Origin of the sequence: Epilithonimonas sp., from assembly GCF_032054305.1 — a bacterium.
In the GTDB taxonomy this organism is placed as follows: domain Bacteria; phylum Bacteroidota; class Bacteroidia; order Flavobacteriales; family Weeksellaceae; genus Epilithonimonas.
This window is the reverse complement of record NZ_DAMBSX010000007.1, coordinates 128,741-186,411: the sequence shown is the minus strand read 5'-3', so window position 1 is coordinate 186,411 and position 57,671 is coordinate 128,741. Positions and strand designations below refer to the sequence as shown.

The 57,671-nt window shown below is 37.6% G+C and carries 37 protein-coding genes (2 of these 37 running past the window's edge); 29 read left to right on the top strand and 8 right to left on the bottom strand.

What is annotated here, in order from left to right:
- Nucleotides 1-664, top strand: the 3' portion of a protein-coding gene (locus RTX21_RS16105; protein ID WP_312769244.1) for a type II toxin-antitoxin system HipA family toxin. 566 nt of this gene lie to the left of the window's left edge; 664 of the gene's 1,230 nt are visible here — the last part of the coding sequence; the start codon falls outside the window, past its left edge; the stop codon is at nt 662-664.
- Nucleotides 665-1,183: 519 nt separating this feature from the next.
- Here the strand turns inward: RTX21_RS16105 and RTX21_RS16100 are convergent.
- The 8 genes from RTX21_RS16100 to RTX21_RS16065 all read right to left on the bottom strand — a co-directional run bounded on the left by RTX21_RS16100 (nt 1,184) and on the right by RTX21_RS16065 (nt 11,399).
- On the bottom strand, nt 1,184-4,354 hold the full coding sequence (locus tag RTX21_RS16100; protein ID WP_312769242.1) for a M1 family aminopeptidase: 3,171 nt from the start codon (nt 4,352-4,354) through the stop codon (nt 1,184-1,186).
- A 2-nt stretch (nt 4,355-4,356) separates the two neighbouring features.
- Nucleotides 4,357-5,229, bottom strand: coding sequence for an ABC transporter ATP-binding protein (locus RTX21_RS16095; protein ID WP_312769239.1), 873 nt, complete (start codon nt 5,227-5,229; stop codon nt 4,357-4,359).
- A gap of 123 nt (nt 5,230-5,352) precedes the next feature.
- The gene (locus RTX21_RS16090; protein ID WP_074234565.1) at nt 5,353-5,559 is read right to left on the bottom strand and encodes a helix-turn-helix transcriptional regulator; all 207 of its coding nucleotides are present in this window, start codon (nt 5,557-5,559) and stop codon (nt 5,353-5,355) included.
- Between the two features lies 1 nt (nt 5,560).
- Entirely contained in the window at nt 5,561-6,076 is a 516-nt protein-coding gene (locus RTX21_RS16085; RefSeq protein ID WP_312769236.1) for a DUF2975 domain-containing protein, read from the bottom strand.
- Nucleotides 6,077-6,337: 261 nt separating this feature from the next.
- Complete coding sequence (locus tag RTX21_RS16080) at nt 6,338-7,510, bottom strand: cation:proton antiporter (RefSeq protein ID WP_312769233.1); 1,173 nt, start codon at nt 7,508-7,510, stop codon at nt 6,338-6,340.
- A 100-nt stretch (nt 7,511-7,610) separates the two neighbouring features.
- Nucleotides 7,611-8,066, bottom strand: coding sequence for an Hsp20/alpha crystallin family protein (locus RTX21_RS16075; protein ID WP_312769230.1), 456 nt, complete (start codon nt 8,064-8,066; stop codon nt 7,611-7,613).
- Nucleotides 8,067-8,967: 901 nt separating this feature from the next.
- The gene (locus RTX21_RS16070) at nt 8,968-10,104 is read right to left on the bottom strand and encodes a hypothetical protein (protein ID WP_312769227.1); all 1,137 of its coding nucleotides are present in this window, start codon (nt 10,102-10,104) and stop codon (nt 8,968-8,970) included.
- Nucleotides 10,101-11,399, bottom strand: a complete 1,299-nt coding sequence (locus tag RTX21_RS16065) for an AraC family transcriptional regulator (RefSeq protein ID WP_312769225.1) — start codon at nt 11,397-11,399, stop codon at nt 10,101-10,103. Before RTX21_RS16065 ends, RTX21_RS16070 begins: the two co-directional genes overlap by 4 nt.
- Nucleotides 11,400-11,959: 560 nt before the next feature.
- Between RTX21_RS16065 and RTX21_RS16060 the strand changes: the two genes are divergently transcribed.
- The 28 genes from RTX21_RS16060 to RTX21_RS15925 all read left to right on the top strand — a co-directional run.
- The gene (locus RTX21_RS16060) at nt 11,960-13,414 is read left to right on the top strand and encodes a T9SS type A sorting domain-containing protein (protein ID WP_312769223.1); all 1,455 of its coding nucleotides are present in this window, start codon (nt 11,960-11,962) and stop codon (nt 13,412-13,414) included.
- A 644-nt stretch (nt 13,415-14,058) separates the two neighbouring features.
- Complete coding sequence (locus tag RTX21_RS16055; RefSeq protein WP_312769221.1) at nt 14,059-14,784, top strand: NrtR DNA-binding winged helix domain-containing protein; 726 nt, start codon at nt 14,059-14,061, stop codon at nt 14,782-14,784.
- An 18-nt stretch (nt 14,785-14,802) separates the two neighbouring features.
- Nucleotides 14,803-16,287, top strand: a complete 1,485-nt coding sequence (locus RTX21_RS16050; protein ID WP_312769219.1) for an FGGY family carbohydrate kinase — start codon at nt 14,803-14,805, stop codon at nt 16,285-16,287.
- 110 nt (nt 16,288-16,397) lie between these two features.
- A complete protein-coding gene (gene xylA / locus RTX21_RS16045; protein ID WP_312769217.1) occupies nt 16,398-17,726 on the top strand; it encodes a xylose isomerase in 1,329 nt (442 codons plus the stop codon).
- A 68-nt stretch (nt 17,727-17,794) separates the two neighbouring features.
- Nucleotides 17,795-20,662: a SusC/RagA family TonB-linked outer membrane protein gene (locus RTX21_RS16040; RefSeq protein WP_312769215.1), complete on the top strand. Its 2,868-nt coding sequence runs from the start codon at nt 17,795-17,797 to the stop codon at nt 20,660-20,662.
- 11 nt (nt 20,663-20,673) lie between these two features.
- A complete protein-coding gene (locus RTX21_RS16035) occupies nt 20,674-22,635 on the top strand; it encodes a RagB/SusD family nutrient uptake outer membrane protein (protein ID WP_312769213.1) in 1,962 nt (653 codons plus the stop codon).
- Nucleotides 22,636-22,719: 84 nt separating this feature from the next.
- On the top strand, nt 22,720-23,892 hold the full coding sequence (gene uxuA / locus RTX21_RS16030; protein ID WP_312769211.1) for a mannonate dehydratase: 1,173 nt from the start codon (nt 22,720-22,722) through the stop codon (nt 23,890-23,892).
- A 33-nt stretch (nt 23,893-23,925) separates the two neighbouring features.
- Nucleotides 23,926-24,741 (top strand): SDR family oxidoreductase, encoded by an 816-nt coding sequence (locus tag RTX21_RS16025; protein ID WP_312769209.1) that lies wholly within the window; start codon nt 23,926-23,928, stop codon nt 24,739-24,741.
- A 112-nt stretch (nt 24,742-24,853) separates the two neighbouring features.
- On the top strand, nt 24,854-26,272 hold the full coding sequence (gene uxaC / locus RTX21_RS16020; protein ID WP_312769206.1) for a glucuronate isomerase: 1,419 nt from the start codon (nt 24,854-24,856) through the stop codon (nt 26,270-26,272).
- A 5-nt stretch (nt 26,273-26,277) separates the two neighbouring features.
- Nucleotides 26,278-27,279, top strand: a complete 1,002-nt coding sequence (locus RTX21_RS16015; protein WP_312769203.1) for a sugar kinase — start codon at nt 26,278-26,280, stop codon at nt 27,277-27,279.
- Nucleotides 27,276-27,911 carry a bifunctional 4-hydroxy-2-oxoglutarate aldolase/2-dehydro-3-deoxy-phosphogluconate aldolase gene (locus RTX21_RS16010; RefSeq protein WP_312769201.1) on the top strand — a complete coding sequence of 212 codons (636 nt, stop codon included), beginning with the start codon at nt 27,276-27,278 and terminating at the stop codon, nt 27,909-27,911. Before RTX21_RS16015 ends, RTX21_RS16010 begins: the two co-directional genes overlap by 4 nt.
- The gene (locus RTX21_RS16005) at nt 27,911-29,209 is read left to right on the top strand and encodes an MFS transporter (protein ID WP_312769199.1); all 1,299 of its coding nucleotides are present in this window, start codon (nt 27,911-27,913) and stop codon (nt 29,207-29,209) included. The genes RTX21_RS16010 and RTX21_RS16005 overlap by 1 nt, the downstream gene beginning before the upstream one ends.
- Nucleotides 29,210-29,213: 4 nt before the next feature.
- Nucleotides 29,214-31,676, top strand: a complete 2,463-nt coding sequence (locus RTX21_RS16000; RefSeq protein WP_312769197.1) for a glycoside hydrolase family 95 protein — start codon at nt 29,214-29,216, stop codon at nt 31,674-31,676.
- 277 nt (nt 31,677-31,953) lie between these two features.
- Nucleotides 31,954-33,672 (top strand): glycoside hydrolase family 43 protein, encoded by a 1,719-nt coding sequence (locus RTX21_RS15995; RefSeq protein WP_312769195.1) that lies wholly within the window; start codon nt 31,954-31,956, stop codon nt 33,670-33,672.
- A 47-nt stretch (nt 33,673-33,719) separates the two neighbouring features.
- Entirely contained in the window at nt 33,720-35,333 is a 1,614-nt protein-coding gene (locus RTX21_RS15990) for a glycoside hydrolase 43 family protein (protein ID WP_312769193.1), read from the top strand.
- Between the two features lie 301 nt (nt 35,334-35,634).
- Nucleotides 35,635-37,560, top strand: a complete 1,926-nt coding sequence (locus tag RTX21_RS15985; RefSeq protein WP_312769192.1) for an alpha/beta hydrolase-fold protein — start codon at nt 35,635-35,637, stop codon at nt 37,558-37,560.
- 52 nt (nt 37,561-37,612) lie between these two features.
- Nucleotides 37,613-40,057, top strand: coding sequence for a TIM-barrel domain-containing protein (locus RTX21_RS15980; protein ID WP_312769190.1), 2,445 nt, complete (start codon nt 37,613-37,615; stop codon nt 40,055-40,057).
- Between the two features lie 12 nt (nt 40,058-40,069).
- The gene (locus RTX21_RS15975; RefSeq protein ID WP_312769188.1) at nt 40,070-42,625 is read left to right on the top strand and encodes a glycosyl hydrolase 115 family protein; all 2,556 of its coding nucleotides are present in this window, start codon (nt 40,070-40,072) and stop codon (nt 42,623-42,625) included.
- Nucleotides 42,626-42,637: 12 nt separating this feature from the next.
- Nucleotides 42,638-43,756 carry a family 43 glycosylhydrolase gene (locus RTX21_RS15970; RefSeq protein ID WP_312769186.1) on the top strand — a complete coding sequence of 373 codons (1,119 nt, stop codon included), beginning with the start codon at nt 42,638-42,640 and terminating at the stop codon, nt 43,754-43,756.
- Between the two features lie 17 nt (nt 43,757-43,773).
- A complete protein-coding gene (locus tag RTX21_RS15965; RefSeq protein ID WP_312769184.1) occupies nt 43,774-45,147 on the top strand; it encodes a glycoside hydrolase family 43 protein in 1,374 nt (457 codons plus the stop codon).
- A 15-nt stretch (nt 45,148-45,162) separates the two neighbouring features.
- Nucleotides 45,163-47,187 (top strand): NPCBM/NEW2 domain-containing protein, encoded by a 2,025-nt coding sequence (locus RTX21_RS15960; RefSeq protein ID WP_312769181.1) that lies wholly within the window; start codon nt 45,163-45,165, stop codon nt 47,185-47,187.
- A 34-nt stretch (nt 47,188-47,221) separates the two neighbouring features.
- On the top strand, nt 47,222-49,180 hold the full coding sequence (locus RTX21_RS15955; protein WP_312769179.1) for a glycoside hydrolase family 97 protein: 1,959 nt from the start codon (nt 47,222-47,224) through the stop codon (nt 49,178-49,180).
- A 41-nt stretch (nt 49,181-49,221) separates the two neighbouring features.
- The gene (locus RTX21_RS15950) at nt 49,222-50,625 is read left to right on the top strand and encodes a glycoside hydrolase family 43 protein (RefSeq protein WP_312769177.1); all 1,404 of its coding nucleotides are present in this window, start codon (nt 49,222-49,224) and stop codon (nt 50,623-50,625) included.
- A gap of 6 nt (nt 50,626-50,631) precedes the next feature.
- Nucleotides 50,632-52,008 carry a glycoside hydrolase family 43 protein gene (locus RTX21_RS15945; protein ID WP_312769175.1) on the top strand — a complete coding sequence of 459 codons (1,377 nt, stop codon included), beginning with the start codon at nt 50,632-50,634 and terminating at the stop codon, nt 52,006-52,008.
- 2 nt (nt 52,009-52,010) lie between these two features.
- Nucleotides 52,011-53,954 carry a glycoside hydrolase family 97 catalytic domain-containing protein gene (locus tag RTX21_RS15940; RefSeq protein WP_312769174.1) on the top strand — a complete coding sequence of 648 codons (1,944 nt, stop codon included), beginning with the start codon at nt 52,011-52,013 and terminating at the stop codon, nt 53,952-53,954.
- A gap of 153 nt (nt 53,955-54,107) precedes the next feature.
- A complete protein-coding gene (locus RTX21_RS15935; protein ID WP_312769172.1) occupies nt 54,108-56,630 on the top strand; it encodes a glycosyl hydrolase 115 family protein in 2,523 nt (840 codons plus the stop codon).
- Nucleotides 56,631-56,738: 108 nt separating this feature from the next.
- Nucleotides 56,739-57,308: a Crp/Fnr family transcriptional regulator gene (locus RTX21_RS15930; RefSeq protein WP_312769170.1), complete on the top strand. Its 570-nt coding sequence runs from the start codon at nt 56,739-56,741 to the stop codon at nt 57,306-57,308.
- Between the two features lie 80 nt (nt 57,309-57,388).
- Nucleotides 57,389-57,671: the 5' portion of an aldo/keto reductase gene (locus tag RTX21_RS15925; protein ID WP_312769169.1), read on the top strand. It continues 692 nt past the right edge of the window; only the first 283 of its 975 coding nucleotides appear in the window; the start codon lies at nt 57,389-57,391; its stop codon lies beyond the right edge, outside the window.

The following is a 57,671-nucleotide window of genomic DNA, read 5'->3' as shown; positions in this document are numbered from 1 at the left end:
AACTTTTGAACATTGGTTGGTTAAGTTTTCCAATTCGCAGGACGGTCCCGATTCGGGAGCCGTTGAATATGTCTACGCGCTGATGGCCACAGAATCTGGTATCTCAATGCCGGATGTGCAATTATTTCCTTCTCAAAATGGGAACGGTTATTTCGCTGTAAAAAGATTCGACAGGGATGGTAATAAGAGGTTACATATGCACACTGTAAGTGGTTTACTTCATAGCAATTTCAGATTACCTTCGCTTGATTATGAAGATTTACTGAACTTGACTGCAACCCTGACAAAAGATATTCGTGAAGTCGAAAAAATGTATCGACTGGCAGTCTTCAATGTAATGGCTCACAATAGGGATGACCATGCAAAGAATTTTAGCTTTTTAATGGACGAAACCGGCAACTGGAAACTTTCTCCTGCTTACGATTTAACATTTTCGACAGGTCCTGGCGGAGAGCAGAGTACCATGGTTTTGGGAGAGGGCAGAAATGTAAGTATAAAACATTTGGTTAAATTAGGAAATGAGGCTAAGCTATCAAAAGAATTCATAGAGAATGTTATTGAGCAAACAACCTCAGCACTTAGTAAATGGTCAAGACTATCAAAAGATTTTGGAGTTAGTAAATCCAATAGAGAATTAATAGGTAGATTAATTAAGATACTTTAATATAAAATTTGAGCTATACTTGTTAGCATTTTAAATTATTTTGCCCTAAAAATAGATGAAAATTGAGGTGTATCCTATATCTACAAATTGGTTCATACCATTCTATCCCATTTTCAAAACCTTCTGGAAAAATTTTATTCTTTGAACGAAAAAAGATTGAGGAATGGCTGTTAAAAAATAGCCATAGATCAAATGATGAGATCCAACAAGAAGCGACAGAATTTTCTTTACATAAAAATAAAACCTAATGATTAGAGTACAGAACTTAACAGGACTTTACCAAAACCATTTATTAGCAGATAATGTCAATATTTTGAAGGTGTTAAATGGCAATTTATACTAATCTGAAAATTGAAATATAAATAACCGTTTTATCTAATAAGATCTATTGAATTCTATTAAAATTTAATCAGTAGATTAAAGTATTTTGTTGAATAGTCTAAATTAATTGTAAAAATGGTCGCTAATATTTTATAATGTAAATGAAGGATATAGCTGAAATTAAAAAAAGTTTTAAAGCTATTCAGAACTGAATAAATTATAGATTTTCTTCCTGACCTCATCATTAGGACTTACTTTATAAAACTCTTTAAGCAGATCCAAAGTGGTGGGTTTTTTAGGATATTGATTATGTAAAAGAAAACTTTTAAGCGCTGCGTTTACCTTGTCTTCGCCAATCAGTTCGCTCAATTTCACCATAACGACAGCACCTTTCGAATAAGAAATATGAGTGTTTTCACCGCTCACTTTGTACAGTGGCTGATTTTCAGATAAACCTTTTTCATTATCAAAAATCTGTTGATGCACTTTTATTCTTTCCAGCATTTTTTCTTTACCGTGCATCTTTTTGTAAATCATCATTTCGGTGTACATCGCTAAGGTTTCAGTCAACATCACTGCGCCCTCTCTGTCATCAGGATCGATCTGGCTGTTTCCCCACCAGAGATGCGAAAGTTCGTGTCCTGCCAATTCATTGATAACATCCTGATTTTGATCAGCTTTAATATTGGCGTGGAAAAGCATATCTTCCGTCATAAAAATAGATGAAGGATAAGCGGTAGCTGCAAAACCTTTTGTGAAAGAAGAAACTTCAGCAAAACTTATGGTTTTGGACGGATATTTTCCAAAATTCTGTGTACAATAATCCAACGTGATTTTTGCATTTTCAAGTAAATGATCTACGTTATCCGAATGTTTTTTGTTATAAAAAATATTGATCGTTATCCCTTTATAAACGATGCTTTTTACCTGATATCTTGCAGAAGAAACCGCAAAACGAAACGGAATTCCATTCGATCTGTAACGAAAATAGTTTCGGTTATCTTTACTGTAATGTTGAATCAGATGTCCGGTTCCTACAGCGGTCTGGTCCTTTTCTGTCGAAACGGTCATATCCAGATTAATGAAATCTTTTTTGAATACTTCAGGAGCTTCTAATTTTTTTAATTCCGATTGCTTTTTGAGTTTAAATTCTGCCCGTTTTTCTTCATCTTCAATTTCATTATCAGCTTGATATCCGAAAGTGGGAAAATATCGACTGATTCTCATAAAAGAGCCATTTTCTATGATTGAATTGAAAGAATCGTGACCATTGACGGCTGACCATCGATAGGAAATTTTAAAATCTAAAGTGGCTTTTTCTCCAGGTCTTAAAGGTTGTTTTAAATCAATTTCAGTTACTTTCTGATCAATTTTTTTTGATTCAGAATCTGTTTTGAAATGGGCTGATTCTATTTGGAGATCAGGATCGAAATTAATCAAAATCTTGTCAATAGGTTGGTCTGTTTGATTTAACAACCTATATGTTCCATTGATCTTATAAGAGTTTTCGTATGGATAAAGCTGTATTTCGGTGGTCACATCAGTAATCGTCGGTTGTGCAAGATCTTTATAGTATTTGAATTTCTTTTCGTATTGAGCCGATTGTACCATCTTTTCATCTTCATTCTGAGGAATATAGCCTTTCATAAAAACATTTCCGGCAAAAACTCCGACAGATAATATAAAAACTGTGAGAATGAGTTGTTTTAAATTCCGTTTTTTTGTTTTGAAGCTTTCATTGATCAGCCAAAAACAAGCAATTAAACTTAGTCCGAACAGCAATCGTTCCGCAAAAGCTGAAGCATAAAGTCCGTATCCATTAAAATCACTGTAAACGCCTTTGTAATCTGAAAATATTCTCAATAATGGATTGGATATGATTTTTTTCGAGACAGGTCCGGCAAATGTAAAACCTGCAAGCACGGAAACTCCCAACGCAACAAATCTGTTTCCGATATTGTCGTTGATCAACAAAATAAAAGCTGAGAAAAGGATCAGTGGAAAAGTGTTAAAAAGAACGGTTCCCAGATACGCATTCCAATCGATTTGAAAATAACTGTAAGTAAGCTGAAATATCAATCCTTCGGAAATTAAAATGGCCGTAAGAAAGAAAAATAAGATACTGATGGAAAGAAAATGTCCGCTCAGTTTATTTTTAGAAAAATAAGTGCTTTTCTCAATCAGTGAAAACCCCGATGAATGGCTTCTCCAGTACAAATCATTAATAAAATAAATGGCGATCAGCATTCCAAATAAATGAAAATTTTCCGAAATGGTGGTCGACATCAATCCTGAACTCGCATATTTTTGAGGAAGGCGGATTCCCTTTTCGATTTCAGCGTAAATTTCCATTCCTACAAAAAATAAGAGCAATATTGAAATGGCTACAATGGTGATACTTTTAAAAAGGTAAATGAGGTCGATTTTTGCAAATGAGAAGACAGATTTTGTATCAGAAATAAATCCAAAAGAAGATCTTGCAGTTGTAAAAGGTTTTAAATTTTTAGTAAAAGAAATACTTGCGACCTGGTTTTTGCTTTTATTTTTGTTTTGGGAAGGTGGAGAGAATGAAAATAGCCTGTAAGTCAATATCAAAAGTAACATTGAAATAATCAGAAAAACGATTCTGTTGATCAATAAATATCCGGTAAATGGTACGATCAATTCATTCTTTTGCAGAGCGGATAATGTTCTTGCTTCAAAAAAGTAAGATGAAATTCCAAATGGGTCGATCAATGCTGATAATTGCTGAGTTTCCAGTGATTGTGGTAAGCTTCCTGCCATAAACGGCGAATTGGAAAACACCAAAATGATCATATAAAGAACATAAAGAAACAGTCCGCCAACAACAACCAGAAGTTTTTTCTTGGTGGTAAATGAAATGAAAAATAAAAAGCTGCAGACTACAATACAATTGATTCCGCCAAAAATTAAAAGAGGGTAGAAGTAATGCCAGAAATGAAAATGTTGCTGAATTTCACTTCCTGTTCTTAGATTTTGTCCAATCACAAATCCAATCATCAAAAATATAAAACTGAGGAAAGTATGAAGAAAAAAAGTAAGAAATTTCCCCTGCAGATACGTTCGTTTCGAAAAAGGATACGAGAAAATGAGAATATCAAATTTTGAATCCCAATCTTTAAAAATTACCTGAATTGCAAAAATTATCGCAAAAAATATAATGACCAAACTCAATAAACCTGTCATAAAACCAATCGTATACGGAGAATTTAAGAAAATTCCCTCTCCAACAGTAAGATTGAATTGGTTTCCACAAAAAATACCTATCAACAAGAGAACTAAGGCAACGAGATATGCTGGCCAACGCTTGATTGTACGTTTGGCCTCAAATAAAAATAAAACATTCATAACTATGGTTTTTGGGTAAGCGTATGGAAATAAACTTGTTCCAACGATGGATGGACTGGTGTAAAATCTGAAAGCGGGTGTTCCGAGAAGGCCGTGATGTATAATTCTCTTTCAATCAATTGTTGACTGATAATATTATAATTGGATTGATAATTTTCCAGCCGATCTTTTTCAATAGGTTTTGACCATATCTTATTTTTCAGCTCGGAAATTAGTTCATTTGGATTTCCTTTTGTAAGAAGCTTTCCCTTATTGATAATGGCTACTTCCGAACACAGATTCCTGACATCTTCAACCAAATGCGTGGAAAGAATCACAATCACATCATTGCTGATCTCGTTAAGTAAAGAATTGAAACGGTTTCTTTCCTCGGGATCCAGACCTGCAGTCGGTTCATCAACAATAATGATTTTCGGATTTCCTAGCAAAGCTTGTGCAACCCCGAAGCGCTGCCGCATTCCGCCGGAGAATGTATGAACTTCCTTGTTTTTAAAATCAGAAAGATTGACTTTTTCCAAAAGACTTAAAATTTGATTATTCCGCTCTATATTGTTGCTGATTCCTTTCAATAGAGCGATATGCTGCAAAAGGTCATACGCAGATACTTTGGGATAAACTCCAAAATCCTGAGGCAGAAATCCAAGATTTTGTTTGATATGATCTGGATTTTCGGAAACGTCGATTCCGTTGAAAATGATCGTTCCTGAAGTTGATTTCTGCAGTCCGACGATGGTTTTCATCAGTGATGATTTTCCGGCTCCGTTGGGTCCCAATAAGCCGAACATCCCGTTTTCTATATTCAAAGAAATATCTTTAATAGCTTGAAAACCATTTTTGTAGGTAAGACTTAAATTATTGATTGTTAAAGTATTCATAAGATTGACTTTAGGTCATAGAATTCCTGGCAATGTCTCCATTGCTTTTCAAATTGTGCGTAAAAATGTTGGTGGTAAAGCTTCAATTGACCAAAAGGTCACAAAGCTTTTCGATATATTTAATTACTCTTCTTTATACTCCAGGATATCTCCTGGCTGACATTCCAAAGCTTTACAGATTGCTTCCAGCGTGTCGAAACGCACACCTTTAGCTTTTCCCGTTTTTAGAACAGAGAGATTGACATTACTAATTCCTATTTTTTCTGCCAATTCTTTACTCTGCATTTTTCTCTTGGCAAGCATAACGTCTAAGTTGATGATAATCGGCATTTTATATAAATAGATCTTGTTCGTTTTGTAAATGTAAACCCTGTTTAAAAATATTAGCAAGGAAATAACAGAAAATTCCCAGCATAAAGTGGATAAAAACCAATCCCCAAATAATACTTTCCACCTCTACAAAAAAACTTGCTGTAATAACGATGGGCAAAGGAAAGAATATATTATACATATAAAATCTTTTAAGATGTACGATATTTCCTTCTGTAAATAATTTTGACTGAAAAAACACTTTAAACACTTTTGCTGACAACCAGAAGAATATTCCGTACGTTAATAGCACCAGTAAAAAAGACAGGATGATATAAAGGTAATTGTTTTCGATATTTAGAAAAGGCTGTTCTGTAAATGGATAATTAATATGCAGATACAGATCTTCTTTGTAAGGAGTTACGGCAAAACCGGTCAATAGGCAAAACACCGAATATACGAATGTGATAAGATAGCCTGCGGATAATACAAGGCACAGATAATACAGGATCTTTGAAATGTTTTTATTCTGATTCATAAGAGAATTATCAATTTGTTAATGCAAATATATAATTAATTATCGTAAAACATTAATTAATTAAAAAAATGATTACTAAAATATAAATCAGAACGTATGCAAATCATTAGGAATATAAAAAAATTGGCACCAACTATAATTAGTCGACGCCATTATTTGTGTTAATCCAAATATAGAAGTTTTAATATTTTATTTGAACTAATGGTGAAAATTATCTTTCTCCAAGATGGTGACTATCTATATAGGCATGCTAGATAGAGCTTATTTTTTACTGATAGGAAATGATTTTTTACTTATCATTCCTTTCAGCATCGAAATCCAGATTGTAGATAATAACAGAGACAGGCAAGTAATTCCAAGTCCGGTCTTGTATAAGGTATATTCAATGATACCGGTTTTGTAAGCAATTGATAATGCCAGTATACCGAATTCTCCCGTTTGTGATAACAAGGCACCGCCGTACCAGCTGTCTTTCCAATTATATTTTAGTAATCGGAAAATAAGAGCTGACATAACACTATTGCTCGAAAGCACAAAAAAAGTGCCTAGCAAAACCATTTTGAAATTAGAAAGCAGGTAGGAAAGATCAAGGCGAAGTCCTATAGAAACAAAAAAAAGGGTAGTGAAAAATATTTTAAAAGGCATTAACGAATGTTCGAGCCAGTTAAAAGATTTTACCTTTCCCACGACAACGCCGGCCATAAAACTTCCAAGTGCTCCGCTTAAGCCTACTGTTTCGGCAAATAATCCAAATCCAAGGCAGATAATCAAACCTAAAAAAACCTGAAGGTCGTGATCTATTTCAATCGTATTAAAAAAACCGGGGAACTTAATCTCCTGTATATTTCTTATCCTTTTCAAAAGTAGGAAAATAGCAATACATACCAATACAGGTATTATGATGTTAAGGAAATCAAAACTTTCCTGACCTTGGACTTTCAATAAAGTTAGAACCGGAGCAAGAAGCAGATCCTGAAATATCAACATATTAAGAATCATTATTCCGAATGTTGTTTTTAAAGTATTGTGTTTCTTCAAAAACTCACTTACCACAGCAGTACTGTTAAAGATGAAAAGTATGGTGATAAGAATTATATCATTCAGGGAAAAATCTGTTATGTAACCTATGGTTAGAGCGCAGATAAAACTTAAAAGTATTTTCATACTCTGGGCAATAATAGGTTTTATAAGCAAACTCCTGTTGTTAGGAACATTGATTTCCATACCCAAAAAGAACATCAGAAGTAGAATTCCAAGCTCACCGATAACTTCTATCTCATCCGGTTTTTTAAAGACCCCCAGAACGTATGGTCCCAACACAATACCTGCAATGATGTAAGCGATAAGGTAAGGCTGGTTCAGTTTTTTCAAAAGAAGCATAATACCCAAAGTGATAAAGCACAATAAGCATATAGCCCAAAGTAATCCATCCATAACTTTTAGTCATAAAATTGATAATGAATTAATTTTATCCGTTGGTATATAAAATTGGTTTTCCAATAAGGAAAACCAATTATAAAATTTGTCTGTTGTATTATTGAATCTCGATCATCTTAGGAGGACGTTTTTTAGCTTCCTCCTTTTTAGGGATTGTGAGCTTCAACACTCCGTTTTCGTATTTAGCTTCAATATGCTCTTCATCCACAACGTCTCTTGCGAGCTCAAAACTACGCTGAAAAGCCTGATAGCTAAATTCTCTGCGGGTATAATTGTCATTTTTGTCTTCCGTTTCATTTTTCTTCGAAGACGAGATGGTAAGGAGATTACCTTCCAGGCTAATCTGGAAATCTTGTTTTTCCATACCTGGCGCGGCGACTTCCACTACAAAATTTTCAGGATTCTCCCTGATATTTACCGATGGGAGAGTGGTAAGAGTGGAAGAATAATTATTGTTGCCCCAATTAAAAAGTTCGCGACTGAAAAAGTCATCGAACAGTGTACGTGGATTTGCAGGGAGCAAACTGCCATTGTTTCTTTTTTCGATTGACATAACAAACGTTTTTTAATGTTAAACAATAAATTAAATGATCACATTTGAAAATTTACAAACAATATACCAAAACAAATGTTGGAAAAAATGTCATATTATAAAAGAAAAAATGTCAGAATGTATATGGTTAGAGTGGTAAGTCGTTTTCTGGAATGACCTTACATCCTCATCTTTTGGAAAAAGGATCAGTTCATTTTTATTTCCTTCAGTAGTAATAGAAATATCATCAGTATTTAAAGGCTCACTCACTCTTACTAGATATGGAAAGTAAAATAACAAGGAGAGATGCTATTGGAAAGATAGCTCCAACAGTGCCATAGTAGCAGGCTTTAGTCACAAAACAGCAATACAAGTAAAGCGAATACAAAGAAGCTTACTGACCCGCAAACAAAGATGAAAATTAAGGTGTACAGGCGAAATGTATCAATTATCACTGGCACATTCGGGAAGTGTTAATTATCTAATTTACAGGAATTTATAAGGTTTGAGGTGTACGGAAGTAGTACAAATGTATCTTTAAATTTATCTACGAAAAATATAATACATTGGTTTATAGGTGTTTATGATGGCGAGATTCGTGCGGAAAAGTAGAAAAAAAGAGGTTGCAGCATCTTAATACTGTACCACTTATGTAGACCTTATGTTACTTAAACCACTATTAATAAATTTCATTAGATACTGTATCGGGAAATAATAAAACATTTCTTCTTTGTCGTTTTTTTCCGGTTAAATCTAGAAATACTGTTAAGTAAAAAATTGGGGAATGGTTTAAAAAAAACATGTTTTGAAATTTCTTACCAATATGAAATTTTTCAAACATTTTCCTAAATTATGTGGGGACAACTTTTGGACAAATGTTTACTATGTCGATATAATTGAATTAATAGTTTGATTATTAGTGTTATAAGTTTTTGGTAACCTCGTGCTTTAGTATACGCTTCATTTTTTCTTTTTTGATTGTTTTTATAAATGATATGGCAATAATTATTAAAAAAAAGGCACTTGTAACAAAAATTAATGACCAGTATTTTTTATCAATCAACTGCATCTCGATCTTGTTGTTTTCTTCTTCTTGTAGAATGAGTTGATTTGTTAAAACTGCAGCCGCACGATTGCTTTCAGATACTCGTTTTTTATATAAAGATTCGTAGTGATCGTGTTTTGAAATATCTTGTTGTTGCAGATAATTTTTTGAAAGCAACTCATAGATGTCGTTTTCTAGATCGTCCCGAGCAGGTTGCCCTTTTCTTTTATTCATTATTTCAAAAAGAATATTATTGGATAATTCGGGTTTGTTTTCTAGCGAAAGAATTTTTGCCTTACCAAGCTCTATAAAAACATCATGCAACTCTACAAATTGTGGAGGATAAGTTCCTGGTGTTTCCCTTTTATTAATACTTGCTAATTTGAAACTTTCCTCAGCCTGTTTTATTTGCTTCTGCTGTAGTTGTGCAAATCCTTTGTTAAGATATGCGAGTTTTAGATTGATTTCTGCCAGCGGATTTTTAGATTGAAGATATTGATTGACAGCCTTGTTGAAGTATGACATTGCAATGCCACTGTCTAGGCTATAAAAATAATTCATTCCCTTCAAATAGAAGATGTTGCCTTTCAAAAGATTGAGGGAATCTGGTATTTTTGGTGACGACAAAAAAAGTTCTGCCTGATTCAAAAAAGCCCTTGCTTTTTCATTTAGTTGCAAAGATTGATAGGTATTTCCTATGATGCTTAAAATTTTTATTTTAGTAACCAGGTCTTCTTCCTCTGTTGCCATTTTCAAAGCTTGATTCCCGTATTTTAGAACATCCAGAGGTTTTTGTAGTATATTGGACGCATTGGTCATTAGGAACAAAGATTGTAACTTCTGTTTATGGTCCAAATCTTTTTTCTGATACGTTTCTTGAGCCATTTTGAAAGCTTCCTGTGGTTTCTGCAACATCAATTGTTGCACTTTATTCAAGATATCGTCCACAGAAGGTTCATTGGCAATACCGAAAAAACCAAATAGAATCATAGTAATTAAAATGATCTTCTTCATACTTCTTTCTCCTTTAATAATTGAATATAGCTAGCAGGTGAGATTCCTGTAACAGATTTAAAAACAGCCGTAAAAGCACTGTGTGTAGAAAAACCACTTTCCTCCGCCAAATATTTTATTTTATAACTTCTGTAGATTGGCTTTGACTTTAATTTATCTATAATATAGTTGATTCTTAGTTCATTAATATAAGCATTGAAGTTTTTCTGTTTATGATTATTGATGGCTTCGGAAAGATACTTGGTGTTTGTTTCCAGTTTTTTAGCAAGATTCTGAAGAGATATATTCGGACTGATACAATCATCGGATTTCTCAAAGATCTCTAATTTTTCCAACAATAGGTTTTCCGTTTTTTCAGGAATAGATTGAGGTTGCACAATCTTCCGTTCTTTCAGAATATTGATTTTACCTATGAAATTTCTATACTCGTTGATTTGAGAAGTTAATTGGTGTAACCTTGTCAAAATCAATGTAATAATGACAAATCCCGCAAGTGTAATATATAATAAAATCCTTTTTCTTGCAATTAATAGAGATTCTTGTCTATCTTTAAAACTACTTTCAATAATATTGAACCACTTGTTTTTTGCGGAAAATTTTGATTGATCCAGCAATTTTAAAATAGATTCTTTTTTATCTATGTATTCCTTATAATCATTGAAAGCATTTGATTTCGAATAATAATTAACCATCAGATCATAATATTCGTATTTCAAATTCAAATTAGAAGTTTGCTCTAGAGAATCTTTCGGAAATGTATTGATAAACGTTGAAGCTTTATCCAATTCATTATTTTTTACCAAATAATTGGCGTATAGAATGTTGAATTCTACATCATATTTGTACAGGTCCTTAATTTGATTTAGAAATAATTCGGATGATTTTATATCACTTCCGGCAATCAAAACAAATAAATTCAGCAGATTTTCCCTAGCCAGCATCAGATTGCCAGATTGTCCTTTCTTTACAATTTCAGATAATTCATGGTTAATGTTTCCCAGTTTATTTTTCTTGATCTGGTCTGAAATTTTGACTATTTTATCAGAAAAAATAATGTCATTATTTGCCTCATCATAGTTTGTAGCCGAAGGGTTTTCTAGACTTAAATGATTTAAGATGCTTCTTTTCAGGATAAGGATATTTGGAGGTAGGTCTTTGTCATTACTTGATATTCTTTTCAAAGCTTCGTTAAGATTATTTTGAAAAAAAAACGACTTAATTCTCAGATAATCAATTTTGCTTTTTTCATCACTGTCCAATGTAAAATTCTTTTCCAGATAATCTAATGTTTCCATCGTATTATCGGGCATCAATACTAGATCATATGCAGCTTTGTGTAGGAGCTGTCTTTTTTCCGGATCAATGGTCTTCCCACAGATATTAGCGAAAAAGAATATAAAAAAAATAAAAACCGGCTTAGGCACTCGAATTTGAATTAATGGATAAAATTATGCTTTTATTTTTATTTACTATTCGTTTTTTCTGATTTAGGTGAGTTAAAGTGTAATAAAATTAATATTTTGTTGATAACACAATAAATTTGTAGCTCTTAAATACCGATATAATAATAAATAATTGCGGTTATAGGTCATTGGATATAGGATATTTGATCTCAAAAATCTTCTTTCATTAGAATCAGGCAAAAAAATATTTATTAGTTTTTAAATAGTAGTTTATCAGTGTTTTAAATATTATTTTTTAATATCGAAATAATAGAAAGTTTTATAATTACGACAGTCTAGTTCTTTTGTTTCAATTATGGTAGCCATAATTTAGACTCGCCGAATAAAGTATCGATGGTTATAACGTTTCGGGCTTTATGATTTAATAATTCTAACTTTTTATTTATAGTACTATGAGAAAAATTAACTTTTTTGCTTTTCTATTATGCGGATTGGTGTCCGCGCAAACCACTTTCACATTGGTAAAGGATATTCTTCCTGGTGTACAGAATTCTACACCCTCCAATTTCGCTATCTATAATGGTAAACTTTATTTTTCTGCCAGCTCAACAGTCGATGGAGTATCTATAGGAGCGGAACTTTGGGAAAGCGATGGAACAGAAGCCGGAACAAAATTGGTTTCCGACATTGTTCCAGGTAGCTCTTCCTCCTCGCCAAATGGATTATATAATTTTAATGATAAATTGTATTTCAGCGGTACGATGAGTATCAACGGGACCAATACAAGTGGAGTGTTGATGTCATACGATGTGGCCAATGGGGTACAACTGGTTTCATCTGTGGCGAAATTTAGCTCAAATCATACAAAATTGGGTAACACATTGTACTTCAAAGCTTCAAATACAAACGTTACGCCTAATACCTCAAGACTTTTTTATCTCAACAGTGCGGGAGAAGCAGTTATCGCAGATGACAACCTTAATGTTATAAATATCGGTCTTGGCGCAAATAAAATTTTGGCGAATGCCCAAGTTACTACTGCAGCAAATCCTCTTTTGACTCAACTTTTTGGCTTTGACGGAACATCTACAGCTCTGATAAAAAATGTAAATCCTAATACATCATCTTATCCGCAATATTTTATGTACAGTCCTGCATTGGGGAAGACGCTTTTCAACGCAAATGGAGGAAATGGGGGCGAACCATGGATCACAGATGGTACAGAGACGGGAACCGTGCTTTTGAAAGATATCAATGTTTCTAATGGTACTGCAGGGTCTAATCCGAATAACTTTACGGAGTATAACGGTAAAGTTTATTTTTCAGCTTCAGATGGTTTAACAAGTGGAATAGAGCCGTGGGTAACAGACGGGACGGAACAAGGAACAAAAATGCTTAAGGATATTATCCCTGGTACATCCGGTTCTTTTCCGGAGAAATTTGTGGTGGTAAAAGATAAGCTTTACTTTTTTGCAACAAGCGCAAGTAATGTGAAGCAAATATGGGAGACTGATGGGACGGATGCTGGAACAAAAATGTTGGCGCCCATAGCATCAGGTTCGAGCTTATTAGCTTACAATGACAAACTTTACGTTGTTGCAAGAATCAGCAGTACAGATACGATTGGTACTGAACTTTACAAAGTTAATTTGCCTGAGGAATCTCTTTCTGTTTCGGAAAAAAATGAGAAATTGGGCGTATATCCAAACCCATCTGATGGTGATTTTTTTGTCAGTACTATCAAGTCTGGATTCTACGAGTTATCCGATGTCTCAGGCAGGGTTGTAAGCAAAAGCAATTTTTTTGACGGAAAAATATCGACAAAAGTACCTGCGGGAATTTATTTTCTAAAGGTACAATCGGACGATTCTAAGACCAAAGTAGTTAGTAAAATAATCATTCGTTAAATCGGAGTTTTAAAAATAAATGAGGTACAGCTTTAATAGAGTTGTACCTTTTTTATTTCATTCTCATTCAATTAGTTTAATAGGTGTCTGTATTATGTTGATTATTATGGTTTTATGCGTGGTTGAATATGTATGACTAAATAATAAAAATCTAGTAAAACTCTATGGAGCGAGTTATAGAATCATTTTAACCCAATTTTTTTAATTACAAGGGCATTATCAAATTGATATTGACTACGCGATAAAATTTTGAATTTTTTATATGTTTTTAACAAAATTGGAATCTTGATGTAAAATTTTGGCACAAAATTAAGTGTTGAAAATACATTTTTTTATTCAAATAATGTATTTTTTGATTTGTTTCTAAATTTTTTTTTCAAATAAATTTTTGTTTTTCTTATCATAATAATGAAATTTTGTCCAAATTCTCCAGTCGCCTGTTATCGTTTGATCTTCTTGTGTTTAGATAAGGATTTAATATTGATATCGTGTATTATATGATAAGCTTATCATATAAATTGCTTTTTGCTTATCATAAAATATAGATATATAATGTGTTGGTTTTGTGGTGATAATGAAAATTTTATTTTTTTATCTCGATTCTATTTTTATATTTGTGATGTTACGCAAATGTTAACAATCAAATGAATCCAGATTTTATTCATACTTACGTTTCTGTAGACTGTGTTGTTTTCGGTTTTGATGCCGAGAACAGACTCAATATTTTATTGGCACAAAAACATGCTGATAATGTTTCTGCAGACAGTCAGAAAAAATTACCCGGAAGTTTGATTTTCAGCAATGAGGATGTTGATGATGCGGCAAATAGAGTTCTTTACGAATTGACGGGAATCAAAAAGATGATTCAGAAACAATTTAAATGTTTTGCAGATCCAAATAGAGCTAGCAACCAGAACGATATCAATTGGATGGGAAATGAGTATAATCAAAATATTGATAGGATCATTACCGTGGCGTATCTCTCGTTGTGCAAAATAGATCACAAGATCAATAGTTCAAAATATGATACTGTAGATTGGCATCCGATAGACAATATCCCGGAGTTACCTTTTGACCATAATAAAATTATCAGAGAGTCTTTGATAGAGATCCGTAAATGGATGGAAACAGATTTCTCTATCATCTTTGTTCTTTTGCCAAAGAAATTCACGATCAGACAATTGTATCAGCTATACAGTGCAGTGAGCGAGAAAACAATTGATATTAAGAATTTTCACAAGAAAATCTCATCTTTCAACTACATTATTCAACTGGATGAGATTGAACAAAATGTTTCGCACCGAGCGGCAAGATTTTACAGGTTCGATCCGAAGATTTATAAGAAAACCCACAATAAATTAATTAAATAAAATAAGCCTCAAAACAAAATGTATTTATTAGGATTCGATATCGGCAGTTCATCTGTAAAAGTTTGTCTTATAGAGGCGTCCAGTGGCAAGGTCGTGGCTTCTGATTTTTCTCCGAAAAAGGAAATGAAGATCATTGCAGAAGAACCAGGATGGGCAGAGCAGAATCCTTCCGATTGGTGGACCAATCTGAAATTGGCACATCAATCTGTGATGTCTCACGCCAATGTAGATGCGGAAGATATCAAAGGAATCGGGATCACTTGGCAGATGCATGGATTGATCTTGGTCGATAAAGATCAGAACGTTCTTCGTCCATCGATAATCTGGTGCGATAGCCGCGCTGTTCCTTATGGGGAGAAAGCTTTTAAAGAAATAGGAGAAGAGAAATGTTTATCTCATCTTCTGAATTCACCAGGGAATTTTACAGCTTCCAAACTGGCTTGGGTTAAGGAAAACGAACCAGAGATCTTTGATAAGATCGATAAAATAATGTTGCCTGGAGATTACATCGCAATGAAGCTTTCCGGCGAAATTGGAATTACCGTAGAAGGACTTTCCGAAGGTATTTTCTGGGATTTTAAAAATCACTGTATCTCGGAAGATGTGATTAATTATTACGGAATTCCGAAGAGCTTCTTTCCGGAAATAGTTCCAACATTCGGAATTCAGTCAACGGTTTCCGCTTCTGCGGCAGAGGAATTGGGATTAAAGGAAGGAACACCAATTTCGTACAGGGCCGGTGACCAACCGAACAATGCATTGTCACTCAATGTCTTCAATCCGGGCGAAATTGCTTCTACAGCAGGAACTTCGGGTGTAGTTTACGGTGTTTTGGATCAGTTGGATTATGATAAATTATCAAGAGTTAATACGTTTGCGCACGTGAATCATACTGAGGAGCAAATGAGATTGGGTGTTTTGCTTTGCATCAACGGAACGGGAATTCTTAATTCCTGGTTGAAACACAATTTCGCAACCTCATTATCATCTTATGGTGACATGAATGAGCTGGCTTCACTTTCTCCGATTGGTTCCAAAGGTTTGAGCATTATTCCATTCGGAAACGGTGCGGAAAGAGTTTTAGAAAATAGAGATACCAGATGTTCCATCCACGGGATCAACTTCAATATTCATTCAAAAGGAGATGTTCTTCGCGCTGCACAGGAAGCCATCGTTTTTTCTTATGAATATGGGATGAATATTATGAGAGATATGGGAATGAACATCAATGTTATCCGTGCCGGGAATGCCAATATGTTTTTAAGTTCCATCTTCCGCCAGTCATTGGCAAGTGTAAGCAATGCAACAATTGAACTGTTTGATACAGACGGAGCAGTTGGTGCCGCAAGAGCCGCAGGAATGGGAATCGGTTTTTATGTAGATTCCAAAGAAGCATTTTCTTCGTTAGAAAAAATCACTGTTATAGAACCTGAACACGAAAAGAGAGAACAATATCTGGAAGCCTATGAGAGGTGGAAAGATCATCTTCAAGAAATAATTTAATCCAAAAAAACATACCGAATTTACATTCACTTGCTGACTCAAAAAAATCAGCGGGGAAGGGATTCTACAATCAAAATTAAAGAAAATATTAAAAAATAAATTAAATAAATATGAACATTTCAAAAGAAGCAAAAGCGTTTTTTCCAGGGGTAGATCAAATCAGATTTGAAGGTAAAGAGAGTAGAAATCCTTTGGCGTTTCGCTATTATGATGCAGACCAGGTTGTGATGGGAAAACCAATGAAAGAATGGATGCGTTTTGCAATGGCTTGGTGGCACACACTATGTGCGGATGGCAGCGATCCTTTCGGAGGACCTACAATTCACCATCCTTGGAGCCAGGGAACTGATGCGGTTTCCAGAGCCAAATACAAAATGGATGCAGGCTTTGAGTTTATGCAAAAGATGGGATTCGGATATTACTGTTTCCACGACATCGATTTAGTAGATCCTGCGGACAACTGGAGAGATTATGAAAAAAATCTTCAAGCAGTTGTAGATTATGCTAAAGAAAAACAATCAGAAACTGGTATCAAGTTACTTTGGGGAACGGCTAACGTTTTCACGCATGAAAGATATATGAACGGTGCTTCTACCAATCCAAACTTTGATGTGGTGGCTTGCGCAGGAACTCAGGTGAAAAATTCTATTGATGCAACAATTGCATTAGGTGGCGAAAATTATGTATTCTGGGGTGGAAGAGAAGGTTATATGAGCCTTTTGAACACCGATATGAAACGTGAGAAAGAACACCTTGCCCGTTTCCTTACAATGTCTCGTGACTACGCGAGAAGCCAAGGTTTCCAAGGAACTTTCCTTATCGAACCAAAGCCAATGGAGCCTACAAAACACCAATACGATTACGATGCAGAAACCGTAATTGGATTTTTGAAAAGCCACGGTTTGGAAAAAGATTTCAAATTAAACCTTGAAGTGAACCACGCAACTTTGGCTGGCCATACTTTCGAACACGAATTACAAGCTGCTGTAGATGCAGGAATGTTAGGAAGTATTGATGCCAACAGAGGCGATTACCAAAATGGCTGGGATACGGATCAGTTCCCGATCGATTATTTTGAACTAGCTCAGGCTTGGTTGGTGATTCTTCCAAGTGGCGGTTTAGGTTCGGGAGGTGTTAACTTCGATGCGAAGATCCGTCGTAATTCTGTAGATGCAGATGATCTTTTCATCGCTCACGTAGCGGGTATGGATGCTTTTGCAAAAGGACTTTTGGTAGCGACAGATATTCTTGAGAATTCTGATTATATAAAACTGAGAACAGAAAGATATTCATCATTTGACAATGGTAACGGTAAAGCATTTGAAGATGGCAGATTGACTTTGCAAGACCTTCAGAAAATTGCCCACGAATCTGGAGAACCATTGCCGAAAAGTGGTAAACAGGAACTTTTTGAGGCTCTTGTTAACATGTATATCTAAAAATAATAAGGGCGCTGATCTACTATTATCAGGGCACTTAGAAAAACTAACTTAAAAACAAAATTATTATGAATCTATTTCATTTAAGTAAAACTAATAGAGCAGCATTGTTTTTTGCAATGACTCTATTACCATCAGGTCTGGTTTACTCGCAGAGTAAAAGAGATACTGTTACAAAAGAAAAGCAGATTGAGGAGGTTGTTGTTATTGGATATGGAACTCAAAAGAAAGAAGCAGTGACTGGTTCAGTCTCTTCTTTAAGCGGTAATGCCCTTAAAGAAGTGCCATCTGCAAACATTACTGATGCAATGCAAGGTCGTGTTGCGGGTGTTGATATTGGTAGAACCTCTACGAAACCTGGTGCTGTACAACAAATTCGTATTAGAGGAGAAAGATCTTTAACAGGGAGTAATGATCCCCTTATAGTATTGGATGGTATCCCATTTATAGGTTCCTTAGCTGATATTAGTCCCTCGGATATCAAAACTTTAGATATTTTGAAAGATGCCTCAGCTACTGCAATTTATGGGTCTAGAGGAGCCAACGGAGTTATATTGATTTCAACAAATAGAGGAGCTAAAGGGCAAAAAGCTAGGTTTACCTATAACAGTTACAATGGTTTTCAGACCCTTTTTTCAAAATATCCTTTGATGGACGGTCCTCAGTTAGCAAAGCTCCGAAAGGATGCAAATAATTTATATACAAATTCCTTATATGAATCTGATAATGCCAATACAGACTGGCAAGATCAATATTATGGCGTGGGATTGATGATGAATCATGATATTGGAGTAACGGGAGGTAGTGATAGGGGAAATTATAACTTTGGCGTTGCATACTTTCAACAAAATGGAGTGGTTCCTCTACAAAGCTATAAAAGGCTCTCAATAAGAGGGTCGCTTGATCAGGAGGTTGGTAAATATTTAAAAGTTGGATTTTCTACCAATTCTAATTTCTCAATCAACGACTTTAATGGCGTAAGTGGTGCACCAATATTAGGCATCTCACCTTTGCTGAGTCTTTATGATCAAAATGGGATGCCCACTATGAGAACACAGCAAGCTATCGATCAAACTTTTGTTCAAACGAGAAGAACTCTCGAAAGTTATGGTGATGCTTACGCAGATAGAACCAATGCTTTCAGTTCTTATAATAACTTGTATGGTGAATTCAAAATTCCCGGAGTTGAAGGCCTTAAATACAGGTTAAATGTTGGTTTAAATTACAGAAACTCCAATAGCGGAAATTATACAGGAAAAGGGGTGCTAAATTATAATGCTGAAACGTTGTCATCAGCAGGTATTGGAAACTCATTACAAACACAATGGGTTTTAGAAAACTTATTAACCTACGACAAAACATTTGGTAAACACAAAGTTAATTTTGTTGGTTTGTATTCGGCAGAACAGACAAGATTTAATAGTTCTTACATTTCGGCAAGAGATGTGCCAATCGATGCTTTCCAATATTTTAACTTAGGACATGCCCAAGGAGAAGTTATCATTAATCCAGCTAATCAAGGATACTATAAGAGAGGACTAATGTCTTTAATGGGAAGGGTAATGTATCAATATGATAATCGTTATATGTTAACTGCTACAGTCAGGTCAGATGGATCGTCTGTTTTGGCAAAAGGCCATCAATGGCACACTTATCCGGCAGTTTCGGTAGGGTGGAATGTTGCGAATGAAAGTTTTCTTAAAGATTCTAAATTTATTAACCTGTTAAAATTAAGAGCCGGTTATGGACAGACATCAAACCAAGCAGTAGCACCGTACACAACCTTTGGTAGTTTAAGTACCGTTCCTTACAACTTCGGAGATGATAACGTAATAGGTAACTATGTAAATACGGCTCCAAATGCTTCGTTAGGTTGGGAATTTTCCAAAACCTATAATTATGGATTAGATTTTACTTTATTTAATAGAAGAATCAGCGGTACGGTAGAATATTATATTACCAATACAGAAAAATTGTTGCTAGGTAAAACATTGCCACAATCAAGTGGCTTGGGCTCGGTAACTGAAAATGTAGGCGCATCACAGAATAAAGGTTTAGAAATATCTCTTAACGGAATTATTATTAACAATCCTGACGGATTTTCTTGGGAAGTTGGTGGGAACTTGTATGCAAACAGAAATAAAATCACAGCGTTGGCTTCCGGGGCAGATAGAAACGAAGGTAATTTATGGTTTGTAGGTTACAATATCAATGCATTGTTTGATTATCAATATACCGGATTATGGCAACAAGGAGACCCATATCTTAACATCCTAGAACCGCAGGCAGGTGCAGCACCTGGAATGATAAAAGTACTTTATACTGGAGGCTATAATGCAGATGGAACACCAGTAAGAGCAATTGGGCCTGATGATAGACAGATAATTAATACTACTCCAGATTGGATGGGTGGTTTCAATACCAGATTAGCATATAAAAATGTTGATTTAAGCATCGTAGGTGCCTTTCAGAAAGGAGGAGTTCTTATTAGTTCGCTTTATGGTTCGGCAGGTTATCTTAACAGGTTAAATGGTAGAGGTAATAATGTGGATGTAGATTATTGGTCAGAGGAAAATCCAAACGTAAGATACCCTAAACCAGGCGGCCTAATGAGTGGAGATAATCCTAAATATGCTTCAACTCTTGCATTATTTGACGGCTCATTTGTAAAAATAAGAACAATCACATTAGGTTATAATTTTAACAAGGATGTTTTAGATAACTTAGGTATAAGTAATCTTAGATTATATGTTACGGTACAGAATCCGTTTGTCTTTGGTTCTCCATATTATAGACATTCCGGTATGGATCCCGAACCAAATTCTAGAGGAGATGAAAATCAAGCTGTAAATTCTTACAAAAGAAATCAATTGATTATTGGAACCAATAATCCTTCTACAAGAAATTATATGATGGGACTTAATTTAACATTTTAAAAATTTAAATCATGATTAATCTAAATAAAAAATTCATTGCGGCTATCTTTTTAGCATCGTTAACATTCAGTATAGGATGTAATGAGATATTAGATGAACAGCCAAGAGGTATATATACACCAGAAGATTTTACTACAGAAAGAGGTATATCCCAAGGTGTTACCTCGCTATATAGACAAATGAGAACACTATACGGTAATGGATATTGGTTGAATGCTAATATGACAGGTACGGATGAAGCTACATGGGCGCAAAGTGCTGATGGTAATTTTAGGGATCTCGATATGACTGGTGCCGCTGGTAGTATCAATTCTAGCACTTTTCCTACGAGTATGGTTTGGGGTTCAGTTTTTCCTTCGATTAATACAGCTAACGGAATCATCCAGAATGGATCGGGAGCAGGTATTCCAGAATCATTGATTTCTGAAGCAAGATTTTTCCGTTCTTTTTATTATTTTTTATTAGTTCAAACTTATGGTGGTGTGCCGCTTGATTTAGGCTCGGGTGAGTTAGCATTCAATATTGACCCTAAAACTACGTCTGAAAGAAATACTGTAACTGAAGTTTATACTAAAGCTATCTTTCCGGATTTGATTAAAGCAATAGATAATTTGCCTGCCAATGCAAGAGTAAAAGGCGGAGTTACCAAAAATGTAGCACGACTATATCTTTCAAAAGCATATTTAACTTATGCGTGGTGGTTGCAAAATCCGAATAGTATTCCCACATATCCGGAAACCCCAAGAACAGATCCAGATGGTCATAATGCTCAATGGTATTTCCAAAAAGCTTATGATATCGCATTAGAAGGTATTAGTAATCCAGGTAATTATGCTTTACAACCTACTTACTATGATTTGCATAGAGGTTCAAATGATCGTAATAGCGAATGTATGTTATATGCCGATCATACAGAAGCAAGTGAGTATTTTAATGAAGGTGTGATCCAAGCAAGCTACGGTGATGGATGGTCTCCTAACAATTTTGCGGCTTGGATGCTTACTTGGAATTATACAAATATCAGAAGCAGTTCTTCCAGCACCTCTTGGACTTCAGTGAGTCCAGTACAAAGAGCTGCTACCCAAGATTTAGGTCGTCCTTGGACGCGTATGGCTCCAACCATTCAGGTTATTAAGAATACTTTTGCAGATAAAACAAACGATTCCCGTTATGATGTGACTTTTGTAACTACGTACCGTGGAAATTGGAATAAGGAAGGAACGGGACTTACAAATGTAGCAACACTTTATAATGCTAATAGTCTTCCAGTTCATCCAGGAGATGCAATATTGACATTTCTTAATGACGATTCTCAGTTACCTTCTTATGGTTCAGGAGGTGGACAAAGTAATATTGGTGCTGGAACCTTACCTGGAAGAGCAGATTGGGTAGTTGCACCTAACGGAATTAATAGGATTGTTTATCCTGGAATATGGAAAATCGGAACCTACCGTACTGATAATGGTAATGGATTAGGATATCCTAATCCAAGTTTAACACGTCCTTTTGTAGCCGCGAAATTTTCAGAATTTTACTTCTTAGCGGCTGAGGCTGCCGTAAAAGGAGCTTCAGGTTCTTTATCAGCACGAGATTTGATTAATGTAATTCGTGCCAGAGCAGGGAAATGGGTTTGGAGTGTGAACGGAAATATTGCAAAAGTACAAGACAATAGTGCTGCGATGACTGCGGCAACACCCTCTACAATTACATTGGATTATATCTTAGATGAAAGATCCCGAGAATATTTCGGAGAAGGCTATAGATGGTATGATCTTGTAAGAACTCAAACTTGGGGACAAAAAGCTGCATCATATTCAATAGGTGGAGTAAATTATGGGGATCATACTCCGCAAACTGTAAATAGATCTATTCAAAACTACCATTATCTCAGACCTATTCCTAGAGATCAGTTAGATAGAATGGAGGTATCAGCAGAAATTAAAGCAAAATACCAGAATCCTGGTTATAATTAATAATTTTTAAGTTCATATCAATCAAGAACAAAGTAGGTGTAAACTTTACACCTGCTTTGTTTTAAATAAAATTTCTAGAATATTATGGAAAAAACATGGCGCTGGTTTGGGAAGAATGATAAAATAAAATTACAAACACTTCGGCAGATTGGTGTTGAAGGTATTGTTTCTGCATTGCACGATGTTCCTAACGGAGAAATCTGGAGTCTTGAGGCTGTAAATGATTATAAAAACTATATAGAAAGTCACGGACTTCGTTGGTCTGTAGTTGAAAGCCTTGCTGTGAGCGAGTCTATCAAATACGGAGGCGAAAACAGGGACCAACTGATAGAAAATTATATTAAAAGTCTCGAAAATCTCGGTAGAGCAGGCGTTACAACAGTTTGTTACAACTTTATGCCGGTTCTCGATTGGGCTAGAACAGACCTTTTCCACGAATGGGAAGACGGTTCATCATCTTTATATTTTGATAAAGCCAAATTTGCCTATTTTGAGATTCATATTTTGAAAAGAGATGGAGCAGAAAAAGATTATACGCCTGAGATTCTCAAAAAAGTTGAGGAATTAAAAAATACGCTGACGGAAGCTGATAACAATGATTTGATTGATTCTGTTATTGTAAAAACACAGGGCTTCGTCAATGGAAATATCAAAGAAGGCGATTTAAATCCGGTAGAAAAGTTCAATAGTTTATTGGCTTTGTATGACGGAATTGATAAAAATCAACTTCGTGAAAATTTAAAATATTTCCTTGAAAAAATAATGCCGGTTTGCGAAGAATGGAATATCCAGATGTGTGTTCATCCGGACGACCCGCCGTTTGCATTGCTTGGTTTGCCAAGAATCGTAACCAATGAAGATGATATCGACTGGTTCCTGAACGCCGTCGATAATCCGCACAACGGATTAACATTCTGCGCAGGTTCTTTAAGCGCCAATCTTCAGAATGACGTTCCAAAATTAGCTCAGAAATATGCGCACAGAACAAAGTTTGTCCATCTAAGAAGCACCAATGTTTTTAAAAACGGTGATTTTATCGAAGCGCATCACTTAGGCGGAAGAGGAAAATTAATTGACGTTATCAGTGTATTCGAAAAAGAAAATCCCGATTTACCGATGAGAATCGACCACGGAAGATTGTTGACAGAAGACGTTGACAAAGGCTACAATCCTGGTTATTCTTTTTTGGGAAGAATGCTGGCTTTAGGTCAAATCGATGGTGTGATGGCAACGGTACAGTCAGAATTGCAGAAATAATTTTGAAGATTTGAAAGAAATTTAAAAGTAGAAATGAAAGATATGTTTAGCATAAAAGATAAAGTAGCGGTCATCACAGGCGCTTCCGGCGTTTTGGGCGGAAGTCTGGCGAAAAGTTTCATCGAAGCTGGAGCAAAAATTGTTGCGGTCGGCAGAAATCAGGAAACTTTGGATTCCCGTGTGAAAGAACTGACCGATTTAGGAGGCGACGCTTTCGCAGTAGAAGCTAACGTAATGGACATCGAAAGTCTTGAAAATGCATCCAAAAAAATCATTGAGAAATACGGTAAAATAGATATTTTGCTGAACATTGCCGGAGGAAATATTCCCACCGCAACGCTGTCTCCGGAGCAATCTTTTTTCGATATGAATATGAGCGGATGGGATGAGGTAACAAACCTCAATATCAACGGAACCGTTTATCCAAGCTATGTTTTCGGAAAAGTAATGGCAGAGCAGGGTAGTGGAAGCATTGTCAATATTTCATCGATGGCAGCTTATTCTGCGATTACGAGAGTAGCTGGATATTCTGCAGCAAAATCGGCGATTACGAATTTTACCCAATGGTTGGCTTCGGATTTAGCGTTGAAATTCGGAGACAAAATCCGTGTGAATGCAGTGGCTCCAGGATTTTTCATCGGTGACCAGAACCGTGCTATTTTGTTGAATCCAGATGGTTCTTTAACGGACAGAAGCAAGAAAGTCATCGCCAAAACACCGATGCAGAGATTTGGTGAAGTAGAAGAACTGAACGGCGCTGTACAATTTCTTTGCTCCGACGCTGCAAGTTTTATCACGGGTGCGTTATTGCCTATTGATGGTGGTTTCAGCGCATTCAGTGGCGTTTAAATATAAATATTATTTTCTTTATATAGTAAACAGGGCCTTAATGATTTTCTCATAAGTTAAGGTCTTGTTTTTAAAGATTTTTTACAAAATCAAAATCAATTTAAATTTAAAAATGAATCATTCCACAAGCAAAATAGAAGTTTTCGGAAAATCATTTTTGCTGGAATCGGCAAAGGCGGAAAATCTCTATTTTGGTTTTGCGAAAGAGATGCCGATTATCGATTATCACAATCACCTGGAACCTGATGTCATTTCCAATAATCAGAATTTCCTTTCTCCAACGGCAATCTGGCTGGATGGTGACCACTACAAATGGCGTGCAATGCGGAATTTCGGAATTGATGAGCAATTCATTGCCGGAAATGCCTCAGACTTAGAAAAATTTAAAAAATGGGCAGAAGTTGTGCCCAATACGCTTCGGAATCCATTATTTCACTGGACGCATCTCGAGCTCAAAAATCCTTTCGGAATCAAAGAATATCTTTCGCCAAAAAATGCAAAATTCGTTTACAGTCAGATGAATGCTAGTCTGCAGACGACAGAATTTTTGCCACAATCAATCATTAAAAATTTTAAAGTCGAAGCACTTTGCACGACAGACGACCCGGCAGACGATTTGGCTTATCATAAAGCTTTGAAAGACAGTAGTTTTGAAACTTCTGTTTTACCGACTTTCCGTCCTGATGCTTACATCAGCATCATCAATCCAGAACAATATTTATCTGGAATCAAAAAACTTGAAAAAGTTTGTGGAACTGAAATTAATTCAGCTTCCGATTTGTTGAATGCGCTACAATCAAGAATTAATTATTTCGCAGAAAACGGGGCAAAAGTGGCAGACCACGGCTTCGAATATTTTCCAGATACAACCCTTTGGAATCAAAATCTTGAAACCGAACTTTCAGAATTTTTAAAGGGAAACAAACCGACTTTTTCAGACCCTGAAGCATTGTGCGGTTATTTATTAAAAGAACTTTGTAGAATGTACAATAAGAAAGGCTGGGTTCAGCAGTTTCACGTTGGCGCAACCAGAAATAACAATTCTCAAATGCTCGGTAAAATCGGGATTAATGCAGGTTATGATGCCATCAGTGAACAATATTTTGCACAAAGATTAAGTGTTCTTTTGGATGAATTAAATTCTTCCGGACAGCTTACCAAAACAATTATTTACAATCTTAATCCCACTTTTAATGAAGTTTTGGCGACACTTGCCGGCAATTTCAATGAGGGCGGAATTAAGTCCAAAGTACAGTTTGGTGCAGCGTGGTGGTTCTTGGACCAGCTCGACGGAATGAAAAAACAGATGAATACGCTTTCAAACATCGGTGTCATCAGCACTTTTGTAGGAATGCTCACAGATTCCAGAAGTTTGTTATCGTTCTCAAGACACGATTATTTCAGGAGATTGTTGTGCAATATGTTCGGTAGTGAGATGGAAAGAGGATTGCTTCCCAACGACGAAGAATGGGTCGGAAAAATCATTCAGGATATCTGCTATCACAACACCAAAAACTATTTTGAATTTTAAGTAAAATGAATTCCAGTTATAATAAAATATTGTGTTTCGGAGAATTGCTTCTTCATTTTGCACCGGATTCTGACGGAAACTGGCTGAATGAACAGGCTATGAAAATCTTCGTTGGCGGCGCAGAATATAACGTAGCTTCCGCACTTGCGCAATGGCAAAATCCGGTTAAATTACTTTCAGCTTTACCGGAAAATTTTGTCGGAGATCAATTGGAAATTCAGCTTAAAAATAAAGGAATTGAAATTTTGGCGGAAAAAAGCAACGGCAGAATCGGAACTTTTTACCTGTCATCGGACGGCGATTTGCAGAATGCTTCGGTAATCTATGATCGTTTTCCATCGGTTTTTACGCAGTCCGACTTTTCGCAATTTAATTTGGATGTAATTTTTTCTGACATTAAATGGCTTCACATCAGTACAATTACGCCGGCGTTGAGCGAAAATGCTTACCAGAAATGTCTCGATTTGATGAGTGAAGCTGCAAAAAGAAATATCACCGTTTCTTTGGATTTAAATTACCGTTCAGCACTTTGGCAGGGAAGAAATCCATCGGAATTAATCAGAAAAATGATGCCTTTCGTCAATGTGTTGATGGGAAATATCTGGTCAATCCAACAGTTTCTTGAAATCCCGATTGAATATGCGCTGAACGGAAATTTCGATGATGAAAATCTTTTAATGCAAGCCGAAAAATCAGCGTTAGAAATTCAGAAACAATTCCCGAATGTGGAAATGATTGCCAACACCTTCCGTTTTACAAATGGCGAAAAAGTGAATTATTATGCGACTTTGTTCGCTGATGAACTTTTGGTCTCAGAACAATATCAATCCGAGAAAATCGAGGAAAGAGTTGGCAGCGGCGATTCGTTTATGGCGGCATTAATTCACGGAAAAATCAAAGGAAATCCTTCACAACAAATTTTGAATGATGCGACAAAAGTTGCTTTCAGAAAACTATTTGTGAAAGGTGATACCATCGATGAATCTATAAATATCGAAAAATTATGAATCCAATCATACAAAAAATAAAAGACCAGAAAATCGTTCCGTTGTTCTACGACGAATCTTTTGAGGTTTCAAAAAATACAGTAAAAGCCCTTTACGATGGTGGAATTCGTGTCATAGAATATACCAACCGTGGCGCTCAGGCTTTGGAAAATTTTACCAAACTTAAGGAAATTTCATCCACAGAATTTCCCGGACTTTTATTAGGAATCGGAACGGTTAAAAATACCGAAGAAATGGACGATTATGCCAATGCAAAAGCTGATTTCATCATTACACCGGTTATTAGCAGGAAAATCATCAAACATTCGGTAAAGAAAGATGTGCTGCTGATTCCGGGCTGTTTTACGCCGTCGGATGTCAATCTGGCATTTCAGAGTGGACTTAATTTGGTCAAAATATTTCCGGCTGATGCTTTAGGTAAAAATTATATCAAATCCATCCAACCCGTTTTTCCGGGAATGAATTTTATGCCAACAGGCGGCGTGAATGCCAATGTTGAGGATATCAATGAATGGTTCAAAGGCGGAGCAATGGCCGTTGGATTGGGAAGTTCTTTGGTAAAATCAGATTTGAAAGAGCAAGAGCTTACAGACAAAGTGAGAAATTTATTACAACAACTTAATCAAAATTAATGCAGGCTCCTAAAAACCGCAATATCAGATGGTTTATGCTGTCTCTGGTCTTTCTGGCAACGACCATAAATTATCTCGACCGTCAGGTAATGGGCTTGCTGAAACCTGTTCTGGAAAAGGAATTCAGCTGGGACGAGAAGGATTACAGCTACATTGTGATGGCTTTTACGACGACTTATGCTATCGGTTATCTCGCAATGGGGCGATTCATAGATAGAGTAGGAACTAAAATTGGTTATGCTGTTTCTTTGATAGTCTGGAGTTTAGCATCTATCGGGCACGGTTTTGTGAAAAGTACGGTCGGATTTTTAATCGCAAGAAGTACTTTAGGAATTAGTGAAGCAGGAAATTTCCCCGCAGCTATAAAATCTGTCGCCGAATGGTTTCCGAAAAAAGAAAGAGCTTTAGCAACCGGGATTTTTAACTCGGGTGCAACAGTTGGAGCCATTTTGGCACCGCTTCTGGTTCCTTTTATTTTGGGACATTACGGCTGGCGAGAAACTTTTGTCTGGATTGGCGCATTGGGATTATTGTGGATTGTTTTGTGGTGGAGATTTTACAATATCCCGGAAAAAACTAAAAATTTAAGTCAGGAAGAACTTCAATATATCAAAAGCGACCAAGTTGGACAGACAGAAGAGCAATCCAAAGTTCCGCTTTCGGAATTATTAAAATATAAGGTAACCTGGGCTTTTGCAATCGGGAAAATCCTTACCGACCCGATTTGGTATTTTTTTATGTTCTGGCTTCCTGCTTATTTTGCAGACGTTTTTAAAATGGATTTAACCAAACCTTCAATTCCGTTGATTATCATTTACAGCGGAACCACGATTGGTAGTATTGGTGGCGGTTATCTGTCTTCATTATTAATTAAAAAAGGCTGGACCATCGGAAGAGCGAGAAGTTTTACAATGTTACTGTTCGCCTTGATGGTCGTTCCGGTAATGTTTTCAAAATATGTTGAGAATATGTGGATGATTACTATTATCATTGCTTTGGCAACCGCTGCGCATCAGGGGTGGGGAGCAAATCTGATGACAACAGTTGGCGACAAATTACCTAATAATTATGTGAGTTCGGTCATAGGTTTTGGCGGAATGCTCGGTTCTGCTGCCGGAATTCTTTTTCCACTTTTTATCGGGATTGTTTTGGATACGTTTAAAAAAGTGGGAAATATCAACGGCGGCTACAATATCATATTTTTCATTGCCGGCGTTTCTTACGTTGCTGCGTGGGGAATTATTTGGCTGATTAATAGAAATGCAACCGTAAATGCTGTCTCAGAAAAGAAAATTTAAAAAAATGAACGTCAAGTTTTCCATATTAACCTTCTGTTTTTTCCTAAGCGGATTTTCCTTGGCTCAAAAAGGCGGGAAAAACAAACTTTGGTATGACAAACCCGCCAAACAATGGGTAGAAGCGTTGCCGGTTGGAAACGGAAGGTTGGCATCGATGGTTTTTGGCGACCCATCCCAGGAAAAAATTCAGCTGAATGAAGCGACTTTCTGGTCAGGCGGACCTTCCAGAAACGATAATCCGGATGGCCCGAAAGTTTTAGATTCTATCCGATATTATTTATTCAATGGTAATTATAAAAGAGCGCAAATCTTTGCTGATAAAGGTTTAACCGCCAAAACACTTCACGGTTCAGCATTTCAGAATATCGGTGATTTGATTCTGGATTTTAAAAATAATAATGATGTTAAAAATTATTACAGAGAATTAGACATTGAAAAAGCAGTCACAACAACGACTTTCACCGCCAACGGAATTAATTTCAAAAGAGAAGTTTTCGCTTCCATTCCGGATAATGTGATTGTGATTAAACTAAGTTCAGACAAAAAAAATGCACTGAGTTTCTTCGCCAATTTCAACAGCGAACTCAAAAAAAACAGCAAAGCCATTGATTCAAAAACTTTGCAAATGAACGGATTGTCTTCAACTTTAGATGGCGTTCAAGGTCAGGTTAAATTCAATGCCATCGCAAAAATTATCAACAAAGGTGGCAAAACAGAAGTTTCAGAAAACGGGATTTCGGTAAGCAATGCCGATGAAGTCACGATTCTGATTTCCATTGCAACCAATTTTACAGATTACAAAACTTTAAATACAGACGAAGTTTCAAAAAGCAAAAAATACATCGAAGCATCAGAACATAAAAGTTTCAATACGTTACTGAAAAATCATCTGGCTTCGTATCAAAAGTATTTCAAAAGAGTGGATTTGGATTTAGGAACTTCCGAAGCTTCAAAAAATCCAACCAATGTTCGGATTAAAAATTTTGCAACCAGTTACGACCCGGAATTGATTTCGTTATATTACCAGTTTGGTCGCTATCTTCTGATTTCGTCTTCGCAACCTGGTGGTCAGCCGGCGAATCTTCAGGGAATCTGGAACAATTCCAACAAACCCGCGTGGGACAGCAAATATACTATCAACATCAACACGGAAATGAATTACTGGCCAGCGGAAAAAACCAACCTTTCCGGGATGCACGAACCGCTGATTCAGATGGTAAAAGACCTAAGCGAATCCGGAAAAGAAACGGCAAAAGTAATGTACAACAGTCGTGGCTGGGTTGCCCATCACAACACCGATATCTGGAGAATCACAGGCGTAGTCGATTTTGCTAACGCAGGAATGTGGCCAATGGGTGGCGCTTGGCTGTCTCAGCATGTTTGGGAAAAATATCTTTATAGTGGCGATAAAAATTATTTAAAATCCATTTATCCGATTCTGAAATCTGCCACTCAGTTTTATGAAAATTTTTTAATTGAAGAACCAACGCACCAATGGCTGATTGTAAGTCCGTCAATGTCGCCCGAGAATATTCCGGACGGACATCAGGGAAGTGCTTTATCAAGCGGAACAACGATGGATAATCAACTGATGTTTGACTTGTTTACCAAAACAAAGAAAGCAGCCGAAATTCTTAATGCAGATTTAGATAAAATACAAGTTTGGAACAAAATTATCTCCAAATTACCGCCGATGAAAATCGGAAAATACGGACAGTTGCAGGAATGGGCAGAAGATTTGGACAACCCGAAAGACAATCACAGACACGTTTCGCATCTCTACGGATTGTTTCCGTCCAGCCAAATCAATCCTTTTACAACGCCCGAATTGCTGGACGCTTCAAAAACCGTTTTACTGCACCGTGGCGACGTTTCCACAGGCTGGAGTATGGGTTGGAAAGTGAATCTTTGGGCCAAATTATTAGACGGAAATCACGCCAACAAATTAATCAAAGACCAGTTGACTTTGGTGGAAAAAGACGGTTGGGGCAATAAAGGCGGAACGTATCCCAATCTTTTTGATGCACATCCGCCGTTTCAGATTGACGGCAATTTTGGCTGTACTTCTGGGATTACAGAGATGCTTTTGCAGACTCAAAACGGTTTCATCGACATTCTTCCCGCACTTCCCGATGAATGGAAAAACGGAAAAATATTAGGTCTGAAAACCTACGGCGATTTTGAAGTCAGCATTGTTTGGGAAAATAATAAAGCCAAGGAAATTACCGTAAAATCGAATTTAGGCGGAAACTGCAGAATCAGAATTCCCAACGAAATGGAATTAGCAGGAAAAACAAAACTCAGAAAAGCAGAAGGTGAAAACCCGAATCCTTTTTTTGAAACGCCTGAAATTAAAAAGCCAATGATTTCCAGTGAAGCCAAATTAAATCCTGTTGAAATAAAAGAATCTGTGATGTATGATTTCCCAACAGAAGCAGGAAAAACTTATATTTTAAAAATGAAATAAAAAATAATTTGGGCAGCTTAATCCGCCCTCCGTTCCCGCTTTTTTGCCTCTGCGAAGCGGAGGCAAAAAGAGCTCCACTCAGGTCGGGCTGCGAGAGATTCAACGGATAATTATATAGAAAGATTTAAAGATGCTAGTAACAAGAAAAATAATAAAATTCCGTAGGAGTGACCTGTTAATAGAAAAAAGTTAATTGCAATTAAAAGCCTCGTAGAGGCGACCTGTAAAATAAATAACTCGAAAGGTTCATCAATAATAACAAAAAATTAAATTATATATGAAAAAGATAACAATGAATCCCAGTTTCCTAAAAAACAAAACCAGCATTTTTGCTACACTGGCACTACTTTCTGTAACCAGCCTTTCAGCGCAGACTTTCACCGATTTCCAATACAAAGGAAACGACAAAATATACACTGACAATCCGCTAAAATCAGACGAATTCTATTCTCCGATTCTTCAGGGCTGTTATCCCGACCCCAGCATCACCAAAAAAGGCGAAGATTATTACTTGGTTAATTCTTCTTTCTCAATGTTTCCGGGCGTTCCGATTTTTACCTCTAAAGATTTGGTGAATTGGAAGCAGGTTGGTCACGTCCTCGACAGACCTTCACAACTTAAAGTGGAAAAAGGCGGAGTTTCTCACGGAATTTACGCACCGGACATCAAATACAACAAATTCAACGACACATTTTATATGATTACCACGCAGATTGCGGGCGGAGTCGGAAATATGGTCGTGAAAACCAAAGACCCCGCAAAAGGCTGGAGCGAAGTACAAAAATTAAATTTCGACGGAATCGACCCTGCGATTTTCTTTGATGATGACGGAAAAGCGTACATTGTGCATAACGACGCTCCACCAAAAGGAACAGAGCAATATCAGGGTCACCGCGTCATCAAAATGTGGGATTACGATCTGGAAAAAGACCAGGTTGTCGCAGGTTCAGACAGAATTATCGTCAACGGTGGAGTTGACCTTTCTCAAAAACCCATCTGGATTGAAGGTCCACATTTGTACAAATACAAAGGAAAATATTACCTGATGTGTGCTGAAGGTGGAACTGGAGGCAATCACAGCGAAGTTATTTTTATGTCAGATTCTCCGAAAGGACCATTTGTTCCCGCAAAAAATAACCCGATTCTGACGCAGAGATATTTTCCGAAAGACAGAGAGGACAAAGTGGACTGGGCAGGTCACGCAGATTTGGTGGAAGGTCCGAACGGACAATGGTACGGCGTATTTTTAGCCATTCGTCCCAACGAGAAAGGACGTGTAAATCACGGTAGAGAAACCTTCATTCTTCCTGTTGACTGGAGCGGAACATATCCTGTTTTCCAGAATGGTTTGGTTCCGATGAAACCAAAATTGAAAATGCCGGAAGGCGTTCAAAATCAAACCGGACAAAACGGATTTTTCCCTAACGGAAACTTTACGTTCAATGATAAATTAACCGATAAAAATCTCGATTTCCGTTGGATTGCAATGCGTGGACCTCGTGAAAACTTCATCACGGCTACGAAAACTGGTGTGAAAGTGAATCCGATGGGAACGAATATCAAAGCCTTGGCTCCGGTTTCATCATTGTTCCACAGATTACAGCACGAAGATTTTGAAACTTCCGTAACCTTAGATTACAAACCAAAATCTGAAAAAGAATTGGCCGGAATCACGCTCTACCAAAGCGAAACATTCAATTACGTTTTCGGTATTACGAAGAAAGACAAAGATTTCTACATCGTTTTGGAAAGAACTGAAAAAGGAAGTTCAAAACTGATTGCCAGCGAGAAAATTGCATTAGGTAAAACCATTAAATTCCAAGCTGTTGGCGAGAAAGATAACATCAGTTTTAATTATTCTTTAGATGGTAAAAACTTCAAAAATCTGGGTGGACCGGTTTCTGGAGATATTCTTTCAACGGATGTTGCAGGCGGTTTCACAGGAAGTTTAATCGGTCTGTACAGCACGTCTTCAAACGATATTATGCCTAACTAATTTTTTAAACCTTCAAGGTTTGTTTAATAACATCAAAATTCAAAACCGTGAAAATTAATCAACCATTCTACATAGTTTCTCTTTTCGGATTTATCGGGCTGAATCTCCTTTCAGCTCAGGTAAATCCTGTCAAAAAACCTCAGACAACAGAATTCAGAAACCCGATTATTTGGGCAGATGCACCGGATTTATCGGTCACCAGAAACGGCGACGATTTTTACCTGATAAGCACCACAATGCATCTTATGCCAGGCGCTCCGGTGATGCATTCCAGAGATTTGGTCCATTGGGAAATGTCAAGTTATGTTTTTGATACGTTAAATGATAATTCTAAATATGATTTGATTGACGGAAGCGTTTACGGACGTGGACAATGGGCCTCTTCCATCCGTTTTCATAAAGGAAAATATTACGTTCTGTTTTCCCCGAATGATGAGCCTTTCAAATCCTATTTTTATGTTACCGACAATCCTGAAAAAGGCAATTGGAAGCTTATCACGAGAACCAGGCATTTTCACGATGCATCTTTGCTTTTCGATGATGATGATAGAGTTTACGTTTTTACTTCCAACAAAATTTTTGAGCTGAGCCCGGATTTTAAAACCATTATCGGAAATCAGGATGGAACGGAAGTTTTTCAGAAAGATGAATCGGAAACCGGACTTTTGGAAGGTAACCAAATCATTAAAAAAGACGGAAAATATTATATGATGATGATTTCCTGGCCGAGAGGCGGAAAACGTCGTCAGGAAGTGTACAGAGCTGATAAAGTAACCGGGCCTTACGAGAAAAAGGTCATTCTTGAAGACAATTTTCTTGGATTTTCCTACGCCGGACAAGGTGCTTTGATTGACGATAAAAATGGTAATTGGTATTCACTGATTTTCCAGGATAGAAATGGAGTAGGGAGGGTTCCTATCTTGCTCCCTGTGAAATGGGAAAATGACTGGCCAATTTTGGGTGACAACGGAAAAGTTCCTTTGAAAGGTGAAGTTCCATTAGCTCCATTTAAACCAAAAAATCATTTGGTAGAAAGTGACGAATTTTCTGACAAAAAGATGAAAATCCAATGGCAATGGAATCATAATCCTGTCAATTCAGCTTGGTCTTTATCCGACAGGAAAGGCTTTTTAAGGTTAAAAACGAATAGAGTCGTCGATAATCTATACCTGGCTCCGAATACGTTGACCCAAAGAATGGAAGGTCCTAAATCCAGCGGCATAGTGGCTTTGGATGTAAAGGGTATGAAAGATGGCGATGTTGCAGGTTTCAGTGCTTTCAACGGTGATTCCGGGATTTTATCTGTAGTAATGGAAGACGGTAAAAAGTTTGTCGTTTTTTCAACAAATGAAGTGAGTTTAGATAATAAAACTAAGGCGGTAACTGGTGTTAAGAAAGAAGAAAAGAAAAGAATTCCTCTGAATTCCGACAAAGTTTATTTTAAAATTGATGCCGATTTCAACCTTGGAAAAGATTTGGCCAATTTTTATTACAGCACAAACCAAAAGAACTGGACCGAAATAGCGAAAGATTACAAAATGATTTTCGATTACCGAAGATTTTTTATGGGTTCCAAATTTGCAATTTTCAATTATGCAACGAAAAATCTGGGAGGCTTTGTAGATGTAGATTTTTTCAGAGTAAATAAAAGTTCGGAATAATTAGAGTTGAATAATTTGGGCAGCTTTATCCGCCCTCCGTTCCCGCTTTTTTGTTCCGCTTCGCTCCACAAAAAGAGCTCCACTCAGGTCGGGCTGCGAGAGATTCGCTGTTTAGAAAGAATGAAAATTATTGCTTCGTAGGAGCAAACTGTTAGTAGCAAAACATTGAACCACAAAATCAAAGCCTCGTAGGGCGACCTGTTAATCAAAACAGTTGACAATAAAATTAAAAAAACAAATCCACTTGCAGGAATAATTTTTTTATCTAAATTAATAAGTGTAAAAAATACAAATAAAAATAATGAACAAATCCATCATATTATCAGTAAGTTCCGTATTATCCGGAATATTTGTTTCGGCACAAACTCTTGATAAACAAGCTCCACAAGGTTTCGATGTTGAAAATCCAACGATTTCCCACGGAAAAATTGATACAATTCAATATGCTTCAAAAACGGTCGGAACAACAAGAAAAGCTCTGGTTTACACACCGCCGGGATTCAAAAAAGGGGAAAAATATCCTGTTCTTTATCTTCTTCATGGCATTGGTGGTGACGAAAAAGAATGGTTCAACCAGGGAAAACCGAATGTTATCCTGGATAATCTCTACGCACAGGGAAAACCGCAACCGATGATTGTCGTTTTGCCTAACGGTCGTGCAATGAAGGATGACCGAGCAACAGGAAATATTATGGCTAAGGACAAAGTGGAAGCCTTCGCAACCTTTGAAAAAGATTTGTTGAACGACCTGATTCCATTCGTAGAAAAAAAATATCCTGTCAAGAAAGACCGTGAAAGCCGGGCTTTAGCCGGTTTGTCGATGGGGGGCGGACAAACACAGAATTTTGCTTTCGGCAATATCGATAAATTTGCATGGCTGGGCGCATTTTCTTCGGCTCCCAACACGAAAGAACCGAGCAAACTTTTGCCCAATCCACAAGATGCATTGAAGCTGAAGCTGATTTTTATTTCCTGCGGCGATGCCGATGGATTGATGCCTTTCAGCAAAAGAACTAGCGATTATCTGAAAAAAAATAAAATTCCGCATATTTTCTACATCGAACCGGGCGGTCACGATTTTAAGGTCTGGAAGAATGATTTGTACATCTTTTCGCAACTTTTATTTAAGCCTGTTGATAAAACTAAATTTGATGGATTTACCGTTTTGGGAACGCCTGCAGCTACCAATATCAGGAATGCGCAGTATCCTCAAATCCTTCCCGACGGAAAAGTGATGTTCAAGGTGAAAGCTCCTGATGCTCAAAAAGTTCAGATCGATTTAGGAAAAAAATATGACCTGAAAAAAGATGCTGAAGGTTTCTGGAGTGGAACGACTGATCCTCAAAGCGGAAGTTTCCATTATTATTCGTTACTGATTGACGGTGTTGCTGTTGCAGATCCTTCAAGCCAGATATTTTACGGAATGGGAAGATACGCAAGCGGAATAGATGTTCCTTTCGACGGCGATGATTTTTATGCTTTAAAAGATGTTCCGCATGGTGATGTGAGAATCAAAAATTTCTATTCTAAAGTGACCAATTCTTGGCGAAGAGTTTTCATTTACACGCCGCCAGGCTACGACCAAAATTCTTCTGAATCATTTCCAGCTTTATACATTCTTCACGGTGGTGGCGAGGACGAAAGTGGTTGGGCAAATCAGGGTAAAACCAATCTGATTTTGGATAACCTGATTGCGAAAGGAAAAGCCAAAAAAATGGTCATCGTTATGCCTGATGCCAACATCGGGCAAAGCGGACTCCGAAATTTTGGCGAGCGCAATCTTCAGATGTTTGAAAAAGAACTGAAAGAATCCATCATTCCGTTTGCCGAATCCAATTACAGAATTAAAAAAGGCAAAGAAAATCGTGCATTGGCCGGACTTTCAATGGGCGGAATCTATACACTGTATACAGGAATTCAGAATTCTGATATGTTTTCCAATCTGGGTGTTTTCAGTTCAGGATATATGCTACCGATGCTCCAGGACGTTGCCGACAAACAGTACAAATTTTTAAATGAAAATAAATCTGCATTTTCATCCAACATCAAAAATTTCTGGGTTTCAATGGGCGGAAAAGACGATATCGCTTATGAAAACGGCCAGAAAATGTTGAAAGAATTAGACAAAATCGGAATTAAATATTCTTACAGAGATTATCCTGGCGGTCACAGTTGGCCGGTTTGGAGAGACAGTCTGTATCAGTTTGCGCAGGAACTTTTTAAATAAGAAAATTTAAACCGAACAGACTGTAAATATTCTAATCCAAAATCGTATACCAATGAATTTCAACAGAATAAAAATCAAAGCACTTATTATCACGGTCGTTATTGTATCGGGAAATATCACGGCGCAATCTTATCAGAAGACAGATTCAGGATTGAAATTTTCAGCTGATAATATGACTATTGAAGTGAAATTGTATGGAGAAAATACAGTTAGGATTATCAAATATCCAATTGGAAAATCATTTGAAAAAAACAGTCTGTCGGTCATCAAAAAAGAACAGAAAACTAAATTTTCAGTTTCAGAAAACAATCATATTATTTCATTAAAAACAAACGATTTAAATATTTTAATTGATGCTAAAAATGGAACAATTACATACAAATCGCCTTCAGGAAAAGAACTTTTGAAGGAAACCGGAAGCGATTTCCAACCTTTTAATGATGCAGGAAATCAAACCTATTCTGTGTCTCAATCATTTCAACTGGAAAAAGAAGAACCCATCTATGGTTTAGGAATTTTACAAAACGGAAAAATGTCTCAGCGGAATACGGATGTAAAAATGATTCAGAATAACACGTGGGATTTTGTGCCGTTTTTTCAGTCTGTGAAAGGATATGGCATTTTTTGGGATAACTATTCGCCGACACAATTTACCGATAAACCGGACAAAACATCATTTTCTTCGGAAGTTGGGGAAGGTGTGGATTATTATTTTATCTACGGTAAAAATGCGGATGGCGTAGTTGCCGGAATGCGAAATCTGACAGGAAATGTGCCGATGATTCCTTTATGGACTTATGGTTACTGGCAGAGCAAAGAGCGTTACAAAAGTCAAGATGAGCTTTTGGATGTCGTTAAAAAATACCGTGATTTAAAAGTTCCTTTAGACGGAATTATCCAGGATTGGCAGTATTGGGGAAATAATTATCAATGGAATGCGATGGATTTCATCAGCCCTGATTTTCCCGATGCCAGAAAAATGATACAGGATATTCACGATATGAATGCGCATCTTTCAGTTTCTATCTGGTCGTCTTTCGGACCGATGACGAATCCGTACCGTGAAATGGACAAAAAAGGAATGCTTTTCAATTTCAAAACCTGGCCGGAATCAGGTCGCGACGTCTGGCCTCCGGATATGAATTACCCTTCAGGAGTCCGCGTTTATGATGCTTATAATCCCGAAGCCAGAAATATTTACTGGAAATATCTGAACAAAGGCGTTTTCAGTCTTGGCGTCGATACTTGGTGGATGGATTCTTCGGAACCCGACCATCTGAGCCAAAAACCCGAAGATTTAGATACCAAAACGCATCTTGGTTCATTCCGAAAAGTGAGAAATGCGTATCCGCTGATGACCGTTGGCGGAGTTTATGACCATCAACGTGAAACAACCAGTGATAAAAGGGCTTTCATTTTGACAAGGTCGGCTTTTGCAGGACAGCAAAGATATGCAGCCAACACTTGGTCGGGCGATGTCAACTCTTCCTGGGAGTCGTTACGCAATCAGGTTCCGGCAGGTTTAAATTTCAGCCTGACAGGGAATCCGAATTTCAACTCTGATATCGGCGGTTTCTTTGCCGGTGTTTATAAAAGAAATGGAGGTGCCAACAATCCGATGTTTCAGGAATTGTATGTTCGCTGGTTGCAATACGGAACTTTTACGCCAATGATGCGTTCGCACGGAACCGATGTGCCAAGGGAAATCTATCAGTTTGGAAAAAAAGGAGATGTAGTCTATGATATAATAGAGAAATTCATCAACCTTCGTTACAGTATGTTGCCTTACATTTATTCCGTTTCCTGGGATGTTTCTAAAAATAATTCCAGTTTTTTGAGGGCACTTTCGATGGATTTTTCATCAGACAAAAAAACTTGGGACATTAATAATGAATATCTTTTTGGAAAATCATTCTTAGTGGCACCGATTCTTAATCCTCAATATACGCCTGAAAAAATCGTAAAAACTGATGAAAATGAAGGCTGGAATAAAACCGATGCCAGCAAAAAAGAAAATTCACTTTCCAATATAGATTTCACTCAAAATAAAAACGTAAAAGTTTACCTTCCGGCAGGTTCAGACTGGTTTGATTTCTGGACGAATGAAAAATACAAAGGAGGTCAGGAAATTGAAAAATCCATTAATCTTCAAAGTATTCCGCTCTATGTGAAAGCGGGAAGTATCATTCCGTTTGGTCCTGATGTACAATACGCTACCGAGAAAAAATGGGATAATCTTACCATAAAAATCTATCCGGGAACGGATGCAGACTTTGTCTTATATGAAGATGAATTTGATAATTATAATTATGAAAAAGGCAATTACACAGAAATCCCTTTTCATTGGAATGAAAAATCAAAAACCTTGACGATAGACTCCCGAAAAGGAAATTTTAAAGGGATGATTGATAAACGAAATTTCAATCTGATTCTTCCGGATGGTCAAGAGAAATCGGTGAGTTATTCCGGGAAAAAAGTGAATGTAGATTTTAAATGATAAACCTTATTCATGAAAAAGCGTCACAAAAATAAAAAACTATTCATCTTGTTTCTGTTTTTTGCAGCAAGAACTTTTGCCCAGCAAACCTCAGGAATCACGGAAAATATCATTTCAGATGATAAAGGTTTCCCTATTGTTTCAAAAGAGGGGAAAGTTGCCGGTTTATTTTATGACCCATCAGAAAATATTGCCGTTATTCGTGCTGCAAAAGATTTACAGACCGACATTCAGAAAGTGACTGGAAAGCTACCGAATTTGGAAACAACAGAGACTTTCGCCGAATTTGAAATCATTATCGGAACGGTTGGGACCAATAAGAAGATTGACCAATTAATTTCCTCAAAAAAAATCAATGCTAAAGATTTGAAAGGAAAATGGGAAAGTTTTGTAATAACAACCATAGAAAATTCAAATTCTAAAAAACAACTCATCATCGCAGGAAGTGACAGACGGGGAACAATTTATGGAATTTACGAAATCTCAAAACAGCTTGGTGTTTCGCCTTGGCATTGGTGGAATGATGTTCCCGTTCAGAAACGTTCTTCAGCGTACGTCATTCCGGGATATTTTGCTTCGGGCGAACCAAAAGTAAAATATCGTGGAATTTTTATCAATGATGAAGAACCTGCTTTCGGAACCTGGGCAAGAACGAAATTCGGAGGTATCAACAGCAAAATGTATGCGAATATGTTTGAGCTTCTGTTGCGTCTCAGAGCCAATTATCTTTGGCCGGCAATGTGGGGAAAAGCCTTTAACGAAGACGATACGCTCAACCCAAAAGTTGCCGATGAATATGGAATCGTAATGGGAACTTCACACCACGAACCAATGATGCGAGCTCAAAAAGAATGGGGAAATCACCGTAAGGAATATGGAAACGGAGAATGGAATTATCACACTAATAAAGAAGCACTCCTGAAATTCTGGGAAGATGGATTCAGTCGTAATAAAAATTATGATAATCTTGTAACAATGGGAATGCGTGGTGACGGCGACGAACCGATGAGCGATTTGGGAAGTGCTGAAGCCAATTTCAAACAGTTGGAACAGATAATGAATGACCAAAGAAAAGTCATTGAAAAAGTAACGGGAAAACCTGCAAAGAGAACTCCTCAGCTTTGGGCTTTGTACAGTGAAGTTTTGGAATATTACGACCAGGGGATGAAAGTTCCGGACGATGTCATTATTTTGCTTTGCGATGATAATTGGGGGAATGTGCGACGACTTCCTGAACTGAATTCCAAAAAGCATCCGGGCGGTTACGGAATGTATTACCACGTCGATTTGCACGGTGCGCCTAGAGCCTATCAATGGCTGAATATGACGCAGATTCCGCATATGTGGGAACAGTTGCAGCTGACGTACAGTTACGGTGTTGATAAAATATGGATTTTGAATGTCGGGGATTTAAAACCCAACGAATATCCAATGGATTTCTTCCTGAATATGGCGTGGAATCCCACTTCTTTTACACAGGACAATCTTGAAAATTATTCGGTGAAATTTGCAGAAGAACATTTTGGAAAGACCAATGCGAAAGAAATTGCAGAAATTATTAATCTTTACTGTAAATACAATTCAAGAGTTTCGGCAGAAATGCTGAATGATAAAACCTACAATCTTCAAAGCGGCGAATTTTTGCAGGTAAGAGATGCATATTTAGCTTTGGAAACAAGAGCTTTGAGACAATTTATCAATTTAGATGAGGTTTATAAGGACACCTATAAACAGATTGTTTTGCATCCCGTTCGTGCGATGGCGAATCTTTACGATATGTATTATGCCGTTGCAATGAATCATAAACTGGCAGCAGAAAAAGATTTAAAAGCCAATGATTGGGCAGATTATGCCGATGAATGTTTTGCGAGAGATGCAGAATATACTAAAGATTACAACCTGAATATTTCTGGTGGGAAATGGAACTATATGATGGACCAGACGCACATTGGCTACAAATCATGGAACGAACCGAAAGAGGGAAATATCAAGCCAACCGTTTACATAATCACGAAAGAAGAAGCAAAAACAGGTAGTTATATTTTTGAAGAAAAGAATGGTGTCGTTGCAATGGAAGCCGAACATTTTTTTGAGACTAAAGCTTCAGCAAATACAAAATGGATGGTCATTCCTGATTTGGGAAGAACGCTTTCTGGTATTGCATTGATGCCTTATACGGAAAAAACTATTGGTTCAACGATAAGTTATCAATTTAATCTAAAAAATAAACCTTCCGAGATAAAAGTTCATTTCATTTTTGATTCCACGCTTCCGTTTAAAAAAGGCGGACACAGTGTAAAAGCTTATCTCGATAAAAATAATGCAAAAACCATCGGCCTCAATCAGGATTTGACCTGGGCAAATAATTACACCAAAATGTATCCTGCCGCAGCAGCAAGAATCGTGGAAAAAGTTGAAACATTTGTTGTTCCGGCAAATCAGAACGGCAATTTTACTTTGACAATAGAACCTCTTGACCCAGGAATTGTACTGCACAAAATCATCATTGACAACGGTGGTTATGAAGAAACGTATTTGAAAATGGATGAAAGTCCTTATAAAAGATAAATATTTCAAAATATGAAAAATTTTAAAGATATTCTGTTATTATTTTTATTCATTTTTACTTCAAATCTGAATTTTGCTCAGGGTGAAACATCAAAAACTTCAGCCAAAAGAGAATTCCGATACACCAATCCGATTAAAAGAGATTCTGCCATTTCTATGCGAGACCATTTCATCATTAAGGTCGATGATTTATGGTATTGTGTGGGAACTTCCAATCCTATTTGGGAAGGCAAAAATCCGGGAGTCCGGATGTTGGTTTCAAAAGATATGGTGAATTGGAAACAGCATTCTTTTTTAATTGATGCTAAAAAACTTCCCAAAGATTGCCCTTATGACGGTCGTTTCTGGGCTCCCGAAATTCATTTCATCAAAGGAAAATATTATTTGATTGTAAACAGCGGAAAGGTAACCAAAGAAGACCCGAAAGGAATGGCGACACACAGCATTTGGCTGTTTTCGGCCGATAAAGTGACAGGCCCATACAAACTGGTTAACGGTCCGCTTACCCCACAATATAACAACGATGCCACTTTGTTCGAGGATGAGGACGGACAGGTTTATCTCTATTGCAGCGGAAATGGATTATTTCAGGCTAAAATTGATTTAAAAACAGGAAAGTTAACCACGCCTATTCAAAAATTTCTGGATAAAAAACAACCAGGCTGGCCGGAATGGATGGTTGGCGGAATCGAAGGTCCTTTTGTGACTAAAAAAGAAGGTGCCTATTTTATGTTTTTTTCTACTTGGACAAGAGGCTATGAAGTTGGTTTGCTGAAATCAAAATCACCTTTGGGACCTTGGGAACTCGCTTCCCCTGAACCAATTTTCGGAACCCGCAAAAAAGGTTATAGGCAACAAATGGCAAAAGATGGAGGCTATGAAAACCTGCAGTTCACCGATACCGAAGACCCTTATCAGGAAACGGGACACAACGCATTATTCATCGGTCCGGACGGAAATCTTTGGAATTCCTGCCATTATTTTATGTACGAAAAACGACCATATCCGTACAGTCAGACCTTCGAGCCTTGGGAACTGGGTCCGCAAATGGGAATAGAACCTGTAAAATATGAGAAAGGAATGTTCTACATCAATGGTCCTACATGGACAGAGCAAATTATTAAATATTAATTCGAAAAATAATTAATATGATAAAGAAATATATATTGAATTTTGGATTGTTGTTCCTGGGAATATCACTGAGCGCTCAAAACCCAATCATCCAGACCAAATTCACCGCCGACCCTGCGCCGATGGTTTATAAAGACACGATTTTTCTCTACACCAGTCACGATGAGGACGATGCTTTCGGGTTTAAAATGAAAAACTGGCTGCTGTACACGTCAACCGATATGGTCAACTGGACCGACCACGGCGTTGTAGCTTCCTTGAAAGATTTCAAATGGACCGATCCCGAAAACGGAGCGTGGGCGCCACAAGTCATCGAAAGAAATGGCAAATTTTATATGTATTGTCCCATGCCCGGACAAAGAGGAATCGGAGTTTTGGTGGCGGACAGTCCGTACGGACCTTTTAAAGACCCAATTGGAAAACCTTTGGTGAAAAATTCCAGCGACGATATCGACCCGACTGTTTTAATTGACGATGACGGACAAGCATATCTTTATTGGGGAAACCCAAATCTTTGGTACGTAAAACTGAATGAAGATATGATTTCTGTAAATGGCGATGTCATAAAAGATACTTCTATTGCCAAAGTGAAAGGTTCGCCGGACCCGTTCCATTATCAGGAAGGACCGTGGGTCTGGAAAAAAAACGGACATTATTATCTGGCTTATGCGTCTACTTGCTGTCCGGAAGGAATTGGATACGCAATAGGAAAATCTGCAACCGGACCTTGGGAATTCAAAGGAATGATTATGGACAGCGACAAACGTTCCAACGGAAATCATCCAGGAATCATCGATTATAAAGGAAAATCTTACGTTTTCGGATTCAATTATAATATCGGAAAACAGACGATGAGCAAGCATTACGAACGCCGTTCGGTTTGTGTAAGCGAAATGAAATACAATGCCGACGGAACGATTCAGAAGTTACCTTTTTGGAATCCTGAAGGTGTAAAAAGAATTGCAACACTCAATCCGTACAATAGAGTGGAAGCCGAAACCATCGCTTTCAGTGAAGGTTTGAAAACCGAAAAAATGACCGAGTGGGAAAGAAATAATCCTTACGATACAGGCAAAAAAATCACCGACAAAATGGTCGTTTCATCCATCAATAATGGAGATTATCTGAAAGTTCAGGGTGTGGATTTCTCAAAAGGAACGAAATCCATAGAAGTTTCTGTTGCTTCAATGTATGGCGGAACGATTGAAATCCATTCCGATTCTTTGGGTGGACAAATTTTAGGAACGGTGAAAGTTACCGAAAAAGCGGAAGGCGATATTTTTAAAACCATTACTACTCCGGTAAAAAATATCAAAGGCATCCACGATTTGTATTTTATTTTCAAAGGTGAAAAAGACCTTTTCTATTTCGATTGGTGGAAGTTTAATTAAAATTTAAAGAAGAAAATGTTGAAGCATAAATTACTTTTACTCGCCCTGTCATTCGCATTATCGTCGCATATTTATCAGGCTCAATCCACGGTTTGGCTGGATAAATTAGACCTGAGCGTAGCCACACAAGGTCACGGGAAACCGGGGATCAATACTTCGGTGGACGGCAAACCTTTGACCATCGCTGGCGAAGTTTTCAAAAGAGGCTTCGGCACACACGCAGAAAGTTCTTTATTGATTAAATTAAACGGTAAAGCAAAAAGCTTTTCCGCAAAGGTCGGAATGGATGATGAAATAAAAGGTCAAAATCCCGCAGCCGAATTTGAAATTTACGGCGACAACAAAAAAATCTGGTCAAGCGGAATAATGAAACTAGGCGACAAAGTAAAACCTGTTTCCGTTTCGCTGGAAGGCATAAAACAATTGGAATTAGTCGTTACTGATGGCGGAAACGGACCTTATTACGACCACGCCGATTGGGCCGATGCAAAATTTGAAACTAACGGACTTACGACTTTGGAAACCTTCAATCCAATCGCTTCCGAACCTTATATTTTAACGCCAAAACCAGCTCCGACGCCAAAACTCAATTCGGCTGGCGTTTACGGTGCTCGTCCCGGTTCGCCTTTTCTTTTCAGAATTCCCGCGACAGGCGACAGACCGATGACTTTCTCAGCTAAAAATCTTCCGACAGGTTTAAAAATCGATTCGGAAACCGGAATTATTACGGGAAAAATTGATACGAAAGGAACTTACGAAGTTGTTTTAAATGCTAAAAATACAAAAGGCTCCGCTTCAAAAAAATTAAACATAGAAATTGATGACAGAATCGCACTCACGCCAACGATGGGTTGGAACAGTTGGAACTGTTTCGGGCACGAAGTTTCTGCCGACAAAGTAAAACGTACCGCCGATGCTTTGGTTAAAACAGGATTGGTAAATCACGGCTGGAATTATATTAATATCGATGATTCGTGGCAATTTAACAGAGATGGAAAAGACCTATCATTCCAAGGGAAAATGCGTGATGAAAACGGCTATATTTTAACGAATTCCAAATTTCCGGATATGAAGGAATTAACCGATTATTTCCATTCAAAAGGCTTGAAAGCAGGAATCTATTCTTCTCCCGGACCTTGGACTTGCGGTGGATGCGCCGGAAGCTACGGCTACGAAAAACAGGATGCGGAAAGCTACGCCAAATGGGGAATTGATTATCTGAAATACGACTGGTGTAGCTACGGTGGCGTGATTGACGGTTTGCCCGATAACGACTCAAACAAAGTTGCTTCACTTAATTTTCAAGGCGGTGGAGATTTGGATAAAGGCGTAAAACCTTTTAAATTAATGGGAAATCTTTTGAAACAGCAACCGAGAGATATTGTTTACAACCTTTGTCAGTACGGGATGGGCGACGTCTGGAAATGGGGAAATGATGCCGATGCGCAATCGTGGCGAACGACCAATGACATTACCGATACCTGGGCGAGCGTCAAAAATATTGCTTTGGCGCAGGACAAAGCATCCACATTTGCGAAGCCCGGAAACTGGAACGACCCGGATATGCTAGTGGTAGGCATCGTAGGTTGGGGAAATCCACATCAGAGTCGATTGAAACCCGATGAACAATATTTACATATCAGTCTTTGGAGCATTTTTTCTGCTCCGTTACTGATTGGCTGCGACCTTGAAAAACTGGATGATTTTACCTTAAATCTTTTGACGAATGATGAGGTAATCGCTGTAAACCAAGACGTTTTGGGAAAACAGGGCGTTTGTCTGCAGACGATTGGCGAACTTAAAATTTATGTGAAAAAACTGGAAGACGGTGGAAAAGCGGTGGCGTTTGCCAATTTCGGAAGAGAAAAAGTGAATATGTCTTACAAAGATTTCAAGCAGCTTGGGATTTCCGGTCGTCAAACCGTAAGAGATATCTGGAGACAGAAGGATATTGCAAAAATCAATACAACGAATCAGGCATTATCACTGGATATTCCGGCGCACGGTGTGGCTTATTATAAGTTAAGTCCAGGCAAATAAAACGAGAGTCATTCAGGAAAATCAAAAAATAAAAATGAATACCATTAAAAATCATATCAGCATAAATATATTCTCAAAAGCAATTTTGATGGTGGTTTTGCTGTATTCTTTTACGACCGTTTCAGCCGGGAATTTAATGGTTAAATCACCTAATGGTAAGATTTCAGTCAGTGTTTTTAACGGAAATAATGTTGATAATGGAAAATGGTCTCTGAAGGTACATTATTTTAACGAAGGTAAAATTACAGAAGCCATTTCGGCAATCGATTTGGGATTGATTCTTTCCGAAGGCGTTTCTTTTGATGAAATGAAATTATTAAAAGCTTCAAAACCGCTATTAATAAAAGAAAATTATACAATGCCTCACGGAAAATCTTCCCAAAGACATAATACGGGAAATGAAGTTGTTTTTACATTCGAAAACAAAGAAAAGAAAAAACTGGATGTGATTATCCGTGTTTATAATGACGGGATTGCTTTCAGGTATTCGTTGTCAGGAAAGGGAAATTTTACGGTGCAGGATGAATTGACTTCTTATTCTATCAATCATAAAACTACTCGCTGGACAGAAAAATGGAATCCTGCCAACGAAAGACTTTACGCTTCAATGATTGGCGAAAAAATACAGCAGGAAGAATGGTGTTATCCTGCCTTGTTTCAAACAAAAGATAATAATTGCTGGTTTTTGCTTCACGAATCGGCTGTTGATGGCAGTTACTGCGGGTCTAAACTGAGCAATAAAGAGGATAAAAATAAATACAAAATCACCTTCCCCGACCCGAAAGATGGTCGCGGAAAAGGAGAATCTCTACCCAAAATTACGTTTCCCTGGAAATCACCTTGGAGAGTAATCATCATTGGAAATCTTAATGATATTGTAGCTTCCACATTGGTGGATGATGTCGCACCGCCTTCAGTTATTAAAAACACAGATTGGATAAAACCGGGCGCAGTTTCATGGAATTATTGGTCGAGTAATCACGGAACCAAAGATTTCAAAACCGTTTGTGAATTTGCAGATTTGGCGGTTAAAATGGATTGGCCATACACGTTGCTCGACTGGGAATGGGACTCAATGGAAAATGGCGGAAATCTTGAAGATGCTCTGAAATACATCCATTCCAAAGGCATCAAACCTTTGATGTGGTACAATTCGGGTGGCGACCATACGTGGGTTTCTTCCACACCGAAAGACCGGATGCTGACTCACGAAAACCGTGTGGCAGAATTTTCTAAACTTAAAAAACTCGGCGTTGGAGGCGTAAAAGTAGATTTTTTTGAAAGTGAAAAGCAGGAGATGATTAAATATTATATTGATATTCTGAAAGATGCTTCGAAGTTTGAAATGATGGTTTATTTTCACGGCTGTCTGGTTCCGCGAGGCTGGTCGAGAACATACCCAAATCTGATGACCTACGAAGCAGTTCGCGGTGCCGAATGGTACAACAACGGCCCAGAATTTACAACAACTGCACCTGTTCACAATACCATTTTGCCTTTCACTAGAAACGTGGTCGGTTCGATGGATTATACGCCGGTAACGTTCACCAATTCACAGTTTCCGCATTTGACGTCTTACGGTCACGAGCTTGCGTTAAGCGTTTTGTTTGAATCTGCCCTTCAGCATTTTGCAGACAGACCCGAAGGTTATTATGAATTGCCCTATGAACCCAAGAAATTTTTAACAGAAGTTCCGACGAGTTGGGACAAAACTCTTTTATTACAAGGCTTTCCCGGTAAAGAAGCGGTAATGGCAAGGAACAAAAATAAGAACTGGTACATCGGTGGAATCAATGGTGAGAATACTGAGAAAATGCTCAAAATTAAATTTGATTTTCTAGATACAAATAAAAAATACAGACTGAGATTAATTAAAGACGGAAAACACGATAAACAGCTTGTAACCGATGATTCTGTCGTAGAAAGTACGGATTTTGTCGACGTGAAATTATTGAGACGTGGCGGTTTTGTCGCGGTAATTTCTCTATTGTAAATGAATGAAAATCAAATCAATATAAATTTAAAAACTAAGAAATGAAAAATATAAAAATAATAATTGGTCTTCTTTTTTGCGGTTTGAGTTCAGGGATTTCCGCTCAGAATCCGGTTATCCAGACCCATTTTACGCCAGACCCTGCGCCGGTGGTTTACAAAAATAAACTCTACACGTACACGGGAGATGACCAGCCGGGATTTGATTTTTATACTATGACCAAATGGCGGGTTTATTCTACCGAAGATATGGTGAACTGGACAGACCACGGTTCCCCGATTTCGCTTGAAACTTTCAGCTGGGCGAGAGACCGGGCTTGGGCGGCGCAATGTATTCATCGGGATGGTAAATTTTACTGGTACATATGCGCTCAGACTGTTGATAATAATATGGCCATCGGTGTGGCGGTTTCTGATAGTCCGACCGGTCCTTTCAAAGATGCTTTGGGAAAACCTTTGGTGACGACGGGAACCTGGGATAATATCGACCCGACGGTTTTTATTGATGATGATGGACAGGCCTATCTTTATTGGGGAAACAGCAAACTATTTTATGTGAAACTCAACAAAAATATGACGACTTATAACGGTAAAATCACGGAAATTCCGCAATCGGTGGAGGCTTTTGGTGGTTTGAGACATCCCGGAAAAAGCGAGGAAGTTTTGCAGAAACAGGAAAAATTTGATGATGTTTATGTGGAAGGACCTTGGCTGTACAAGCGTAAAAGTCAATATTATATGATGTACGCCGGGATGACCAACCGCACCGAATGTCTTTCGTACTCAACAAGTTCTTCGCCAATCGGACCATGGAAATATCAGGGAAAAATAATGACCGACCAGCCGACCAACAGTTTTACCAATCACGGCGGAATTGTCGATTATAAAGGAAAATCCTATCTTTTTTACCACACCGCATTATTACCAAATGGCGGAAGTTACGGTCGTTCAACTTCAATTGAAGAGTTTAAATATAATGCTGACGGAAGTATTCCAAAAATCATAATGACCAAAGGAGGCGTCAACCCTGTGGGAACTTTAAATCCTTACCAAAGAAACGAGGCAGAAACAATAGCGTGGTCGGAGAAATGCAGCACTTCCGAAGACAAAAAGACGGGAGTTTATGTTTCCGATATCAGAGTCGGAGGTTATATTAAAGTTCGCGCAGTGGATTTTGGAAAAGGTGCGTCTGAGTTTTCAGCGTCTGTAGGAGCAGGCATCGATGGCGGAATTTTAGAAGTCAGACTCGATAAATTAGACGGAAATAAAATTGCTGAAATAGAAGTTCCACGAACTGGAGGTTGGGAAGAGTTTAAAACTTTAACCTCAAAAATAACAGAATCTGTTTCCGGTGTTCACGATGTTTATTTTGTATTTAAAGGAAAAAATATCACAGCCGGAAGAAAACTTTTCAACTTCGACCACTGGAGTTTTAATAAAAAGTAAATCACAATGAAAAAAACAATACAATCAATCATAAATATTTGTCTAATAGGTTATTCAGGAATATTATTTTCTCAGAATCCCATTATTCAGACCAATTACACCGCAGACCCGGCGCCGATGGTTTACAACGACAGGCTATACGTTTACACCACGCACGATGAAGACGATTCTACCTGGTTTACGATGAACGACTGGAAAGTTTATTCCACCAACGATATGGTGAACTGGACAGACCACGGAACGATTCTTTCCTATAAAGATTTCGAATGGGCAAAGCGTGATGCGTGGGCGGCGCAGTGCATCGAAAGGAACGGGAAATTTTTTATGCACGTTCCGATGATTAGCAAAACCAACAACAAAGGTGCGATTGGCGTTGCCGTGGGCGACAGTCCGTTCGGACCTTTCCACGATCCGCTTGGTAAACCATTGGTTCAGAGCGAATGGGGCGATATCGACCCTACGATTTTTGTGGATGATGACGGACAAGCCTATATGTATTGGGGAAATCCTAAACTTAAAATGGTTAAGCTGAATCAGGATATGATTTCCTATGCCGGCGATATTGTTGAAGTTCCGATGACTGCAGAATCTTTCGGAAAAAGAGACGGAAAAGAAAACCCGGAAAGACCGACAAAATACGAGGAAGGACCCTGGCTGTACAAAAGAAAAAACCTGTATTACCTGTTCTGGCCTGGCGGTCCGCTACCCGAATTCATAGGATATTCCACCAGCAAAAGTCCGCAAGGTCCGTGGAAATATGGCGGAATCGTGATGCCAACCGAAGGAAAATCGTTTACCAATCATCCCGGCGTGATTGATTTTAAAGGAAAAACCTATTTTTTCTACCACAACGGTGCGTTGCCGGGCGGAAGTGGATTTACCCGTTCAGTCAGTGTTCAGGAAATGGAATTCAACAAAGATGGTTCTATTTCGCCTTTCAAAATGACCAATAATATTACCAAAGCCATTGCAACCGTCAATCCGTACGCTTTCAATCAGGCAGAAATGATTGCGTGGTCGGAAAATGTGAAATCTTATCAGAATAAAGAAGCCGGCGTTTTCATCAAAGCCAAGAAAAATGGCGCTTACACGAGCGTCAAAAGTGTTGATTTTGGAAAAAATGGTCCGGTTAATTTTTCTGCGAGAGTGGGAACGACGCATAACAGTGAAGTGACGATGGATGTTCGATTGAACAGTCTCAACGGAAAAACGATTGCAACGGTAAAGGTTCCGCTGACCGGAGGAGACGACCGATGGGAAAATGTGAAATCTGAATTAAAGGAAAAAATTACCGGCGTTCACGACCTCTATTTTGTGTTTAACGGAAAAGCAGAAAAAGACATTATGTTTTTCGATTCTTGGACATTTCTTGAAAATAATTAATTATGACTAAATTTATTTTAAAACTATCATTCATCCTGAGTGTTCTTTTGCTCAATACTTTTTCGGCGCAGGTTACAGAAGTTTCAAGTCCCGATGGAAAACTGAAGCTCAATGTTTTTTCTGAAAATGGAAATGCGTTATACTCTGTAACTTTTCAGGGAAAACCAATGCTGGACAAATCTCCGTTAGGTTTAATCACCAATGAATCTGATTTTTCTAAAAACCTGAAATTCGTTAACAGCAAAAAAGACAAGGTTTCCAAAAAATATTCTAACGAAAAAATGAAAAAATCGGAGGTTGATTATAATGCTAATTCTTTAACGGTAAATTTTACCAATTCAGATCAGTTTAATATTGGAATTGAGTTTCAGGTTAGCAACAATAATGTGGCTTTCAGATACGACATTGCGCCGATGAAAGAACGTCTGAGCGCAGTGGTTCAATCAGAAATTACAGGTTACAGATTCCCGTCTCAAACCACAACTTTCCTTTCGCCAATGATGAAGCCTATGACTGGCTTTGCACGAACTGCACCAAGCTACGAAAGCGGATACAAAGCCGATGTGGAATTAGGAACAAAAGCCGATTATGGTTATGTTTTTCCAGGTTTATTTCACGTTGGGAATGACGGCTGGATTTTATTGTCTGAAACAGGCGTGAACAGTTTGTACTGCGCTTCCCATTTGGATACAACTTCAGATAAAAATCTGTACAAGGTCGCTTATCCAAATATGGCAGAAAATAATGGTTTTGGAAGTGCAGGAGCATCCATTTCACTTCCTGGAAAAACGCCTTGGAGAACCATCACCATTGGTGATTCTCTGAAACCAATTGTTGAAACCACGATTCCTTTTGATGTGGTTGAGCCAATGTATGAGCCTTCACAAAAATACACTTTCGGAAAATCGACTTGGAGCTGGATTCTTTGGCAGGACAACAGTATGAATTACGAAGACCAAAGTCTTTTTATAGATTTAGCATCAAAACTTGGTTATGAATACATTCTGATGGATGCACTTTGGGACAAAAACATCGGAAAAGATAAAATGAAAGACCTCATTCAATACGCAAAATCTAAGAATGTCAATGTTTTATTATGGTACAATTCCAACGGTTCTGCCAACGATGCGCCGATGGGACCGAGAAACAAAATGAGTTCAGCCATTGAGCGTAAAAAAGAAATGAAATGGCTGAAGGAAGTCGGTGTAAAAGGTCTGAAAGTCGATTTCTTCGGTGGCGACAAGCAGGAAACGATGCGTCTGTACGAAGATATTCTGTCGGATGCCAATGATTTTGGTTTGACCATCATTTTCCACGGAGCTACTTTGCCGAGAGGTTGGGAAGTGATGTACCCGAATTATGCAGGAAGTGAGGCCGTTTTAGCTTCAGAAATGCTATATTTTTCTGAGGATGTTCGCAAGCAGGAAGCATTTTTTGCGACCTTGCATCCTTTCATCAGAAACACGGTCGGAAGTATGGAATTTGGCGGAACTTTCCTTAATAAATACCTGACGAAATCTAATAAAGAAAAGAATAGAAGACACACTACAGACGGTTTCCAGTTGGCTACAGCTGTTCTGTTTCAGAATCCCGTTCAGATGTTTGCTGTGATGCCGAATAATCTGACAGATGTTCCAAAATTCCAACTCGATTTTATGAAAGAAATTCCGACGCTTTGGGACGAAACAGTATTTATCGACGGTTATCCAGGGAAATATTCTGTGATTGCGAGAAGACATCAGAATCAATGGTATGTGGCTGGAATCAATGCAGAAAAAACAGTTAAAAAACTTAAAATCAACCTTCCAATGTTTGCGGGAAAAACGGTTAAATTCATCAATGATGATGCTCAGGGAAATTCATCAGAAAAAGAAGTGAAGGTTAATGCAAAAGGAGATTTCACGGTAGAAATTCAGCCGAACGGAGGTTTTGTTTTGAAGAATTAAAATAATTATTTGACTGCATCGAATCCGTAGGATTCAATATTAATAGCCGTAGGTGCAACCTATGGAAAACGAAATATAAATAAAATCCGAACCCTGAAAAGGGTTCAATTACATAAATAAGCAAGATTTGATTATAAATAAAAATAAAAGATTATGAATCGAATAAAAATATTTTTTCTCGTCGCATTTTTCGGATGTTGTCTGCAGATTAACGCGACAGAACCGTTCATCAGCACAGAAAAAAAATCAGAAAATATAGTTCTAAAAGAACAATCTGTCGGTCTTTCCATTTTTACTAATGCAGGAATTGATAATGGAATTTTGAGAGCGGTCAACAATCTGCAATCCGATTTTCAGAAAGTAACGGGCACTCATCCAACGATTTCAAATCAGATTCCAGGGATGGATTCACCTTTAATAATCATCGGAACCGTCGGAACAAAATCCATTGTTGATGATTTAATTAAACAGAAAAAAATCGACGGAAAATCTTTAATCGGAAAAAACGAAAAATACATCATTCAGAACGTTAGTAATCCGTTTCCAGGCGTTTCCGAAGCGATTGTCATTGCAGGAAGCGACAAGCGCGGAACGATTTACGGCATTTACGAAATGTCTCTGCAAATCGGCGTTTCGCCTTGGTATTACTGGGCAGATGTTCCGGTTTCGGCAAAGGAAAATTTATACTTTAAAAAAGGAATTTATACCGATGGAGAACCGGCTGTAGAATATCGCGGGATTTTCCTGAATGACGAAGAACCTTCATTGGGAGGTTGGGCAAGAGCAACTTTTGGTGGAATCAATTCTAAATTTTATGAGAAAGTTTTTGAACTGATTTTAAGAATGAAAGGCAATTACATCTGGCCTGCGATGTGGGGAAAAGCGTTTTATGACGACGATGCTTTGAGCGGACCTTTGGCCAACGAAATGGGAATTGTGATGGGAACTTCGCACCACGAACCGATGGCTTTGGCGCAGACCGATTGGCATCGATACATCAAGAAAAATAATCTGCCGAATGTCTGGGATTATTCTAAAAATGAGAAAGTGTTGAAAGAATTCTGGAGATCAGGATTGGAAAGAAGTAAAAACTGGGAAAAACTCGTAACTGTCGGAATGCGTGGCGATGGCGACGAAGCGATGGGTGAGGGAACCAATATTTCACTCCTTGAAAAAGTGGTGACTGACCAGCGGAAAATCATTGCTGATGTGACCGGAAAAAAAGCCGACAAAACGCCACAAGTCTGGGCTTTGTACAAAGAAGTTCAGGATTATTATGACAAAGGAATGCGCGTTCCGGATGATGTGATTTTACTGTTTTGTGATGACAACTGGGGCAACGTGCGAAAACTTCCGGACCTTTCAAAACCTTTGCACAAAGGCGGTTACGGAATGTATTACCATTTTGATTATGTAGGTGGACCAAGAAATTCGAAGTGGATTAATATCAACCCTATTCAGAGAGTTTGGGAGCAGATGAATCTTTCTTACGAGCATAAAGTGGATAAACTTTGGGTCGTGAACGTCGGAGATTTGAAACCGATGGAATTCCCAATCAGTTTTTTCCTGGAAATGGCGTGGAATCCCAAACAATTCAATTCAAAAAACCTTTTGCAGTACACCGAAAAATGGTCAGCTGAACAATTTGGTGAAAAACACGCCAAAGAAATCGCCAGAATGATTAATCTTTATACCAAATACAACCGCCGTGTAACGCCGGAAACGCTGGACAGCAAAACTTTCAGCCTTGAAAATTATAATGAATTTGAAACCGCTTTAAACGATTACAGAGCATTGGCATTGGAAGCTTTACGTTTGAAAGAACAGATTCCGGCAGAATATCAGGATGCGTATTATCAGCTGGTTTTATATCCGATTGATGCTTGCAGTAATTTGTACGAAATGTATTACGCAGTTGCCAAAAACAGGGAATTGGCTGCCAAATATGATTTGAAAGCCAATTACTATGCGGATAAAGTGAAAGAATATTTTGACAGAAATGCCTATTTAGACAATCAGTACAATAATGTGATTGCCGGCGGAAAGTGGCAACATATGATGGACCAGATGAAAATCGGGTACAAAACCTGGGCAGACGGAAAACAGAATATTATGCCCGAAGTGACTTATATTTATGATGATAATGCTTCAAAAGACAAAGTTTTTCAGGAAAGGAACGGTTACGTTTCCATCGAAGCAGAGAATTTCGCAAGAATGAATAATTCAGACCGAATCCATTGGGAAGTGATTCCTGATTTTGGGAAAACCAAATCCGGCGTGACGACTTTCCCGCAAAATGCGTACCCGAAAGCTGATGAAAATGTCTATTTGGAATACAATATTAATTTTGAATCAAAAGGTGAGTTTGAAGTCCAGTTATTGTTAGCGCCAACTTTAAATTATAATCATAACAAAGGTTTACACTACGAAATTTCTTTCGACGGACAATCGCCTCAAATCGTCAATTTCAATGGTCATTATAAAGGTGAACTGGGAAGATGGCAATCCGAACATATCATCAAATCAATGACCAAACATCAAATTTTACAATCTGGAAAACATACGTTACGTTTCAGAGTTTTGGAACCGGGAATTGTTTTGGAGAAAATTCTCATCAACACCGGCGGATTGAAGCCTAGTTATCTTGGAGCTCCGGAAAGTGAGTATTCAAACTAATAATCGCAAAACCATCAGATTTCTGGTGGTTTTTTATTGTAAGCTTAATTTCACAACATTTTGTCAAATGGCAAATGACAGTCAGCCAAGTATCTGTAATTTTATAAAATGGAAAAATTCATAGATTATATACTGCAATTTGATAACCTGAACAGGCAACAGCTAGACTTCATCACAAGCAAAGCCAAAGAAATCGAACTTTACAAAGATGATTTTTATTGGGAAGCCGGAAAAACTGTGAAACAGATTGGTTTCCTGACAGATGGCGTTATTCGGGTTTTCTATTATAACAATAAAAGCGAAGAAATTACAAGATATTTCATTGACGAAAACCATTTGATTTTATCCGGAAATACAATTGATGAAATATATGTTCCTTCTGAATATTTGTCCGCCATAACAGACTGCAAATTGATTATTTTTTCAAAGCAAGACTGGAAAGAAATTTCACAAACCATAATAAATTGGGACAATATTATTCAGAAAATAATTGCTAAATATCATAGTGAAAAAATTATTCGGAGAAGCGAATTGGTTTCGCAGGACGGAACGGAACGCTATCTTGATTTTATTCAGAAATTTCCAACTTTGGTCAATCGTGTTCCTTTATCGTACATCGCTTCTTATCTTGGAATTACGCAGTCTTCCTTGAGCAGAATAAGAAAAAATATCCGTTAAAATCACTTTTTGCCAAATGACAAATCCTTTCATTTTTTATTGAACCAACTTTGCTTTGTTAAATTTTAAATCAATAAATAATGAATACAAGAAAATTAGGAAAAAGCGGATTAGAAGTTTCTGAATTGGGTTTTGGCTGTATGGGATTAAGTTTTCCAAATGCACCGGCAAAAAATGAAAGCATCAGGCTGATTCGTTCGGCAGTTGAAAATGGAATCACTTTTTTCGACACGGCACAAGGTTATGGCGAAAATGAGCTTTTAGTTGGCGAAGCATTGGAATCATTTCGTAAAGAAGTTGTGATTGCGACCAAATTCGGTATGAAAAACGGTGATGTTAGGCAAGGTTTAGACAGTCGCCCTG

Bases quoted from the DNA above. Each gene is read 5' to 3' on its own strand.
- RTX21_RS16085 (WP_312769236.1), bottom strand. From the start codon at position 6,076: ATGAATCAGAATAAAAACATTTCAAAGATCCTGTATTATCTGTGCCTT.
- RTX21_RS16040 (WP_312769215.1), top strand. From the start codon at position 17,795: ATGAATCTATTTCATTTAAGTAAAACTAATAGAGCAGCATTGTTTTTT.
- RTX21_RS16075 (WP_312769230.1), bottom strand. From the start codon at position 8,066: ATGTCAATCGAAAAAAGAAACAATGGCAGTTTGCTCCCTGCAAATCCA.
- xylA (WP_312769217.1), top strand. From the start codon at position 16,398: ATGAACATTTCAAAAGAAGCAAAAGCGTTTTTTCCAGGGGTAGATCAA.
- RTX21_RS16095 (WP_312769239.1), bottom strand. From the start codon at position 5,229: ATGAATACTTTAACAATCAATAATTTAAGTCTTACCTACAAAAATGGT.
- RTX21_RS16015 (WP_312769203.1), top strand. From the start codon at position 26,278: ATGAATTCCAGTTATAATAAAATATTGTGTTTCGGAGAATTGCTTCTT.
- RTX21_RS15950 (WP_312769177.1), top strand. From the start codon at position 49,222: ATGAAAAATATAAAAATAATAATTGGTCTTCTTTTTTGCGGTTTGAGT.
- RTX21_RS16010 (WP_312769201.1), top strand. From the start codon at position 27,276: ATGAATCCAATCATACAAAAAATAAAAGACCAGAAAATCGTTCCGTTG.
- RTX21_RS15995 (WP_312769195.1), top strand. From the start codon at position 31,954: ATGAAAAAGATAACAATGAATCCCAGTTTCCTAAAAAACAAAACCAGC.
- RTX21_RS15935 (WP_312769172.1), top strand. From the start codon at position 54,108: ATGAATCGAATAAAAATATTTTTTCTCGTCGCATTTTTCGGATGTTGT.
- RTX21_RS16080 (WP_312769233.1), bottom strand. From the start codon at position 7,510: ATGGATGGATTACTTTGGGCTATATGCTTATTGTGCTTTATCACTTTG.
- RTX21_RS15980 (WP_312769190.1), top strand. From the start codon at position 37,613: ATGAATTTCAACAGAATAAAAATCAAAGCACTTATTATCACGGTCGTT.
- RTX21_RS15930 (WP_312769170.1), top strand. From the start codon at position 56,739: ATGGAAAAATTCATAGATTATATACTGCAATTTGATAACCTGAACAGG.
- RTX21_RS15965 (WP_312769184.1), top strand. From the start codon at position 43,774: ATGATAAAGAAATATATATTGAATTTTGGATTGTTGTTCCTGGGAATA.
- RTX21_RS15960 (WP_312769181.1), top strand. From the start codon at position 45,163: ATGTTGAAGCATAAATTACTTTTACTCGCCCTGTCATTCGCATTATCG.
- RTX21_RS15955 (WP_312769179.1), top strand. From the start codon at position 47,222: ATGAATACCATTAAAAATCATATCAGCATAAATATATTCTCAAAAGCA.
- RTX21_RS15945 (WP_312769175.1), top strand. From the start codon at position 50,632: ATGAAAAAAACAATACAATCAATCATAAATATTTGTCTAATAGGTTAT.
- uxaC (WP_312769206.1), top strand. From the start codon at position 24,854: ATGAATCATTCCACAAGCAAAATAGAAGTTTTCGGAAAATCATTTTTG.
- RTX21_RS16025 (WP_312769209.1), top strand. From the start codon at position 23,926: ATGAAAGATATGTTTAGCATAAAAGATAAAGTAGCGGTCATCACAGGC.
- uxuA (WP_312769211.1), top strand. From the start codon at position 22,720: ATGGAAAAAACATGGCGCTGGTTTGGGAAGAATGATAAAATAAAATTA.
- RTX21_RS16005 (WP_312769199.1), top strand. From the start codon at position 27,911: ATGCAGGCTCCTAAAAACCGCAATATCAGATGGTTTATGCTGTCTCTG.
- RTX21_RS16100 (WP_312769242.1), bottom strand. From the start codon at position 4,354: ATGAATGTTTTATTTTTATTTGAGGCCAAACGTACAATCAAGCGTTGG.
- RTX21_RS16065 (WP_312769225.1), bottom strand. From the start codon at position 11,399: ATGGAAACATTAGATTATCTGGAAAAGAATTTTACATTGGACAGTGAT.
- RTX21_RS15985 (WP_312769192.1), top strand. From the start codon at position 35,635: ATGAACAAATCCATCATATTATCAGTAAGTTCCGTATTATCCGGAATA.
- RTX21_RS16035 (WP_312769213.1), top strand. From the start codon at position 20,674: ATGATTAATCTAAATAAAAAATTCATTGCGGCTATCTTTTTAGCATCG.
- RTX21_RS15940 (WP_312769174.1), top strand. From the start codon at position 52,011: ATGACTAAATTTATTTTAAAACTATCATTCATCCTGAGTGTTCTTTTG.
- RTX21_RS15975 (WP_312769188.1), top strand. From the start codon at position 40,070: ATGAAAAAGCGTCACAAAAATAAAAAACTATTCATCTTGTTTCTGTTT.
- RTX21_RS16050 (WP_312769219.1), top strand. From the start codon at position 14,803: ATGTATTTATTAGGATTCGATATCGGCAGTTCATCTGTAAAAGTTTGT.
- RTX21_RS16090 (WP_074234565.1), bottom strand. From the start codon at position 5,559: ATGCCGATTATCATCAACTTAGACGTTATGCTTGCCAAGAGAAAAATG.
- RTX21_RS16070 (WP_312769227.1), bottom strand. From the start codon at position 10,104: ATGAAGAAGATCATTTTAATTACTATGATTCTATTTGGTTTTTTCGGT.
- RTX21_RS15970 (WP_312769186.1), top strand. From the start codon at position 42,638: ATGAAAAATTTTAAAGATATTCTGTTATTATTTTTATTCATTTTTACT.
- RTX21_RS16000 (WP_312769197.1), top strand. From the start codon at position 29,214: ATGAACGTCAAGTTTTCCATATTAACCTTCTGTTTTTTCCTAAGCGGA.
- RTX21_RS16055 (WP_312769221.1), top strand. From the start codon at position 14,059: ATGAATCCAGATTTTATTCATACTTACGTTTCTGTAGACTGTGTTGTT.
- RTX21_RS16060 (WP_312769223.1), top strand. From the start codon at position 11,960: ATGAGAAAAATTAACTTTTTTGCTTTTCTATTATGCGGATTGGTGTCC.